Raw genomic sequence first — 57,671 nt, forward strand, 5'->3', positions numbered from 1 at the left:
CGCCGGCGGCGACCCGCCCGCGCGTGTCGGTCCGGGTCACGCGGCACCCGCCAGGGCGTCCGTGGCCACGACCGGTCGCCCGGCACCGTCCAGGACGATCCGCAGGCTCTCCGCCTGCCACCGGTCGTCGCGCTCCGGGAAGTCGGTCCGCACGTGAGAGCCGCGCGACTCGCGCCGCGTGCCCGCGGCCGCCAGCACGGCCTGCGCCAGCAGCGTCAGCGCCGCGTCCTCGACACCGGAGCGGTCGACCGGGGCGGCGAGCACGGTCGCCGCCTCGACGGCGTCCGAGGCGGCCGCGAGACCGGCGCCGTCGCGACCGATCGCGGCGCACGTGCTCATCGCCCGCTGCACCACCGCGCGGTCCGCGACCGGCACCGCGGGCGATGGCGGGACCAGGTCCGCGTCACGGACACCGTTCCGGTCGGCGACCACCGCCCGTACCACGCGCTCACCGACGACCAGGCCTTCGAGCAGGCTGTTCGACGCCAGCCGGTTCGCGCCGTGCAGACCGGTGCGGGCGACCTCGCCCGCCGCGTAGAGGCCGGGAACCCCGGTCCGGCCGTCGACGTCGGCGACCACCCCGCCACACGCGTAGTGCGCGGCGGGCGTGACCGGGATCGGGTCCCGCGCGGGGTCGATCCCGATCTCACGGCAGGATGCGGACACGGTCGGGAACCGGCCGGCGAACCCGTCGAGCCCGGTCGCGTCCAGGAAGACGCAGTCGGCACCGGTCTCGGCCATCCGCCGGGTGATCGCGGCGGCGACGACGTCGCGCGGAGCCAGGTCGGCCAGCGGGTGCACGTCCGCCATGAACGCCTGCCCGGCCCGGTCCCGCAGGATCGCGCCCTCGCCGCGTACGGCCTCGGTCACCAGCGGGCGCCGCCCGACGGCCGGACCGCTGAAGAGGACGGTCGGGTGGAACTGCACGAACTCCAGGTCCGCTGCGGCGGCACCGGCCCGCAGCGCGAGCGCGACGCCGTCGCCGGTCGCCGTCTCCGGGTTCGTCGTGCTCGCGTAGAGCTGTCCGTAGCCGCCGGTGGCCAGCAGCACGGCGGGGGCGCGCAGCACGCCGGGACGTCCGACCCCGTCGAGCACGGCGAGCCCGCCGGCGCGTCCTGTCCGGTCCCGCAGCACGTCGGTCGCCACGTGTCCGGTGAGGACGGTCAGCTCGCGCTTCCGCGCCGCGGCCACGAGCGCCCGTTCGATCTCCGCACCGGTGGCGTCGCCGCCGGCGTGCACGACCCGGAACGCCGAGTGCCCGCCCTCTCGGGTGCGGTCCAGGCGGGCCGGGCGGGTGGCATCGGGCACTGCGTCGAACAGGGCCCCGCGCTCGCGCAGCCTGCGCACCGCGCCGGGCCCGGCGCCGACGATGGCGGCGACGGCGGCCGCGTCGTTCAGGCCCCCGCCCGCGGCGAGCGTGTCCGCCACGTGCGCGTCCACCGAGTCGCCCGCCACGTCGCCGAGCACGACGGCCACGCCGCCCTGCGCCCAGCGCGTGCTGCCCGCGTCGACGTCGTCCTTGGTCACGACGACGACGCGCAGGCCGGCCGAGACGCCGTCGAGCGCGGCCGTCAGGCCCGCCACACCGGAGCCGACGACGACCAGGTCGGCCTCCGCCTGCCAGGTCATTCGCCGCTCCCCGGGTTGCCGATCTCGATCATCCGCTGCACCGCGGTGCGGCCGCGCTCGGCCAGCTCGCGGTCGACGTGCACCTCGTCGGTGCCCTCGCGGACCGACCGGAGCAGCGCCTCGGGGGTGATCATCTTCATGTAGCGGCAGGACGCCCGCTCGTTCACCGCCCGGAAGTCGATTTCCGGCGCCGCCCTGCGGAGCTGGTGCAGCATCCCGACCTCCGTCGCGACCAGCACCTCCTTCGCCCCGGTCGCGCGCGCCGCGTCGACCATCCCGCCGGTGGAGAGGATCTTGACCCGATCCTCGGGAACCGAGCCGGACGTCGCCAGGTAGAGCGCGGACGTCGCGCAGCCGCACTCGGGGTGCACGAACAGGTCGGCGTCCGGGTGGGCCTGCGCCTGCGCCGAGAGCTCGGCGCCGTTGATCCCGGCGTGCACGTGGCACTCCCCCGCCCACACGTGCATGTTCGTGCGGTCCAGGACCCGGCGGACGTGCGCGCCGAGGAACTGGTCGGGCAGGAACAGCACCTCACGCTCGACCGGGATCGAGGCCACGACGTCCACCGCGTTCGACGACGTGCAGCAGACGTCCGTCTCGGCCTTCACGGCGGCGGTGGTGTTCACGTACGAGACGACGACGGCGTCCGGGTGCTCGGAGCGCCACTCGCGCAGCTGGTCGGCCGTGATCGAGTCGGCGAGCGAGCAGCCCGCGCGGGCGTCCGGGATCAGCACGGTCTTGTCCGGGCTGAGGATCTTCGCGGTCTCGGCCATGAAGTGCACGCCGCAGAACACGATCGTCGACGCGTCGGACTCGGCCGCGATCCGGGACAGAGCCAGCGAGTCCCCCACGTGGTCGGCGACGTCCTGGATCGCCGGTAGCTGGTAGTTGTGCGCCAGCAGCACCGCGTCGCGACGTCGGGCCAGCTCACGGACCTCGGCGAACCACTCCGGCGACGGCTCGGCCGCCGCATCCGGGAGCAGCGTCTCCACGCTCATGGTCGTCCTCCTCGGACGCATCCGGTTTTCGCCTGTCCGGCGGAAACTGCCGAGATCGTAACACCGGGGCCGACCGGAGGGCACCGTCCGAGTGACCTGGACCTCACCTCCCGGCAACCTGCACGACACCCGCCGGCCTCCGGCCCCGACACCGCTCCTCGCGGAGATCCGGCGAACGCACCGGGATCCGGCGAACGCACGCGCCCGGACGAGCGCGTCCTCCGCCGCGGTGCGCGGAGAGCGGATCACGAGGCGGACGGGTCGGGACGCCGCTCTACGCTGCGGCCATGACGTCCCACCCGATCGGTCACGAGGTGCTCGCGGCCGTCCTGCAGATCCGCGGCGAGCGGCTGCGGGTCCTCGTCTGGGAGCGGGCGATGGAGCCGGACGCGGGTCGGTGGGCGCTGCCAGGGGGCCGGCTCGGGGACGACGAGGACGTCGAGACGTCGGTGCGCCGCCAGCTCGCGGAGAAGGTCGACGTCCGCGAGGTCACGCACGTCGAGCAGCTGTCGGTGTTCTCCGATCCGCGGCGGATGGGCGAGGGGCCGCGCCTGATCGCCACCGCGTTCCTCGGGCTCGTCCCGTCCGACGCCGACCCGGCGCTTCCGGACGACACCGCATGGCACGCCGTCGACGATCTCCCCGCGACCGCGTTCGACCACGACCTGATCATCGACGACGCGCGGGACCGGTTGCGCGCCAAGCTCTCCTACACGAACCTCGGGTTCGCGCTCGCGCCCGGCGAGTTCACCATCTCCGCGCTGCGCGAGCTCTACGTCGCCGCGCTAGGGCACCCCGTCTCGGCGACCAACCTGCAGCGCGTGCTGACCCGCCGCGACCTGCTGGAGCCCACCGGCGAGACGGTCCCTCCGGGCCGCGCGGGCGGGCGCCCGGCCGCGCTGTTCCGGTTCACCGACCGGAGCCTGCTCGTCACGGACGCGTTCGCCGTCCTGAGACCACCCGGCCGACCATCCGGCACGGGAGCCCGCCCCGTACTACCGTGACCCGGTGGCCGATCGGATCCCGCTGTTCCCGCTGGGAACGGTGCTGATGCCGGGCGCGGCCCTGCCCCTGCACATCTTCGAGCCGCGGTACCGGCAGCTCACCGTCGACCTGATCACCGGCGAGATCCCGGAGAAGGAGTTCGGCGTCGTCGCGGTCCGCGAGGGGCACTCCGCGGACACCGACGGGCTCGACGGGATGTACCCGATCGGCTGCACGGCCGCGCTGCTCGACGCGCGCCGGCTCCCGGACGGGCGCTACGACGTCGTCACCCGCGGCGCGCGGCGCTTCCGGCTGCTGGAGCTGGACGGTGCCGACTCGGAGAAGCCGTACCTCACCGGTTCGGTCGAGTTCGTGCCGGACGCCGCCGACGACGAGCCCGACGAGCGGCTGGTCAAGATGCTCGACGCGGCCGCGCGGGACGCGCACCGCCGCTACTGCAGCACGGCGTGGCGTTCCCGGGACTGGAGCGAGCCGGACGACGACGTCCCGTCCGACCAGCTGGCCCACCTGCTGGCGGCGGACTGCCTGCTGCCGCTCGGCGAGCGTCAGCAGCTGCTCGAGGAGACCAGCCCGCTGCACCGGCTGCGCGAGATCCGCGCGCTGATGGCCCGGGAGACCGGCCTGCTCTCGAAGCTGCACGCCGTGCCGGCCCCGCTGGGCGCGTTCTCCGGCGAGCACAGCCCGAACTGACGTCCCAGGCGCGCGACGCGCACGGCCTGCCCGACGCGCCGCCCGCCACGGCCAGCACGCTCGCCCCCGGAGGGCCCACAAACCCCGAAGAACGCGGAGATCGCGGATCCAACCAGGACGGGCCGCGCAAGCTCGTCGGACGTCACCGGCCGAGCACGGACCTGCTGCGTGCGCTCCTGCTCAGCTCCAGCCGTAAGCCTGCCGCAGCTCGGCGGCGACCCGGTCGAACCGGTCCCGGTCCAGGACGGCGCCCTCGCGGCGGATGCCGTGCTCCTCGACCTCGAGCACGCGGTCGAGCCGGATGAACGACCCCCGCCCCTCGCGGTCCCACTCGCCCGACCCGATCGAGATCCAGTTCGCGTCGTCGGCGCGGTGCTGCTGGCTGGAGAGCATCAGGCCCAGCATCTCGGACCCGGATCGGCCGACCACCAGCAGCGGCCGGTCCTTGCCCTGGGACGGGTCCTCCTCGAACGGCACCCAGGTCCAGACGATCTCCCCCGGGTCGGCGGCGCCGTCCGGCTCCGGCGCGTAGACGATCTGGCGCGCCCGCTCCCCCGCGGGAGCGGTCCGCACGCCGGTGTGCCCGGCCGGCGGCGGGGTCGCCTGCTTGTCGTCGGTCTCGGTCAGCATGCTCAGAACGACGTCCACGCCCTGGCGCAGGAACGAACCCCAGTCAGCCATGGATCACAGCATGGTGCATCGGCGCCGCGGGTATGCGGCCGGTATGCGAGCGACACTCATCCACGGCAAGCACGACGTCCGGGTCTCGGAGGTGCCCGACCCGACGATCCGGGACGACACCGACGCGATCGTGCGGGTCGTGCGGTCCTGCATCTGCGGCAGCGACCTGTGGCCGTACAACTCGGCCGAGCCGGACGAGGCCGGTGACCGGATCGGTCACGAGTTCCTCGGCGTCGTCGAGGAGGTCGGCTCCGGCGTCACGCGGACGAGGAAGGGCGAGCTCGTCGTCGCACCGTTCGTCTGGGCGGACAACACGTGCGACTTCTGCCGGGAGGGGCTGCAGACGTCCTGTCGCAACGGCGGCGGCTGGGGCGCCGACGGCACCGACGGCGGCCAGGGCGAGTACGTCCGGGTCCCGTTCGCCGACGGCGTGCTGGTCGGCCTCCCCGGTGAGCCGGACGACGCGCTGCTCGCGTCGATGCTCACGCTGTCCGACGTGTTCTCCACCGGCCACCACGCCGCGGTGAGCGCGGGAGTGCGCGAGGGCGACACCGTCGCCGTCGTCGGTGACGGGGCGGTGGGCCTGTCCGGCGTGCTGGCCGCGAACCGCCTCGGCGCCGAGCGGATCATCCTGCTCGGACGCCACGTCGACCGGACCGACTTGGGCCGCGAGTTCGGCGCCACCGACGTCGTGGCCGAGCGCGGCGACGAGGGCATCGAGCGTGTCAGGGAGCTGACCGGCGGCGACGGCGCGCACGCCGTCCTGGAGTGCGTCGGGTTCGGCGAGGCGCTGCGCACGGCCATCGAGATCACCCGCGACGGCGGGACGGTCGGGCGTGTCGGCGTCTCCCAGTACAGCGACGTGCCGCTCGGCGTCGGGTCGTTCATGCGCAACGTCGGGATCAACGGCGGCGTCGCGCCGGCGCGGGCCTACATCGAGGAGCTCCTGCCGGACGTGCTGGAGGGCCGGGTCCAGCCCGGCAAGGTGTTCGACCGGACCGTCGGTCTCGACGAGGTGCCGGACGGCTACCGCGCGATGAACGAGCGCGAGGCACTGAAGGTGTTGGTCGCGCCGTAACGGCCCCGGCCACACCTCCCGCCCTCCCGACGCGAACGAGGGGCACCGTCGAGCAATGGCATTGCTCGACGGTGCCCCTCGTTGCCGGTGGGGTGCCGCGTGGACGGTCAGGCGGTCGGCTCGGAGCCGCCCTCCTGCTGCTTCTCCTGCTCGGCGACGGCGGCACGGACCTCGTCCATGTCGACGCCCTTGACCTGGGTGATCAGGTCCTCGAGCGCCTCGGCAGGCAGGGCGCCGGGCTGGGAGTAGAGCACCACCCCGTCGCGCACGGCCATCACGGTCGGGATCGAGGAGATCCCGAACGCGCCGGCCAGCTCCTGCTGCGCCTCGGTGTCGACCTTGGCGAACGTGACGTCGGTGTGCTTGTCCGACGCCTCGTCGTACACCGGCGCGAACTGCTTGCACGGCCCGCACCAGGACGCCCAGAAGTCGACGAGGACCGTCGCGTCGGGCGCGCCCACGACGTCGTTGAAGTTCTCGGAGGTCAGTTCGACGGTGGCCATGCCCCCCAGAACAGCACGACCCCGCCGGGTTGTTCCCGGCGGGGTCGCACCCGTCATGTCCGGATCATCCGGGTACCCGGTCACCGGCGTGGCCGTGGCCTGCGGCGATCCGGGCCAGCATGCCCACGGTGTCCAGCCCCTCGGTGCGGGGTGCGACGAACCGCTGGGTGTCGCCGTCGAGCACCAGGACCCTCGCCGACGCGATGTCGTAGAACAGGCCCATCAGCTCGGCGCCGGTGTCCTTGGCGCGCAGCATCTCCAGCTGCATCGCCACGTTCACCATGGCCAGCTGGTCCACCTCGGAGAAGCCCCTCGCGGCGGCCACGTGGCCGACCGGGTGCCCGCGCTCCCATGCGCGCAGCACGGAACGGGCCTCCAGCAGCCAGGTGCCCAGCTCGCCGTCCTGACCCGCGGCGCCCGAGCGCAGCCCGGTCATCGCGCCGCAGCCGGAGTGCCCGCAGACCGCGATCAGCGGCACCTTGAGCACCGTGCTCGCGTACTCCACGGCCGCCGACGTGCCCTGGCAGCTCGCCAGGTTGCCCACGTTCTGCACGGTGAACACGTCACCCGGCCCGCTGTGCGTGATCATGTGCGGCATCACACGCGAGTCCGCACAGCTGATCATCATCGCGGACGGCGACTGGCCGGAGGCCAGCTCGGACATCGTCGGACGGATCTCCTCGGCCGTCCGCTCGTGGTACGCGGCGAGACCGGCGAGCAGCGGGCCCTCCGGGTGCCCGCCCAGCTCGTGGCCCGCCTGCCACTGCGACCACGTCGCGTACCGGACACCGCCGGCGCCCTCCGCGCGGGACGCGGCGTCGACCGGCTCGATCACCTCGACGGTCGCGCCGGTCGCCCGGTGCCGCGCCTGCCAGGCCTGCAGGTGGTCGTAGGCGGCGTGGTCGAGGTAGTCGGTGACCAGCCGGACCGTCACGTTCGTGCCGGCCGGGATCGCGTTCAGCTCACGAGAGAGCCGGGGCACGGCCAGGAACGACAGCGATCCCTCGACGACGAGCTCCTTCGGACCACCGTCCGGGCCCTCCAGCCGCGGGCGCGACCGCACGGCCCGCCAGACGAGCATCACCGCCGCCAGCGCGAGTCCGATCAGGACGCCCTCGAGCAGGTTCAGCGCGACGACACCGAGCAGCGTGGCCAGGTAGATCGGCAGCTCGCCGTGGGTGCGGGCGGTGCGGATGTCGGACGGCTTGACCAGCTGCGACCCGACGACGACCAGGAGCCCGGCCAGTCCGGCCATCGGCACCATCTCGATCACGCCGATCAGCACGATCGCGAACACGGCGATCCAGACGCCGTGCAGCACGGCCGAGGCGCGGGTCTGCGCGCCCGCCGTCACGTTGGCCGAGCTGCGGACGATCACACCGGTCACCGGCAGGCCGCCGACCAGCCCGGACACCGTGTTCGCGGCGCCCTGGCCGAGCAGCTCGCGGTCGGCGTCCGTGCGCGTGCCGGGCCGCATCCGCTCCACGGCGACGGCCGAGAGCAGGCTCTCCACGCTGGCGATAAGGGCGACGGTCAGCATGCCGCCGAGCACGCCCGCCCAGTCCGACTCCGGCAGCATCGGCAGTGCGACGGCGTCCAGCAGCGAGCCCCCCAGCTCGACGCGGGTGACGTCCGGGAACGCGAGCGCGACGACCGTCGCGACGACGACGGCGACCAGCGCGCCGGGGACGAGCGTGAGCTTCCCGGGCAGCCGCGGCCACGTCAGCATGATCGCGATGACGATCGCGCCGACGAGCAGCGTCGGCCAGGACACGTTCGCGATCGAGCCGGGCAGCGCGGCCAGGCTGTCCAGCGCGGCGGTCTGCGACCGGCCGCCGAACACGACGTTGAGCTGCGCCAGCGCGATCGTCACGCCGATGCCGGCGAGCATCCCGTGCACGACGGCGGGTGGGATCGCCTGAGCGAAGCGGGCCAGCCGCGTCATCCCGAACACGATCTGGAGCAGGCCGGCCCCGGCCGTGATCAGACAGGTGACCTCCCACCCGAACCGGGCGACGAGCTCCGCGACGATCACCGTCAGACCGGCGGCGGGCCCGCTGACCTGCAACGGCGAACCGCCGAGGAGGCCGGCGACGACCGCACCGACGACAGCCGCGATCAGCCCGGCCAGGATCGGCGCGCCGGAGGCGACGGCGATCCCGAGCGAGAGCGGGACGGCGACCAGGAACACGACGATCGAGGCCGAGAAGTCGGCTCGGGCGTGCGGGAACCACGCGCGCGGGCCGGTCGGCGACGCATCGGGCGGGGAGTGCTGCGAGGCGCGAGTCTGCACGACAGGTGTCTCTTTCCGTGACTGAGGGTCCGTGGGGGCGAACGCGACAGTGCATCCGTTGATCTTCACGGAACCGGATCAGGATGAGAGCACCTCTCATCTGCCGAACGGCGCAGCGCAAAGTTCCACGTCATGTCCGACCATGATCGGACAAACGTGACGATCCTCACCAGCTAGATCACTCCGAACGGTGGCGCGAACCACCCGGATCGGGGTCGCACGGCCTGTGCGGTCCTCAGCCGGCGAGTGCGGCGGCCCGCATCCCGGCCGTGATCGTCGCGACGTCGGCGCGCGTGCTGACGAACGGCGGGACCGTGTAGACGAGGTTGCGCATCGGCCGCAGCCACGCCCCGGCCAGCACCGCAGCGGACGTCGCGGCCGGCACGTCGACGTCGTGGTCGAGCTCGATCACGCCGATCGCGCCCAGGATCCGGACCTCGCGCACGCCCGGCAGCGACCGGGCGGGCGTCAGCCCGGCCCGCAGCCACGACGCGATCGCCTTCACCTCGCTGCGCCAGCCCCGCTCGAGCAGCAGCGAGACCGACGCGTGGGCGACGGCCGCCGCGAGCGGGTTGCCCATGAACGTCGCGTCGTGGCGCAGGGTCAGGCCGTGCGCGACCCGGCCCGAGCACAGCGTCGCCGCCATCGGGAGGTAGCCGCCGGTCAGCGCCCCGCCCAGGCACATGACGTCCGGCTGGATCGCCGCGTGGTCGGCGGCGAACAGCTCACCGGTCCGGCCGAAGCCGGTGTACACCTCGTCGAACACGAGCAGGACGTCGCAGGCGAGGCAGAGCTCGCGCAGCACGTGCAGATAGCGCGGGTCGTGGAAGCGCACGCCGCCGCGCCCCTGCACCACCGGTTCGACGACGATCGCGGCCAGCTCGTCGGCATGCGTCTCGACCAGCCGGACGAGCTGGGCGACGTAGTCGTGCTCGAACGTGTCCGGCGGCCGGTCGGCGAACAGCGGAGGAGGCAGCGGGCCGTGCCACGGCGGTCGCGGCCCGTCGCCCGGGTCGCCGAGGACCGCCGCGCCGAACGTGTCGCCGTGGTGGCCGCCGCGCCATGTCATGATCCGGCTCTTCGACGGCTTGCCGCGGTCGCGCCAGTACTGCTGGCACATCGTCACCGCGACCTCGACCGCCACCGGTCCGGACTCGCTCAGGAAGACGTGCTGCAGCTCCTCCGGCGTCACCTCGATCAGCAGCCGGCACAGGTCCACGGCCGGCCCGTGCGTGATCCCGCCGAACGTCACGTGGCTCATCCGGCCGAGCTGCTCGGTCACGGCGGCGTCCAGGACCGGGTGCCGGTAGCCGTGCACCGCCGACCAGGAGGCGGCCATCCCGTCGACGAGCTCGCGCCCGTCCGGTGTGCGCAGGCGCACCCCGGACGCGGACTCCACCATCAGGCTGCGCCCCGGCGCCGGGAGCGCGGCGTGCGGATGCCAGACGTGACGGCGGTCCATGGCGAGGAGGACGTCGTTCGCCACCCGCCCGGAGCAGTCGCGTGCCGTCACGGGCACCGACAGTAGCGCCCCCCGCCCACCGATGGACCTGTGCGCGGCACCGCGATTCCGGAGCCCGGACCATCTACGCTGGTCCGATCATGTCCGCCGCCCGTGAGCCCGTCCGCGACGCCGAGGCCCCGTCGCGCCGGCGGAGGGAGCTCGGCCAGACCAGCGCCCGCTCGCTGCTGCTGACCGTGCTCGGCGAGTTCGTGCTGCCCGGCGGGTACCCGGTCTGGACGCAGGTGCTCCTCGACGTGCTCGGCGAGCTGGGCGTGGAGCCGAAGTCGGCCCGCCAGGCGCTGGCCCGGACGGCGGCCGAGGGCCTGCTGGTGTCCGACCGCAGCGGGCGCCGGGTGCGCTGGGCGCTCACCGATCAGGGCCGGCGCCTGCTCTCCGACGGCGCGGCGCGGATCTACGGGTTCGGTGCCCCGTCGCGACCGTGGGACGGCCGGTGGCTGGTGCTGCTGGCCAGCGTGCCGGAGTCGCGTCGCCAGCTCCGGCACCGGCTGCGCACCCGTCTGGCCTGGGTCGGGCTCGGCTCGCCCGCCCCCGGGGTGTGGGTGTCGCCGGACCCCGGCAAGGAGGGCGAGGTCGCAGCCGTTCTCGACGAGCTCGGGCTGGCCGCGCAGGCCAGCTCGTTCGTCGGGGCGTTCGGCGCCGTCGGCAGGCCCGCCGACGTGGTCACCCAGGCATGGGACCTCGAGCGGGTCGAGCAGGCGTACGAGGAGTTCCTCGCCGAGTTCGCCCCGGACATCGCCAACAGCGGCCGGGCCGGGGTGCCGCCGAACGTGCTGGCCCGCCAGGTGCAGCTCGTGCACGCGTGGCGCCGCTTCCCGTTCCTGGACCCGGAGCTGCCCGCCGAGCTGCTGCCGGAGCGCTGGGCCGGAGCGCGCGCCGCAACGATGTTCGCGACGCTGCACACCCGCTGGGACGAGCCGGCCCGGCGCCGGTGGGACGGTCTGCTGACCGACGCCGCCTGACCCCCGGCGGATCAGCCGCCGACACCCGCGTCGCGGGCCACGGCGACGGCCTCGGCCCGCGTCCGCACCCGCAGCTTGGCCAGCACGTCGCTCACCCGGTTGCGGACGCTCTTCTCGCTCAGCACCAGCCTGCGCGCGATCGCGCCGTTGTCCAGACCCTGTGCCAGCAGCTCAAGCACCTCGTGCTCACGTGCCGTGAGCTGCGGGAACGCCGTCGGACGGCGGGCCGCGCCCGCGGCGAAGAACCCGAGCACTCGCGACGCGACGCCCGCTCCGAACACCGCCTCGCCGCGCGCGACGGCGAGCACCGCGCGCCGCACCTGTTCGGCGTCGTCCTCCTTGAGCAGGTACCCGCGGGCCCCGGCGCGCAGCGCCGCGAACACCGAGTCGTCGTCGGCGTCCATGGTCAGCACGACGACCGCGACGTCCGGATGCGCCGCCACGACCCGGGCGGTGGCCTCCAGGCCGCTCATCCCCGGCATCCGCAGATCCATCAGGACGACGTCCGGCCGCAGGTCCGCCACCCGCTCCAGCGCCTCCTCGCCGGAGGCGGCCCCGCCCGCCAGCCGCACGCCGGCCAGTTCGGACAGCGTGACGGCGAGGCCGTCGCGGAAGATCGGGTGGTCGTCGACGACCAGTACCCGCACCGGGCCGCTCACGGGCCACCGGCCGGCAGCTCGACGCGCACCACGGTGCCGCCCCCGGCGCGCGCGGCGACCTCCAGCCGCCCGCCGACCTCGGCGGCCCGCTCGGCCGTGCTGCGCAGCCCGAGCCCCTCCCGCGGGGACGCGGGGATCCCGCAGCCGTCGTCGTGGACCTCGAGCGCCAGCACGCCGTGCGCGATCCGCGCGTCCAGCTCCACCGTCGCCGCGCCGCTGTGCCGCACCGCGTTCGTCACCGCCTCGCCGGCGATCGCGTAGGCCGCGACCTCTACCGCGGCGGGCACGGCCCCGAGCTCGCCGACCGCCGACCGGCCCGCGGGGACGTCCAGGTCGTCCACCAGTGCGCGCAGGGCGGCCGCGAGCCCGACCTGGTCGAGCACCGGCGGACGCAGCCCGTGCACGACGTCGCGCAGCGACCGGACGCCGTCGCGCACCCGGTCGCGGACCGCCTGCGCGCGGTCCGCGAGCTCCGGCTCGCCCGCCGCGGCCACCCGGCGCGCCAGCGCGTCGAGCTGGTGGGCGATGCCCGCGAGCGCGGGGCCGAGACCGTCATGCAGGTCGGCGCGCAGCCGTCGCCGCTCCTCCTCGCGGGCCAGCACGATCGCCTCCCGGCTGCGGGCCACGTCCCCGACCAGCTCGGCGGCGTAGGCGAGCACGGCGGCACGGGCCGCGACCTCCTCGGCCACCGACCGCTCGGCCGCCTCCAGGCGCACGACCGGCTCGAGCACCAGCTCCCCGACCTCCTTCCCGAGCGTGCGGGCGGGCACCACGACCGGGGCGCCGCCCGCGGGCTCGCCGGAACGGACGGCGATGCGCCCGTCGGACGTGCGGAACGCGGCGGAGCGTAGCCGCAGCGAGTCCCGGATGCCGTCGGTGAGACGCTGCAGCCCGTCGACCGGCTCGGCCGCGGCGGCGATGCCCCGACCGACCCGGGCGACCACGGCGTACGGATCCCGCCGGTCGCCGTAGATCAGGCGTTCGACGCCGCGCTGCACCCGGTCCCGGGCCGCGGCCGCGACCAGCGCGACGACGGCGACGAGCACGATCCCGGCCGTCGACCCGGGCAGCACCAGCTGGGCCCCGGACAGGACGACCAGGTAGCTCCCGACGACGGCGCCGCTGATCACCGCGTAAGCGACGGTGCGCCCGAGCACCCGCTCAACGTCGAACAGGCCGTGGCGCAGCATCGCGACCGCGATGCCCAGCGGCGGCCCGGCGATGGCGAGCAGCAGCCCGATCTCCTCGCTGGGGACGTCGTCGCCGAGCGCCGCCGTGATCGCACCCGCTCCGATCGCGCCGAACAGCTGCACCACCGTGCCGAGCAGCAACCACTGCAGCACCGTGCGGTCCGTGCCGGACGCGCGCCGGAGTCGCAGCACCGTCGAGACCAGTCCGAGCGGGATGCCGACCAGGAACGCGATCAGCGCGCCGACCGGCACGACTGCCAGCACGATGGGCTCGACCGGGGCGGGCGCGGACAGGGCGTACGGGTTGGGTACGAACGGCGCCTGGTCCACCGACGGGGCGCTGCAGGCGGCGACGAGCGCGGTGGCCGCGGCGTTGCCCGCCAGCAGCCACACCGGCCACCGCCACCGCGGTGAGAGCGGCCGCCCGTCCGGGAACAGCAGCGGCACCAGCGGCATGACCAGGAAGAAGACGGTGAATCCCCAGCTGCCCAGCCAGGCCGCGACGCCTGCGCCCGGCCACGGCCCGCCGGGATCGCGGTGCGAGGCGACCGCCACGTGCCCGGCGAGCAGGTACGGCCCGATCAGCCCCGCAGCAAGCAGCAGCCGCCCGACCGGGTTGCCCGGCCGGTGGCGCAGCACGAGCGCGCCTGCGACCGGCCAGACGGTCCCGAGGGCCAGATCGGCGGGGCTGAGCGGGTAGGGCTCCGGACCGGTGTCGAGGGACGGGTGCCAGAGCACAGCCGCGGCACAGCACAGCACGGAGACCGTCGCGGTGACGGCGGCCGGAAGGCCCGCCGGGCGGGTCCGCGTCCGGTCGGCGGCGCTCCCGGCGGCCGACGGCGCTGGGACCTGCCGCGGAGCGCCGCCCGCCGCCGAACCACCCGCCACCGTGTCGCCGACCACACCATCCACAACCGGCGATCATGCCGTGCCCGGCATGCCCGGCGCGCCCGCCGGACCGCCGAATCACCGGGAATCCCGGAGATCCGGGGCCGGTGTCCCTGGGGGCCGGGCGCCCGCCGGACCAGCGTGCTCGGTGTCCACGACACCGGCCGCCCGGCGGTCCAGGCACTCGCGAGGAGTCACCATGTCCGACGCCACCGTCCCGCACCGCACCGCGGAGCCCGTCCCGGATCCCGGCGGCGGCCGGGACCGCCGATCGCGCTGGCCGCTGCTCGGCGCCGCCGTCGGCATCGGCGGGATGGTCGCGACCGTGGTCTTCGACGTCCGCCCGCAGCCGCCGGACTCGGTCGTGATGACCACGCCCGGGCTGCTGGAGTCGGTGGACCGGGTCGCGGCACACGCCGGGTTCGTGACCGGCTTCCTCACCGTCGCAGGCCTGCTCGTGCTGGCCGCGGCGTGGCGCCGCCGGGTCGAGCCGCGGGCGCCGTCCTCGACGGCTGCGCGGGTGGTGAGTGCCGGACTCACGGCCAGCGCCGCCGCGCTGACCCTCGGGTACGGCTGGAAGGGGGCGCTGGGCGCCTACCTTCCGGGAGGGCTGGAGTCGACGGCGTTCGACCTGCCCGGCATGTACGTGTACCTGATGTTGAACGACTTCGGCGGCTACATCGGCTGGCTCGGGGTGGTCGTGGCCGCGGGCGGTGTCGCCTGGATGGGCCTGCGGGAGCGCCTGGTGTCCCGCTGGATCGGCGCGGTGTCGCTGGTGCCGGTCCTGGTCACCACCGCGATGGCGGTCGGGATGAGCCTCGCGGGCTCACCGGCGATCGCCGGGCCAATCTGGATGGTGGTCGCATTCGCCGGTCTGGCGTTCGGGCGCAGCACGATCGCCCGCTGATCGCCCGCTGACCGCGTCCGGTGCCGCGTGGCCCGCCAGGCGGGCCACGCGGTCCCGGTCAGCCCAGGCAGCCCGGTCCGAGGAGTGCCTTCAGGTCGCCCATCAGCGCCGACGTGCTGGTGACCTTCAGGTTGTCGGCCAGCTTCAGCGCCGTCGTCTTCGTGCCGTAGACGAGCGACAGGTGCACCTCGGACGTGCCGGGGTGGTGGGTCAGGACCTCCTTGAGCTTCGCGACCCGCTCCGGCGTGCACTGGTCGGTCCGCAGGCTGACCCGGAACGGGACGCCCGCCTCCCCCGCCGCGAGCTCCGGCACCGCGAGGTCGTTCGCGATCAGGGACACCCGGTCGTCTCGCTTGTTCACCCGCGCCTTGACCAGCACGATCGCGTCCTCGGCCACGTCCACGCCGACGACCTGGTAGGCGCGCGGGAAGAACAGCACCTCGATGCCACCGGCGAGGTCCTCGATCTGCGCCGACGCCCACGGCTCGCCGTTCTTGTTCACCCGGCGGTTCACGTTGGCGAGGATTCCGCCGACCGTGACCTGGGCACCCTCGGCGATGCTGCCCTCGACGATGTCCGCGATCGAGGTGTCGGCCTTGGCCGCGAGCGCCTGCTCGACGCCGCGCAGCGGGTGCCCGGACACGTAGAGCCCGAGCATCTCCCGCTCCACGGCGAGCTGGTGCTTGGAGTCCCACTCCTCGGTCGGGACCTTCACGTCGAAGATGCCGCCCAGCGCGTCGTCGCCCCCGGAGTCCGCCGACCCGTCCATCGAGCCGAACAGGTCGAACTGGCCCATCGACGCGGCCTTCTTCGTGCTCATCACGGCGTCGATCGCCGCGTCGTGCACGAGCAGCAGGCCCTTGCGGGAGTGGCCGAGCGAGTCGAACGCCCCCGACTTGATCAGCGATTCGATGACCTTCTTGTTGCAGACCACCGCGTCGACCTTGCGCAGGAAGTCCGAGAAGTCGACGAAGTTGCCCTTCTCCCGCCGGGCCTCGACGATCGCGTCGACGACGTTGTTGCCGACGTTGCGGATGCCGCCCATGCCGAACCGGATGTCGTCGCCGACCGGCGCGAAGTTGCGGACCGAGTCGTTGACGTCCGGCGGCAGCACGGTGATGCCCATCCGGCGGCACTCGGCGAGGTAGACGGCGGCCTTGTCCTTGTCGTCCCGGACGGACGTGAGCACGGCGGCCATGTACTCGGCCGGGTAGTTCGCCTTGAGGTAGGCCGTCCAGTACGAGACGACGCCGTAGGCCGCGGAGTGCGCGCGGTTGAACGCGTAGTCGGAGAACGGCAGCAGGATGTCCCACAGCGTCTTGACCGCGTCCGCGGAGTAGCCGTTGTCCTTCATCCCCTGGGCGAAGGTGACGTACTCCTTGTCCAGGATCTCCTTCTTCTTCTTGCCCATCGCGCGGCGGAGCAGGTCCGCCTGGCCGAGCGTGTAGCCCGCCAGCACCTGCGCGATCGACATGACCTGTTCCTGGTAGACGATCAGGCCGAACGTCTCGCCGAGCACCTCCTTGAGCGGCTCCGCGAGCTCCGGGTGGATCGGCGTGACCTCCTGGCGGGCGTTCTTGCGGTCCGCGTAGTCGTTGTGCGCGTTGGCGCCCATCGGGCCGGGGCGGTACAGCGCGCCGACCGCGGAGATGTGCTCGAACTCGCTGGGCGCCATGCGCCGCAGCAGGTCCCGCATCGGGCCGCCGTCCAGCTGGAACACGCCGAGCGTGTCGCCGCGGGACAGCAGCTCGTAGGTCGGCTTGTCGTCCAGCTCGAGGTGGTCGAGGTCGACGGCGGGCTTGCCGTTGAGCTCGATGTTCTCCAGCGCGTCGTCGAGGATCGTGAGGTTGCGCAGCCCCAGGAAGTCCATCTTGAGCAGCCCGATGGTCTCGCAGGCGCCCATGTCGAACTGCGTGATGATCGCGCCGTCGGCCTCGCGGCGCTGGATCGGGATGACGTCGAGCAGCGGCGTGCTCGACATGATCACGCCGGCGGCGTGCACGCCCCACTGGCGCTTCAGGCCCTCCAGGCCCAGCGCCGTGTCCATGATCTCCTTGACCTGCGGGTCGGTCTCGTAGAGCGAGCGGACCTCGGTCGCCTCGGAGTGCCGCTTGTGCGACGGGTCGAACACCCCGGACAGCGGGATGTCCTTGCCCATCACGGCGGGCGGCATCGCCTTGGTGATCCGGTCGGCCACCGAGTAGCCGGGCTGGCCGTAGAGCACCCGCGCCGAGTCCTTGATCGCGGCCTTCGCCTTGATCGTGGAGTAGGTGATGATCTGGGCGATCCGGTCCTCGCCGTACTTCTCCGTGGTGTACCGGATCATCTCGCCGCGACGACGCTCGTCGAAGTCCATGTCGATGTCGGGCATGGAGATGCGGTCCGGGTTGAGGAACCGCTCGAAGATCAGCTTGTGCCGGATCGGGTCCAGGTCCGTGATGCCCAGGACGTACGCGACGAGCGAGCCTGCGGCCGATCCGCGGCCGGGCCCGCACCGGATGCCCACGGACTTCGCGTGCTGGATGAGGTCCGCGGTGACCAGGAAGTACCCCGGGTATCCCATCTTGATGATGACGCCGACCTCGTAGTCGGCCTGGCGCCGGTACTGCTCGGTGATGCCGTTCGGGAAACGCATGTGCATCCCCCGCTCGACCTCCTTGATCAGCCAGGACTCCTCGGTCTCGCCCTCGGGCACCGGGGCCTTCGGCTGGAGGTCCTGGCCGGTCTTGAAGTCGATGTTCACGCGCTCGGCGATGGCCAGCGTGTTGTCACACGCCTCCGGGTGCAGCGGGTCCCAGAGCTCGCGCATCTCCTTGGCGGACTTGAGGTAGAAGTCCTGCGCGTCGAACTTGAAGCGGTTCGGGTCCGACATGGTCTTCCCGGTCTGCACGCACAGGAGCACCTCGTGCGCCTTCGTGTCGTCCGGGTAGGTGTAGTGCAGGTCGTTCGTGGCCAGGCCGGGGAGATCGAGCTTCTTCTTCAGCGCGAACAGGTCCTCCTGGACCCGCTTCTCGATGTCGATCCCGTGGTCCATCAGCTCGCAGAAGAAGTTGTCGCGCCCGAAGATGTCCCGGTAGTCCGACGCGGCCTGGCAGGCGCCGTCGAAGTCGTTCTGTTGGAGCAGGCGGGCGACCTCACCGGACGGGCAGCCGGTGGTCGCGATGATCCCCTTGCCGTACTGCTCGAGCAGCTCACGGTCCATACGCGGCTTGTAGTAGTACCCCTCGAGGCTGGCCAGCGAGGAGAGCCGGAAGAGGTTGTGCATCCCCGCCGTGTTCTCCGCGAGCAGCGTCATGTGGGTGTACATGAGGTCCGGGTTGTCCGACCCGGCGCCGACGGAGGCGCGCTTGCGCTCGTGGCGCGACCCCGGCGCGAGGTAACCCTCCATGCCGATGATCGGCTTGATCCCGGCCGCGGTCGCCTTCCGGTGGAACTCGTAGGCCCCGTAGACGTTCCCGTGGTCGGTCATCGCGATCGCGCTCTGGCCGTTCTTCTGCGCCTCGGAGAACAGGTCGTCCAGACGCGCCGCGCCGTCGAGCATGGAGAACTCGGTGTGCGTGTGCAGGTGGACGAACGAGTCGGTACCGACGCCTGCTCCGTTGCTGCCAGCGGCCATGTGTGCGCAGGCCTCCTTCCCCGCGCCCTGGGACGGCGCGTCATGCGGTACGCCGAGGACGTGCCCGGCCCTGCGGACGGTCGTGGCGTGTCGCGTGCGCGGCCCTCACGGACCGGCCGCCACGGTGGGGTTCCCTCCGGAAGGGTCGGGCGATGTCGGCGTGGGCCCAGACTAGTCGCGGGCACCGACAGTTCCGACGAGGCGGCGGGCCGATCGGCGAACCCGCAGCTCAGCCACGAGAACGGTGTGTCGGGTAACGCGGCGGCCCCGGACCGCGAGAGCTGATCACATTCTCGGCCCGTCACTGCGGGCCTCGACCCGGGGACGGACAGTGGGCAGACGCCGCGGCACCAGCACGATCGACAGCAGCGGGAACGCGGTGGAGTTCACCAGCCCGATCCCGGTGCAGCGCCCGGGCGGCGGGGCGCGGCCGGAGAAGCCGAAGAAGTCCCGCAGCGCCGCAGTGATCGCCGTGTTGTCGCTGCTCACGGCCTTGCTCACGCTCGCGACCGGCTACCTCGGCTACCAGACCGCGACGATCACCCGGGACAAGGAGGCCGCGGCCGCCCAGAGCAGCGGGCAGGTCGGGAGCCTCCAGCAGCAGATCACGGCGTTGAAGCAGGAGAACGACGGCCTGCGCTCGCAGCTGGGCATGCCGCCGACCTCGGCCACGAGCGGTGGCGCGGCCGTCGCCGGGACCGAACGGCACACCGGGCAGGTCACGTTCGTCCTCGGGCCGGGCATCGACGCCGACGCGCCGGCGTCCGACCCGAAGTGGGGCATCGACAGCGGCGGCTCGGGGGCCGACCTGTTCCTGAGCTCGAGCGGGTCGATCGACGTCAGCTCCGGCTCCGAGTCGGTCTACCTGGCCCAGCAACGTCCCGACTACGCGACGTGCAGCCAGAACACGACGTACCGCTCGAAGGACATCGACCGTGGGCTCGCGCTGCCCGGCGCGTCGTTCTGCCTGAGGACCGGCGAGGACCGCTACGCGGGCGTGACGATCCTGGCGAACGGCAACGAGCAGGCCACCCTGCAGATCACCACCTGGGAGAAGGACCCCACGAACTGACTCAGGCCGCGATCGGCTCGGTGCGCTCCGCCGGGGTCCAGGTGACCCGGGTACCGGCGCGTCGCACGCCCGCGTACACGTCCTCGAACGCGTCCAGCGTCCCGTCCAGGGCGTGCCGCGCGACCATCTCCCGGCTGGCCGCACCCATCCGCGCACGGGCCGAGGGGTCGTCGAGCAGCCGGTTGAGCGCCCCGGCGAGCCCGGAGACGTCACCGGGCCGGTACAGCAGGCCGTTGTGCCAGGGGCGGACGAGATGCGGCAGCGCGACGGCGTCCGCCGCCACCACCGGCCGTCCCGCCGCCATCGCCTCGAGCGTGACCAGGCTCTGCAGCTCCGCGACGCCCGGCATGCAGAACACGGACGACCGGCGATAGGCCTCGACGAGCTCGTCGTCGTCCACCGTGCCGCGGAACCGGACCCGGGAGGCCTGCCCGAGGTCGCGGGCCAGGTCGGTCCAGCCCTGACGGCGCGTGCCGTCCCCGACGATCTCCAGCCGGGCCCGGCCGGGCACCAGGGCGAACGCGCGGATCAGCTCGTCGACGCGCTTCTCCCGCTCGAGACGGCCGACGAACAGCACGGTCGGCTCCGGGTCGGGCTCGCCCGCTCCCCCGAACCGCCCGAGATCGATGCCGCAGGACACCGCGCTCGCGGACAGGCCGGTGCGGGAGACCAGCAGGTCGACGGCCCGCGGCGTCGGCGCCGTGACGGCGTCCGCGGCGCGGTAGACACGACCCAGGTCCCGCCACGCCCACCCGGTCACCCGTTCGGCGAGCGCGTCCGGCACTCGGGCGTGCTCGAGCAGGTTCTCCGGCATGAAGTGGTTCGTCGCGACCGTCGGGTACCCGGCGCCGGACGCGGCTGCGAGCAGGCCGCGACCGACCGGGAAGTGCGACTGCACGTGCACGACGTCCGGGCGCACGTCGCGCAGCACGCGCTCGGTCCCGGCGGCGGCGATGCCCGGCATGGTGAACCGGAACCGGTCCTGGCCCGGCACCCGGTACGACGGCAGCCGGTGCACCGACGGACGCCCGTCGACGGGGACCGGCGCCGATGCCGGGCCGGTGGACGACGGCGCGACCACGTGCACGTCGTGCCCCCGCCCGGCGAGCCCGGACGCGAACCGTTCGGTGAAGCGGGCGGCGCCGTTCACGTCCGGCGGATAGGTGTCGGCGGCGATCAGGATGCGCAGCGGACGGCTCACGGTCGTCTCCAAGGGAACGGGCGCCGGGGTCGGCGCGGATCGGTGTGCGGGGTCGTGTGGGGCGGGATCGGGTCGGTCGGTGCGGCGGTGTGCGGGAGCGGACGGCCCGCCGTGTCCCTGGCGACGACGTCCGGGTGGTGGCGGGCGAGCAGCAGCACACCGGCCACGGCGAGCAGACCTCCGGCGACGGCGACGACCACGTCGGCCGGTCCGGTCGCGATCCGCTCGTCGAGGGCCAGCGCGCCGACGCCCACGGCGGCGATCGGGTCCACGACCGTCAGGCACGCCACGACCAGTGACGGCGGGCCGCTGCGGAACGCGGCCTGGACTCCGACGCCGCCCGCGGCCAGCGCGAGCAGACCGACCAGCACGAGCCAGACCAGCGACGCGTCCGCACCCCGGGCGACGATCTCGACGCCGGCCCGCAGGACGGCCGAGACCAGCCCGAACGCGATGGCGGCCGGGACCGCTCTGGCCAGACAGCGGGCGGTCCCGGACGTGCGCAGCCGGGCGGGCACGACGTGGTCGGGCAGCACGGACAGGGCGGCGAGCGCGAGGGCGGGCAGCGCGACGAGCAGGACCACCGTCAGCACCCGGGACGGATCGGCGGGCGGCCGCGGCAGGCCGGCGGCGGCCGTCGTCGCGAGCGTGAACAGCCCGACGCCGCCGACCACCCCCGCCACGGCGCACGCGATCGCGGTGACGTTCCCGGATCGGCCACCGACCCGTCGCTCGAACAGGACACCGAGCGGGACGGCCAGCACTCCGAGCGGCTGGACGACGGCCAACGGCGCGAGGGCGAGTGCCGTCGCGTGCCCGGTGGCACCGGCTCCCGCGGCGATCCCGCCGGTCCACCACCGCCTGGTCCGGAACGCACGGGCCGTGCCGTGGCGCCGGACCGCGTCGTGCTGCAGGACCGCGGCCGCCGCGAAGCATCCGGACGCCGTGACCGCGAGGACGACGGCGACCGCCACGAGGCCGTTCACGCCGTGCGCCCGGTAGCTGGACCGACCGGCGATGCCGGGGTGGCCAGGAGAGGCGGCGGGGCGGCGGGTGCCGGAGCTGCGAACACGATCAGCAGGGCGAGCAGCGCGACGTACGCGACGCGCTCGACGAGCCCGAGCCACGGGAAGACGTCGGCTCCCGCGAGCACGTGCGGGGCGTGCGCCAGCAGGAACGCCCCCGCGGCGACCGCGGCGGCGACCGAGGCGGCCAGCAGCGGAACTCTGCGGGAACCCGCGGACCGCGCGCCGACCACGCCGGCGAGCGGCGGCAGCGCGAACACCAGTGCCCCGGCCCAGCGGTGCACGAGAGCGGACACGTCCGCGGGCTGGCCGGGCAGGTTCGTCGGGAACACGGCGACCAGCAGCACGGCGGCGGCCCACAGGAGCAGCAGCCGACGGGCCGTCGCGCTCAGGGACACCGCGCCCGCGAGCCCGGCCGCGATCAGTCCGGCCGCGGCCAGACCGAGCAGCGCGGCGCCGTCCTGCAGGACGACGTAGTCGCTGATCGTCTGCGTGACCGGGTCCACCGTCCCGGTGCCCACGACGTGCAGCACCACGACCGCCACGGCCACGACCGCGACCCCCACCCAGGCGACTCCCCGTCCGACCATGGTCAGAGCCTCGCGGCGGAGGCTGTCCGGTTCGTCCGGGAGCAACCCCCTACCGACCCCGGGATCGTCCCCCGGTGATCTCGGGGTGCCCCTGCGCGCGGCTACGGTGGTGATCGATGTCCTCCCCCACCGCAACGACCGTCGTGTTCGATCTCGGCGAGGTGCTCGTCCCGTCCGAGGGCCTGACCCGGATGTTGGCCACCGAGCTCGGGGTGTCCGAGGCGGACGCCGGGCGCGCCTACTGGGCGCACCGCGTCCCGCACGACCGCGGGGAACCACCGATGAGGTACTGGACGGCCGTGTTCGGCGACCTCGGGCTGCCGGCGGACCCCGGACTGATGGAGCGGGTCGAGGCGCTCGACTCGGCGCGGTGGGCGACGCTGCCGAGCGCGTCCACGATGCTGATCGCGGAGCTGGCGCGGGCGAAGGTGCGGATGGCGCTGCTGTCCAACGCACCGCGAGGGCTCGCCGCGGCCGTGCGCGCGTCGGCGTGGAGCAGCCCGTTCGACCGTCTGCTGTTCTCCGCCGACGTCGGGGTGTCCAAGCCGTCGCCGGACATCTACCGCCGCGCCGACCTGGAGTTCCGGACCCGGCCCGAGGACGTCGTGTTCTTCGACGACCGGGCGGACAACGTCCGTGCCGCCCGCGCCCACGGGTGGGACGCCCACATCTGGCGCGGCATCCCGTCGGCGATGGAGACGCTGCGCGCCCGCGGCCTGTCCCTCGCCGCCCGCGGTATCCCGCCCGCCACCGAGCCGGGCTGAGTTCCGCTCCGGGGCGTCGGCCCGCCGGGCGGCCGGTCCCGTGGCGTCCGCAGGGTCGGCGGCCGGGGCGGGCGGCCGTGAGGGTCAGGGGCCCGGAGCCGGTGGGACGGGGCCGTCGTCGGGGAGCGGGTCGGCGGCGGTGCGCTGCTCGGGCAGGAGGGGCGCCAGGGCCAGGTCCCGGGTGCGCGTGCCGGCGGGCGCGGCCTGGACGGCGCGGACCGACGGGTCGGCGGACAGGGCGTCCAGGCGGGCGCGGTCGGCGCGGACGACGAGGGCGAGCACGTAGCGGCAGGACGGGTCGTCGTAGGCACGGCGCTCGGCGGCGGCGACGTCATGCCGGCGTCCGGTGAGGCGGGTCGCGTCCGCGGACGCGGCGAACGCGGCCCGGTCGCGGGCCACCCGGAGCGCGCCGGGCAGGGGGCCGGTGACCGGCTCGAAGCGCAGGGCCGTCTGCACCCGCGGGATCGGGATGCGGAAGACCGCCGTCTCCACGGGCGTCGGACCGGCCAGTGCCGTGGCGGCGTCGAGGTCGAGCTGCGCGGTGGGCTGCACGAGCGCGAGGACGGTCTGACCGGGCGGCGGGAGCTGCCGCGCCAGATCGGCGCGGTACTCCCGGACGGACTGGCCGGGGTCGGGTCCGAGCCGGACCGAGCCGCCCGCGTCCTGCGCCGACGGGTCTCCGCCCTCGCGGCCCGCCACCCACGCGACCACCACCACGACGACGGCGATCCCGGCCAGCACCAGCCACCGGGCCCGGCTCGTCACCGTGGCGCTCCCTCCGGGCCGGACATCCGCGCGGAGCCGCCCGCTCCGGCGCCGCTGCGCTGCCGCGGGCGCCGACCCGTCCCGACGACGGCGTCCCGTCCGGACGGCGGCGCGCCGCCGGGCCGCTCCGCCAGCGCGATCCCGCCTGCCGCTGGCACGACCCCGTCAGTCACGCAGGATGTCCAGCGCCGCGGCGAGGTCGTCCGGGTGCGGGCTGACGAACTCCACGTACCGGCCGTCCGCCGGGTGCTCGAAACCGAGACGGTGTGCGTGCAGCCACTGCCTGCTCAGTCCGACGCGCGCGGCGAGCGTCGGGTCCGCTCCGTACGTCAGGTCCCCGACGCACGGGTGGCGCATCGCCGAGAAGTGCACGCGGATCTGGTGCGTACGGCCGGTCTCCAGGTGCACGTCGAGGAGGCTGGCCGCGCGGAACGCCTCCATCGTGTCGTAGTGCGTGACGCTCGGGCGCCCGCCCTGGACGACGGCGAAGCGGTAGTCGTGGCGCGGGTGCCGGTCGATCGGGGCGTCGATCGTCCCGGACGACGGGTCCGGATGCCCCTGCACGACGGCGTGGTAGCGCTTGTCCACGGTCCGGTCCCGGAACGCCTGCTTGAGCACGGTGTAGGCGCGCTCGGACTTGGCCACGACCATCACGCCGGTCGTCCCGGCGTCGAGGCGGTGCACGATCCCCTGTCGCTCGGCCGCACCGGACGTCGACAGCCGCTCCCCGAGCGCGGCCAGACCGCCGGTGACGGTCGGCCCCTCCCAGCCGGGGCTCGGGTGCGCGGCCACGCCGACCGGCTTGTCCACGACGACGATGTCCTCGTCGGAGTGCAGGATCCCGAGCCCGGCCACGACCTCGACCGGCCCGTCGATCCCGGTGCCCTTTGCACCCGCCCCGGCCGCGTCCGGCAGCTCGATCTCCAGCCACGCGCCGCCGGGGAGCCGGTCGGACTTCCCGGCCGGGCGCCCGTCGAGCGCGACCCGGCCGTCCTCCGCCAGGCCCGCGACGACCGTGCGGGACAGCCCGAGCAGACGGGACAGACCGGCGTCGATGCGCATCCCGTCCAGCCCGTCCGGGACCGGCATCTGCCGTACCTCACCCACCGGCCGGCTCCTCCGACGACCCCGACGACTTCGCCGAGCGGGACGAGCGCGTCCGGGTGCCGTCGATCTCCACGCCGCGCAGCGTCATCACCACGAGCAGGATCCCGCCGCAGACGATCCCGGAGTCGGCCGCGTTGAAGACCGGCCAGACGCTCCCGTCCGTCGCGAACAGCGACACCATGTCCACCACGTGCCCCTGTAGCGGCCCTGGAGCGCGGAACACCCGGTCGGTGAGGTTGCCCAGCGCGCCGCCGAGCACCAGCCCGAGCCCGATCGCCCATCCCGGCGAGGCGAGCCGTCGCGCGATCCGCACGATCACCCCGACGACGACGAGTGCGACGAGCGTCAGCACCCACGTGTAGCCGGTGGCCATGGAGAACGCGGCACCCGGGTTGCGCAGCAGGACGAGGTTGACCGCGCCGCCGAGCAGCGCGACCGGCGGGCGGTCCTCCAGCGTCGCCACGGCCAGCGTCTTGGTCAGCACGTCCAGGAGGTACACCCCGGCCGCGATCCCGGCGAGCAGGACGATGCGTCGCCGCGCGGGCGGGTCGGGTGCGTCGCTCACCCCCCGATTATGCGCGGTGACGACAGTGCCGTTGCTTCGGCCGTCGGCCGCCCGGCCTCAGTGCCGTTGCTTCGGCCGTCGGCCGCCCGGCCTCAGTGCCGTTGCTTCGGCCGTCGGCCGCCCGGCCTCAGTCCTCCTTGTCGCCGCCCTCGCGCCAGCGCACGAGCGCACCGCCGCGGTCGACGGCCCGGATCCGCCGTTCGGCCTGTTCGCGCACACCCCGCGTGGTGACGACGAGGAACTGGTCGCCGTGGCGCAGCCGGGTCTCGCCGTCGGGGGTGAACGCCCGCTCCTCGCGCACGACGAGGCTGACCGTCGCGCCGGTCGGCAGCCGGAGCTGGCGCAGGTAGATGCCGTGCAGCTTGGAGCCGTCCGGCACCTTGATCTGCAGCAGCTCGGCGTGCACCTCCTCGAGCGGGGCGGCGTCCACCTCGACCTCGCGGGTCTCCGTGGGCGACGCGACCTTCAGCACCTTCGCGACCCACGGCAACGTCGTGCCCTGCAGCAACGTCAGCACGACGACCAGCACGAACACGACGTCGACGAGCGGCTGGTACTCCGGGCCGCCCTCCACGAGCGCGATCAGCGCCAGCACGATGGGCACGGCTCCGCGCAGCCCCGCCCAGGACAGGAACGCCTGTTCCCGCCACGGCCATCGGAACGGGGTCGCGGCCGCGATCACCGACAGCGGGCGCGCGGCCAGCAGCAGCACGGCCGCCGACACCAGGGCGGGCACGACGGCGTCGAGCAGCCGTGGCGGGCTCACGTACAGCCCGAGCAGCACGAACAACCCGATCTGGGCGAGCCACCCGGTGCCCTCGGCGAACGACAGCACACCGCCGCGGTGCGGCAGGTCGGAGTTGCCCAGCATGAGCGCGCACACGTACGTCGCGAGCAGCCCGGACGCGTGCGCGAGCTGCCCGCCGGCGTAGGCGAGCACGCAGACCGCGATCGTCGCCAACGGGTACAGGCCGGTGGACGGCAGCGCCGACCGTCGCAACGCCCATGCGCCGCCGAACCCGAGCGCGGCACCGATCACCGCGCCCGCGACGAGCTCGTACCCGACGAGCGCGGGGGTGGTCCAGGTCAGGGGGTCCGGTGACGCGAGGACGACGACGGCGAGCACGACCGGGGCGTCGTTCATCCCGGACTCCAGCTCCAGCGTCCCGGCCAGCCGTTTCGGCACCGCGACGCCGCGCAGCACGCTGAACACCGCGGCCGCGTCCGTCGACGACAGCACGGCGCCCCACAGGAACGCCTCCCGCCACTGGAGATCCAGCAGGAAGTGCAGCGCCGAGCCGGCGACCCCGATGCTGACCAGCACCGAGACCGTCGACAACAGGACGCCGACGCCGAGCGCCGGGCGCACCGCCGACCACCGGGTGGTCAGACCGCCCTCGATCAGGATCAGGACGAGCGCGGCGAGCCCGAGCGTCTCGGTGAGCCGCGCGTCGGAGAAGTGCACGCCGGCAACGGACTCGCCGAGCAGCACGCCGATGCCGAGGTACAGCACGAGCGAGGGCAGCCCGACGCGGACCGACACCCGGACCGCCAGCACACCCAGCAGTACGACGGCGGCGACGATGCCGAGGATCAACTCCAGGCTCATCGCTCTCACCACCCCCACGCAGGGGGTGAGCCTATCGGCGGGCCACGGGCCGGCCTGCGGCCCTACGTCCTGGCGAGCTTCGCGAGCCGCTCGGGCGTCGGCCGGCGCACGTCGGTGGCCCAGCCGAGCCGCTCGAACGCAGCGATCACCCAGGCCGAGATGTCGATCTGCCCGCGGCCGATGCCGTGGCGCGCGGACGTCGGGTCGGCGTGGTGCAGGTTGTGCCAGGACTCGCCCATGCTCGGGATCGCGAGCAGCCACACGTTCGTCGATCGGTCCCGCGCCCGCCACGGCCGCTCGCCGACCATGTGGCAGATCGAGTTCGTGGACCAGGCGACGTGGTGGGTCACCGCGACCCGCACCAGGCCCGCCCAGAAGAACGCCGTGCACGCGCCCCACCAGCTCATGGTGACCAGCCCGCCGATCACGGCGGGACCGAACAGGCTCGCGATCGTGAGCACGGTGAACGCGCGGTGCACCCGGCCGACATCCGGGTCGGCCAGCAGGTCGGGGACGAAGCGGCGCTGGTTGGTCATCTCGCGCTCGAAGATCCAGCCCATGTGCGCGTGCCAGAACCCGCGCACCAGCGCCGCCGGCGTCGTACCGAACAGCCACGGCGAGTGCGGGTCGCCCTCGGCGTCGGCGTGCGCGTGGTGGCGGCGGTGGTCGGCCACCCAGTGCCGGATCGGGCCCTGGACGGCGAGGCTGCCCGCGATCGCGAGCGCGATCCGCAGACCGCGACGGGCACGGAACGCGCCGTGCGTGAAGTACCGGTGGAACCCGACCGTGACGCCGAGCATCGAGATGACGTACATCACGACGGCGAGACCGACGTCGAGCCAGCTCAGGCCCCAGCCCCAGGCGAGCGGGACGGCCGCGACGAGTGCCAGCGCGGGCACCGTCGCGAACACGTAGACCATGACGTGCGGGACGATGTGTCGCTGGTGGTCGGACAGACTGCGCGCCGCGACGGCGCCGTCCGGGTGGCCGGTGGACACGGGCGGGGATCCCCCTCGTGGGTGATGGTGGGGCCGTCGTCCAGGCCCCGTCGGAGCCCGAATCATCCCGTTCAGTATCGCGACCCGAGATGGCGGCCCCGTTACCGGGCGTCGACGGCGGCCGGTCCGGTGCCTACACGGTCCAGGTCAACGTGACGGCGTCCGGGTCGCGCAAGGGGACTCCGGCCATCGCCGCCTCGACCTCGGGGGTCCGCTCGTCCGGCAGGCACAGCCGCCGGGTCACCCACGCCGGGTCGTGCGGGTGGCGCCGCTCGCGGACGAAGCGCCGAACCTCCGGCGTGATCCCCAGCTCGGCCAGCACGGCGACGGCGTCGGCGTCGGTCGCCGACGGCGGCCGGTGCAGGTCGTGGAAGCGCTCCCACAGCGGGTCCAGCCAGGCCATCGGGTGCTGCGGCAGCATCTCGACGACGACGCCGCGGGCCGCCCCGGCGGTGAGCGCGTCCAGGAACGGCGGCAGGTCGACGACGTTGTGCAGCACGTGGTGGCTGACCACGACGTCATGGAGTCCGTCCACACCGGACGCCACGTCCGGCCACTTCCCCTGCACCGTCCCGGCCGCGATCCCGCGTGCCGCGGCACCGGTCGTGAACAGGTCCAGCATGTCCTGCTGCTGGTCCACACCGGTCGCCGCCCGCAGCGGTCCGACCAGCGCGAACGTCGCGTCGCCGCCCCCGCACCCGACGTCGAGCACGGTGCCGCCGTCGCCGAGCAGCGCCAGCGCGGCGTCCCGCGACGGCGTGTCCGCGGGCGTCTCCGGCGCCGTGAAGTCGACCGGGTTGTGCGTCCACGGGCTCGCCGGGGCGGCGGCCAGGATCTCCGGCGGGATGCCTCGGCCGGACTGCAGTTCCGCCCACCGCCGCGCCGCGTCGCCCATGCGGCCAGCCTAGTGCCGCTGCCAGTAGCGCTTGCCCTCGCCGCGGACGATCCGGCCGAACGCCGCCTCCGCGAAGTGGCAGGCGCCGACCGGGGTGTCGGCGCCCTCCAGCTCGTCGAACAGCCGCTCGCGGGTGGCGCGGGCGGTGTCGGCGTCCACGTCGAACAGGACGCTCCACTCCTGCTCCTCGAGCTGCGCCGGGCAGTGCGCGACGTCGCCGAGCAGCACGGCCCGCTCCGAGCCGGAGGACACGACGACGCTCTGGTGCCCCGGTGTGTGGCCGGGCGTCGCCCGCACGGTGACGCCGGGCGCGACGGTCTGGCCGTCCGAGCAGAACGTGACCCGGTCGGACAGCGGGTCGAGCACGGTGTCGGCGGGCGGCGCGAACGGCGCGTCCGGGTTCGCCCGCCAGTGCTCGATCTCGGTCTGGTCGCCGACCAGGTGCTCGGCGTTCTCGAACGTCAGCCCGGCCTCGCCGGCCGTCCACCCGCTGTGGTCGTGGTGGAGGTGGGTGAACACCACGGTGTCGATGTCCTCCGGCTTCAACCCGGCACCGGCCAGGCTGGACAGCAGCAGCCCGGACCTCGCGCGGACGAAGTCCGGGACGTCCACGTCGGCGACGCCGAAGCCGAGGTCGACGAGCACGTTCCGGTTGCCCGTGCGGATCAGGAACCCGCCGATCGTGGCGACGACGCGGCCGTCCTCGTCGAGCCAGCGGGCGTGGTCCTCCCACGCCCGGAGCGACCCGGACGCGGGGAACATCTGGTTCGGGACGAAGCGTGCCTCGCCGTCCGGCAGGTAGGTGATCCTGATGTCGCCGACGGTGATCGACTCGGACGGGGCGGGTCCGGCGGCCACGGAGCCTCCTCGCGGTCGGGTGCGCGCGCCGACGACGGCGCGCTCATGGCGACGCGAGCATAGGGGTGACCGCGGCGTCCGGATCACCCGGACGCCGCAGCCCGCTGCTACGCGCGGGTGACCGTGGCGGACACCGTCACGGTCGCGCCGTCCGGTGCGACGACCTGGCCGCCGCGCGCACCGTCGCCGTTCGCGTAGGACACCGACGAGGCCAGCACCTCGCCGGCCACGAACGACTCGTGCGCACGCACGGCGTCCAGCACGCCGTCCGGGCCGGTCAGCCCGAGCGCGACCCGGTCGGACACCTCGAGCCCGGCCTCGCGACGGGCCTGCTGCACGACACGCACGACGTCGCGCGCCGTGCCCTCGGCGGCCAGCTCCGGTGTGACGGCCGTGTCCAGCACGACGAGCCCGGCGCCCTCGGGCAGCGCCGCCGTGTGCTCCGGGTCGGCCGCGACGAGCTTCTCGGTGAACTCGCCGTCGACGAGGTCGATGCCGCCCGCCGTGACGGTGCCGTCCGGGTTCTGGCTCCACTCCCCCGCCTTCACCGCCTTGATCACCTTCTGCACGTCGCCGCCCAGCCGGGGCCCGGCCGCACGGGCGTTCACGGCCAGCTCGAACCGCCCGTGCGTGGCGACGTCGGCGGTGAGCACGACGTCGCGGACGTTCACCTCGTCGCGCAGCAGGTCCGTGAAGCCCTCCAGCGTCGACGCGTCCGCCGACGCGACGGTCAGCGACGGCAGCGGCTGGCGCACACGCACCTTCGCCGACTTGCGCAGCGACAGCGCCGCCGAGGCGACCTGGCGGACGCGGTCCATGGCGGTCACCAGGTCCGCGTCGTGCGGCAGCCCGGCCGCGGCCACGTCGACCCCGACCGACGCCGGGTCGGCCCCGCCCGGCCAGTCCGCCAGGTGCACCGAACGCCCGCCGGTCAGCCCCTGCCAGATCGCCTCCGCCGTCATCGGCAGCAGCGGCGCGGCGACCCGGCAGGTCACCTCCAGCACGGTGTGCAGCGTGTCGATGGCGTCCCGGTCGCCCGCCCAGAACCGGTCCCGGCTCCGGCGCACGTACCAGTTCGTCAGCACCTCGGCGTGGTCACGGACCCGCTCGCAGGCCCCGGCGATGTCGTAGACGTCCATGGCGGCCGTGACGCCGTCGACGAGATCCGCCGTCTTGGCCAGCACGTAGCGGTCCAGGACATGGGACGAGTCGGTGCGGTAGGTCCCCGCCGCACCGGCCGCGTTCGCGTACAGCGACAGGAAGTACCAGGTGTTCCACAGCGGCAGGATCGCCTGGCGCACGCCTTCCCGGATGCCCTGCTCGGTGACGACCAGGTTCCCGCCGCGCAGGATCGGGCTGGCCATCAGGAACCAGCGCATGGCGTCGGAGCCGTCCCGGTCGAACACCTCGTTGACGTCCGGGTAGTTCTTGCGGGACTTGGACATCTTCGCGCCGTCGTCGCCGAGCACGATGCCGTGCGCGACGCAGTTGCGGAACGACGGCCGGTCGAACAGCGCCGTCGCCAGCACGTGCAGCGTGTAGAACCAGCCGCGGGTCTGCCCGTTGTACTCGACGATGAAGTCGCCCGGGTAGTGCCACTCGAACCAGTCCGCGTTCTCGAACGGGTAGTGGACCTGGGCGAACGGCATCGAGCCGGACTCGAACCAGCAGTCCAGCACCTCCGGCACCCGGCGCATGGTCGACCGCCCGGTCGGGTCGTCCGGGTTCGGCCGGGTGAGCTCGTCGACGTACGGGCGGTGCAGGTCGGTCGGGCGCACGCCGAAGTCGCGCTCGAGCTCGTCCAGCGACCCGTACACGTCGGTGCGCGGGTAGCGGGGGTCGTCGGAGACCCACACCGGGATCGGGCTGCCCCAGTAACGGTTGCGGGAGATCGCCCAGTCCCTGGCTCCCTCCAGCCACTTGCCGAACTGCCCGTCGCGTACGTGGGCGGGCGTCCAGCTGATCTGCCGGTTGAGCTCGACCATCCGGTCCCGGAACGCCGTGACCTGCACGAACCAGGAGTCGACGGCGCGCTGGATCAGCGGGTTCCCGCAGCGCCAGCAGTGCGGGTACGGGTGGTCGTACGTCTCGTGGCGCAGCAGCGTCCCGAGCACGTGGGAGTTCGTCCGTTCCTTCAGATCCCGGATGATCTGCGGGTTCGCGTCGAACACCAGCATCCCGGTGTAGGGCGGCACCTCGACGGTGAACTCGCCGCGCGTGTCGACCGGTACGACGGCCTCGATCCCGGCCGCGTCGGTGACCTCCTTGTCCTCCTCACCGAACGCCGGCGCGATGTGCACCAGGCCGGTGCCGTCCTCGGTGGTGACGTAGTCCGCGGAGAGCACGCGGTGCGCGTTCTCCCGGCCGAGGAAGAAGTCGAACGGCGGGGTGTAGGACAGGCCCAGCAGGTCGCGACCGGTGTAGCGACCGAGCACCTCCGGGTCCTCGCCGAGCTCGCGGGCGTACGCCCCCACCCGGGCCGCCGCCAGCAGGTACCGCTCCCCCGTCTCCGAACGAACGGCACCTTCGGGCAGTGTGGTTGCCCCAAGGGCCCCTTCGTTCGGGGTGGACGGGGCGACCACGACGTAGTCGACGTCCGGGTGCACGGCCACCGCGAGGTTCGACGGCAGCGTCCACGGCGTCGTCGTCCACACGCACGCGAGCGCGCCGTCCAGCACGGGGTCGTCCGGGGCGGCGAGCCGCAGACCGACCGTGACGGCCGGGTCCTGGCGGTCCAGGTAGACGTCGTCCATCTTGGTCTCGGTGGCGCTCAGCGGCGTCTCGCAGCGCCAGCAGTACCAGAGGACACGGAAGCCGGAGTAGACCCAGCCCTTGTCCCACAACGTCTTGAACGCCCACATCACGGACTCCATGTAGTCCAGATCGAGCGTCTTGTAGTCGTTGTCGAAGTCGACCCAGCGGGCCTGGCGGGTGACGTAGTCGCGCCACTCGCCGGTGTAGCGCAGCACCGACGTGCGGCAGGCCTCGTTGAACGCGGCCACGCCCATCTCGTCGATCTCGGACTTGTGCTTGATGCCGAGCTGCGTCTCGGTCTCCACCTCGGCGGGCAGGCCGTGGGTGTCCCAGCCGAACCGGCGCTCGACCCGGTGCCCGCGCATCGTGCGGTAGCGCGGGACGACGTCCTTGACGTAGCCGGTGAGCAGGTGGCCGTAGTGCGGGAGGCCGTTGGCGAACGGCGGGCCGTCGTAAAAGACGTACTCGTTCGCGCCGTTCTCCCCGGCCGGGCGCTGCTCGACGGACGTACGGAACGTGTCGTCGGCCGCCCAGAAGTCCAGGATCCGCTTCTCGGCGACGGGGAAGGACGGGTGCGCGTCGACGGCGGGGTAACCGGGGTTCTCGGTCACGGCGGTGGTGCTCCTCGTGCTGGTGCTCGCGCTCCGGCACGGGGACGACGCTGCCGCTCCGGCGACGCCGCGGTACCACCCCGCTTGCAACCCGTCCGCGGACGGCCTGCCTCTCGTTCGACGGCGATGACGGGCCGCACCCGTCCGGTTCTACTCCCGGTGGTTCCGGTTTCTTCCGGAGGCTCCCCGGTGATGGCCGGATCGACGCCGTGTCACACCAGGATAGCGCGGTGCGCCACCCCGATCACCGGCCCCCGCTCAGCGGGCCTCCGCCGGGTGCCGCTCGCTCAGCACGCGGTTCGGGGTGCACCAGCCGCACGGCGTGAACCCGAGTTCGACGGCCTCGCTGACCGGCAGCGGGATGATCGCCTGTCCGGGCAGCGACGGGCAGCCCTGCACGTGGTAGCGCGGGTGCTCGTCGATCACGACGACCTCGTCGGGAAGGCGTGCCACGAGCGAGGCGTGCGCCGGGTCGCGCGGTTCCTCCGGTGCCTCGCCGGAGACGTCGATCGCGGCCGCACGCGTGCGGTCGTCCGCCGGTGGCGTTCCGGGTGCTCCCGGGGCCCCGCCCGATGCCGCCGCGACGGACGTCGGGTCGTCGGCTCCCGCACCGCCCGCCGGTGCCTGCTCGGCCCGTGTCGGGGCGTCGGCCGGTCGCCCGTCCGGCTGCCCGGATGCCGAACCGCCTGCGGCACCCATGCCGCCGGCCATGGCCGCTGCGCCTCCGGCGGCGACCCCGCCCGCGGCGGCCGCTCCGCCGACGGCCGCGGCACCGGGGGCACCGGGGGCACCGCTCGCTCCGTCCGGTCCACCGGCACCGTCGGAGGTCGGAACCGCCCGGGAGCCACCGGCAGGTGACTCTCCGCCCGCCTGCGCCGCCGTGGTGGCCGGCTCCGCGTCGGGGGTCCGCGCAGCCCCAGCGCCACCGGACCCCGCCGCACGGGCCCGGTCGGACCGGGACTCGCCGGACGCCGCCGCACCGGCCGCCGGGTCGCCGCCGCCACCCGGTTCCGATGCTCCCGTGGGGTCGACAGCCGTCGGCGCGCCGTCCGCCGACCGTGGAGCCGACGGCTCGTGCGCCGCGGCATTGGTCACACTCTGTGACGAAACTCCACTCGATCGGGAAGCGCCGGAAGGTGCGTCCGTCGAGCCGGACGGCGCGACGACCGGCATCACGACGGTCTCCTCGGCCGCGTTCGAGGGCGGCGGGACGACCGGCAGCACCTGCGTCGCGGGCTCCATGTCGGCCCCGCCGAACCCGTCCGGACCCGCGCCGGCCCGGACCACGCTCGTCTGCTGTCCGGCGCCAGGGGGCGCCGGACGGTCGCCGTCCCCGTCACGCTGACCGCTCCCCTGGCGACCGGCCCGCACCGCGGACCGTGTCTGCCACCAGTCGTAGAGCAGCACGAGACCGGCCAGGACGCTGATTCCCACCGACGTCCAGGCCAGCACCACCAGGTGCAGGAACCAGCCGGCGAGAAGCAGGACCAGCGCGATCACGACGAGGATCAGGACCAGCACGAGCATCGGTCAACTCCGTGGGTCGGCACTGCGCCGGGCGTCGCCGCCCGGCCGGTCAGCTCCCGGTGTCCGCCCTCTGGCCGTACCCGCTGGCGGCGTAGCCACCGTTCGAGTTCGGCTGGGCCGTGTCCGAGGGCGCGGCCGACCCGCGACCGGCGAGGTCGCGGAGCTGGGACTCCAGGTAGGTCTTGAGCCGCGTGCGGTACTCACGCTCGAACGTCCGCAGCTCGTCGATCTTCTTCTCCAGCACGGACTTGTCGCGCTGGATCTGACCGATGATCTCGTTCTGCTTGCGTTCGGCGTCGCTGACCAGGCCCGCGGCCTTGTCCCGCGACTGGCGCTCGAGCGTCTCGGCCCGGGTGCGCGCGTCGTTGAGCATGGTCTCGGCGCGTGCGCGCGCGTCGTTGACCAGGCCGTCGGACTTCGTCCGCGCGTCGGAGAGGAGCTGCTCGGACTTGGTCCGGGCGTCCGACAGCATCGTGTCGGCCTCGTTCTTGGCCTCGGCGGTCAGCCGGTCGGCCATCTCCTGCGCGAGGCCGAGCACCTTCGCCGCCTGCACGTGGTGGTCGCCACCGTCGCCCGCGTCGGCGCCCATGGCACCGGCCAGCTGTGGCGCAGGGGCACCGGACGACGGCATGCGCTGCGCCGGGGGCTCCTGGCGCTGCATGGCCTGCGTCTGGCTCGGCGGCGCGGGCTGCGAGCGGGCCTCGTCGAGGTCCGCCTCCGCGTCCCCGAGTCTCTGCTCGAGCTGCGCGACCTGGTCACGGAGGTCGTCGTTCTCCCCGATCAGGCGGGCCAGTTCGGCCTCCACCAGGTCGAGGAAGGCGTCGACCTCGTCCTCGTTGTATCCCCGCTTACCGATCGGGGGTTTGCTGAACGCGACGTTGTGCACGTCGGCGGGCGTCAGCGGCATCGATCACTCACCTCATGCGGTCCTCGGCGGCAAACCGGGTGACTGGGGCTCACACCGGTCTGGCGATGCTCATCAGTATGAACACCACCAGCAACAGAACCATAATCGACAGGTCCAGCCCTACGCCTCCGATGCGCACGACCGGGATCACTCTCCGCAGCAGCTTCACCGGAGGGTCGGTCACCGTGAAGATGACCTCCAGCGCGACGGCGCTCCCGCCGGCGGGCACCCACTGGCGCGCGAACGTCCGGACCATCTCCACGACGATCCGGGCCGCGAGCAGCAGCCAGAAGAAGAACAGGACGTAGTAGATCAGGAACCGGATCAGGTCGGGCACGACTCAATCCTGCCGGAAGCCGCCGCGCTCGGCGATCCTCCGTGCGTCGTCCGCCGACACCTCGACGTCCGCGGGAGTGAGGAGGAACACCCGGTTCGTGACCTTGTCGAACCCGCCGTGGAGCGCGAACACGAGCCCGGCGGCGAAGTCCACCAGGCGTTTTGCCGCCGCGTCGTCCAGTTCGGTCAGGTTCATGATGACCGGCACACCCTCGCGGTAGCGCTCCCCGATGGTGCGCGCCTCGTTGTAGCTGCGGGGGTGCAGAGTCGTGATCGTCGACAGCCCCGCGGCCGCCCGGTCGCGCTGTTCGGGCACCGCGGTGGGTGCGGTCGGAGGGGTCGCCGGGACCGCCGCCGGGGGGCTCACGGTGATCGGTCGTTCGGCCCGCACCGGATCACGCAGCGCCCCCGGAGAGGACTCCGGATCCATCGCCAGCGCACCCCGCACGGGGGGCATCGAGCCCCCCGCGAACCCACCGGAACCGGACCCGGAGAGGCTCACGGAGTCCCGCTCGGAGCGCATCGGGTCCCGCCCACCGCGCGCCGGACGGACGGACTCCCGCGACGGACGGCCCGCCCAGCCCTCGTCGAACGCCGCTCCGGACTCGTTCGTGTACTCGCCGTAGTCGTCGCCGTCGCCGAATCGACCCCCGCCGGATGCCCAGCGGTCGCCCCGCCGACCGTCGTAGCCGGCCCGCGAGCCGGCGTAGGAGTCGCGGTCGTCCACGAAGTCCATCTCGTCGGCCGGGACCATGCCGAAGTAGGCCTTGAGCCGGTACATCGCGCTCATCCGCTTCCCCTCGTCCTGCAGTGGCCGATGACCACTCCGCGCCGCCGTTCCCGCCGGGCGCATGCCCGCCACCTGGGATTACTCGGAGGCTAACGGCCGGTCCCCCACCAGAGCCGTTCCGACACGCACCACGGTCGATCCGTGACCGACGGCGGTCTCGAGATCACCGCTCATGCCCGCGGAGAGTTCGACGGCGTCGGGGTGCCGTTCGCGCAGCCGTTCGGCCGCCCCGGCGATGGCCGCGAACGCACGCTCCGTGTCCGTACCGAGCGGCGCGACGGCCATCAGACCGGCCAGCTCCAGCCCGGGGAGCTCCGCGACCAGGTCGGCGAGCTCGAGCAGCCCGCCGTCCGGGACGCCGCCGCGTTCCGGGTCACCGTCCACGCTGTACTGCAGCAGGACCGGCAGCGGGGCGTCCCTCGTCCCCTCCTCGCGGGCACGCCCGACGGCCGTGTCCAGCGCACGGGCCAGGCGCGGCGAGTCGACCGACTCGACCCGGTACACCCACGGCACCACCTGCTTGACCTTGTTGCGCTGCAGGCCTCCGACGAAGTGCCACCGCGGACCGGCGTCCGGGCGCAGTGCCGCGACGTCGTCCACCTTGGCCGCCGCCTCCTGCGCCCGGTTCTCGCCGAACGCGTGGAGACCGAGGTCGAGCAGCGTCGCGACGTCGGCGGCGGGCACGGTCTTGGTCACGGCGAGCAACGACACCGACGACGGCTCCCGCCCGGCCGCGGCGCACGCCTTGCCGATCCGCTCCCGCAGCGCGGCGAGGTTCCGGCCCAGTTCGTCGGCGCGTTCCGAGGGATCACTCACGCGCACATCGTCTCCCGCCGCGACCTCACCTGCCCAGCCCCAGCCACCGCTGCCCGGTCCCGTCCCGCGTCAGCGCCATCCATGATCAGCGCAAATGGTCGAGGCATGCCACCAGTGGCGCGCCCGAGCCAGTTCCGCTGATCATGGTCGCCGGCCCGCCGGCGAACCCACCCATGATCAGCGCAAGTGGTCGAGGGGTGCCACCAGTGGCGCAGAGATGCCGATTCCGCCGATCACGGCTGCGAGCCGGCCGCCGAACCGCGTCACCGCCACCCGTGATCGGCGCGAATGGTCGAGACGCGCCACCAGTGGCGCGTCCTGGCCAGTTCCGCCGATCATGGCCCCGAGCCCGTCGACGATCCCATCCATGATCAGCGCAAGTGGTCGAGACGCGCCACCAGTGGCGCGCACCCGCCGGTTCCGCCGATCACGGCGGGGAGTCGACGCGTAGCCCGGTGATCACCTGCGGCGGTCGGCCACAGGGTCAGGCGGGGCGGGGGTCCAGCCAGGTCACGGCCGCCTGGCGGCCGGTGCGGCCCTCCCGGCGGTGGCTGAACAGGTCGGGGTCCTCGAGCGTGCAGCGCGGGTCGGTGCCCACCTTCCGGACACCGAGCGCGGCCAGCTGCGCGGTCAGTCCGGCGCGGAGGTCCAGCGCGGGCGTCCGGGAGCGGGTCGTCGACGCGCTGCCCGGGAGGGCGGCCTCGACCTCGTCGCGCATGGCGGCCGGCACCTCGTAGCAGCGGCCGCAGACGGCCGGGCCGAGGAGCACCTCGAGCCGGTCGACGCCGGCGCCGAGCCCGGTCATCGCCTCGACGGTGGCGGTCAGCACACCGGCCGCTGCACCGACCCGCCCGGCGTGCGCGGCCCCGACGACGCCGGCCTGCGGGTCCCCGAGCAGCACCGGGACGCAGTCCGCGGCGAGCACGGCGACCCCCAGCAGCGGCGTGGTGGTGACGACGGCGTCGCGGTCCGGTACGTCCGGCGCGTCCGACGACCGCGGGGCCGAGGAGACGACCTCGACGCCGGTCCCGTGCACCTGTCGCAGGAACACGACGCCGTCGAGCCCGAGCTCGCGCGTGAGCCGGAACCGGTTGGCGGCCACCGCCGCCGGGTCGTCGCCGACCCCGCGGGACAGGTTGAAACGGGCGAACGGGCCGGTGGACCGGCCTCCCGCCCGGGTGGTCGTCACCCGTCGTACACGCACGGTGTCAGCCTCGCACGGGCCCGGCGCCGGGTCCGCGCCGGCTCAGCGGCGCATGAACGGGGGGACGTCCACGTCGTCGTCGAGCGGGCTGTCCGAGGTCGTACCGCCGGGCAGGGTCGCCGCGGTCTCCGACGGCGCCGGGTCGGCCTGGCGCGGTGCGGGCGGGGCGTACGGCGCCGCGGGCGGCAGGACACCGGTCTGGTTCGGCCCGGACGGCGTCACCGTCGTCGGCAGCTCGGGCCGAGCGGCCGGGGTGGTCGACGCGGGCGTCGCCGCCGGGGCCGACGGCGCGGTCGACGCGACCGGGGTGAACGACGAGGTGGCCGCCGGAGCTGTCCCGACGCTGTTCGTCGCGCTCCCGTTCGACGCCTGCCCGTTCCCGTTCGTGGCGGACTGGGCCGGCGCGGCCGCGGGCTGGCCGGCCGCGGCCGGAGCGCTCTGCGCGGGCGGGGCGGACGGCTCGGCCTCCGTGGCCGGCTGCTCCCCGGCGCGCTGGGATCCGGAGCGGAACGCCGCCGGGTCCAGCTTCTTGTGCGCGGGCGTGCCGCCCTCGAACCCGGCCGCGATCACGGTGATCCGGACCTCGTCGCCGAGCGAGTCGTCGATCACGGTCCCGAAGATGATGTTGGCCTCGGGGTGGGCAGCCTCCTGCACCAGCGAGGCCGACTCGTGGATCTCGAACAGCCCGAGGTCGGACCCGCCCGCGATGGACAGCAGCACGCCCTGCGCGCCGTCCATGGAGGCCTCCAGCAGCGGCGAGTTGATCGCCTTCTCGGCGGCCTGGACGGCGCGTCCCTCCCCACGTGCGGACCCGATGCCCATCAGCGCGGACCCGGCACCCGACATGACGGACTTGACGTCCGCGAAGTCCAGGTTGATCAGGCCCGGCGTGGTGATCAGGTTCGTGATGCCCTGCACACCGGAGAGCAGCACCTCGTCCGCCGACCGGAACGCGTCCATCAGCGAGACCCCGACGTCGCCGAGCTGGAGCAGGCGGTCGTTCGGGATGACGATCAGCGTGTCGCACTCGTTGCGGAGCTGCTGGATGCCCTCTTCGGCCTGCCCGGCACGACGGCGGCCCTCGAACGTGAACGGCCGGGTGACGACACCTATGGTCAGCGCCCCCAGCTTGCGGGCGATCTGTGCGACGACGGGTGCGCCGCCGGTGCCGGTGCCGCCACCCTCGCCCGCGGTGACGAAGACCATGTCGGCCCCCTTGAGGACCTCCTCGATCTCCTCCGCGTGGTCCTCGGCGGCCTTGCCCCCGACGTCCGGGTTCGCGCCGGCACCGAGGCCACGGGTCAGCTCCCGCCCGATGTCGAGCTTCACGTCAGCGTCGGACATCAGGAGGGCCTGCGCGTCGGTGTTCACCGCGATGAACTCGACGCCCTTGAGCCCGACTTCGATCATGCGGTTGACGGCGTTGACGCCGCCGCCACCGATGCCGACGACCTTGATCACGGCCAGGTAGTTGTGCGGGGGCGTCATGCGCGGCACCTTCCAGTAGCTCGGGGTCCGGTCCAGCTCCGGTAACTCCGGGCCTCGGGATCGCACGCTAAGACGGCCACGCACCCCGGTCCAGCAGGCGCGCCGCGTGTCGACAAGTACCCGTCCGGGGGTGGTCTACTTCCGGACGGTCGGGAGGTCGGCGCTGGAGACGTCGTAGACCGTGCCCTCGCGGGTCAGCAGCGGGCCCAGGATCGCCGCCCGGCGGGCCGTCGTCGTCGGGTCGGAGTCGGCCCAGCGGCCCCACAGCACGCGGCGGTTCTCGGTGAGCACCAGCTCGAGCGTGGTGCCGGTCGGGCCGAGCACGACGGAGTCGACCTGGTCGCGGACCGGCTGCGGCAGCGCCTCGACCACGGCCAGCGCGGCGGCCGTCGACGGGTCACCGGGCAGCACCCGGGGCAGGGCCAGCTTCGGCAGGCGCGGGGCGGGATCGGGGAGGGGGCGGTAGGCCAGCCCGGTGGCGTCCACCAGCTGCGGCCCGTCCGGGGAGTCGGCGATCGCGACCGGCATCCGCTCCAGGACGACGATGCTCAGCGTGTGCGGCCACCTCCGGCTCACGTCGGCCTGGGCGACACCGGGGATGCCGGAGACGCGGGAGGAGACCGCCCCCGTGTCCACCGCGGCCAGCGGCGTCCCGGTGGGCACGCCGGCGGCGGCGCGGACGTCGTTCTGGGCGATCACGCGCGTGCCCGAGACGCTGACCTCCTCGACGCCGGGGCCGAACCGGGCCAACGCCCACCACGCGGCCCAGGCCAGCGCGGCCAGCACGAGCACGGCCACGACGACACCCGCCGCGATCCGCCTGCGCCGGAACGGGGTGCGGGGCGCGCGGTCGGACCAGGACTCGGGGGCCCGGCGGTCACCGGCGTGCCCCGTGTCCCCCACCCGGCCGCGCGCCGGACTCACCGCCCGCCCGCGTCGAGCTCGATCAGGATCTCCGGGCCGAGGACGGTCACGTCCCCGGCCCCCATCGTGATCACCATGTCGCCGTCGGAGGCCAGCGCCGCCATCGCGGCGGGCACCTTCTCCCAGGACGGCGCCCGGTGCACCCGCTCGGCGGGCAGTCGCACGGCGTCGGTGATCAGGCCGGCGTCGACGCCCGGTTCCGGGTCCTCGCGGGCCCCGTAGACGTCGAGCACCATCACCTCGTCGGCGAGCGAGAGCGCCTCGCCGAACTCGGCGGCGAACAGCCGGGTCCGCGAGTACAGGTGCGGCTGGAACGCGACCAGCACCCGTCCGCGGCGTCCGTGCCCGCTGCCGGCCGTCTCCCGCGCGGCGCGCAGCGTGGCCGCGACCTCCGTCGGGTGGTGCGCGTAGTCGTCGTAGACGGCGACCCCGCGGGCCGAGCCCTTGAACTCGAACCGGCGCTGCACGCCGTCGAAGCCGCCGAGGCCCTCGACCAGGCACTCCGGCGAGATCCCGAGCTCGACGCCCGCGAGATAGGCCCCGAGCGCGTTCAGCGCCATGTGCTGACCGGGCACGCCGAGCCGCAGCTCCCGCTCCTCGCCGAGGTGCCGGAACCGCACGCGGGAGCCGAGACCGTCGGGCACGAAGTCGAGCAGGCGGGCGTCGCCACCCCCGACGGCGCTCCAGCCGTAGCGGCGGACGGTCACCGACGCCGTGGCCGCGAGTGCCTCCGCCCCGGCGTCGTCGGCGCAGGTCACGAGCACCCCGCCGGGCTGGATCCGCTCCCGGAAGCTCTCGAACACGGCGCGGTAGGCGCGCTCGTCGCCGTGGTGGTCGAGGTGGTCGGGCTCCACATTGGTCACGACGGCGACGGACGGCGAGAACGCGGTGAACGACCCGTCGCTCTCGTCCGCCTCGACGACGAACACGTCGCCGTCGCCGTGGTGCGCCCCGGCGCCGGAGGCCGACAGGTCACCGCCGATCGCGAACGACGGGTCGGCCCCGCAGTGCTGCAGCGCGACCGTGACCATCGACGTGGTCGACGTCTTGCCGTGCGTCCCGGCCACCGCGACGACCCGCCGCCCGGTGGTCAGCGCGGCCAGCGCCGTCGCCCGGTGCACGACGGGCAGTCCCCGCTCGCGGGCGGCGGCCAGCTCCGGGTTGGTCTCCCGGATGGCCGTGGAGACGACGACGGTCGGGGCGGGCCCGGCGAGCTCCAGGTGCGACGCGTCGTGGCCGACGGCGACGTGCGCGCCCAGCACCCGCAGCGCGGCGACGGCGCGGGACTCGCGGGCGTCCGAACCGGAGACGGCGACGCCGCGGGCCAGCAGGATCCGCGCGATGCCGCTCATCCCGGCGCCGCCGATGCCGATCAGGTGGACGATGTCGCCGAGCTCGGTGGCGCCGGCGCTCCCGGTGAGGGCGCTCATCCGATCACGTCCAGCACGATCCGGGCCATCCGCTCGTCCGCGTCCCCGTGCCCGGCGGCGCGGGCGCGGCGGCCCATCTTCAGCGCGCGCCCCGGGTCGGTGAGCAGCGGCATCAGCTCGGACAGCGCGCGGTCGCCGGTCAGCTCCTCGTCCGGGACGAGGACACCACCCCCGTTGTCGACGATCGGGCGCGCGTTCAGCGCCTGCTCGCCGTTGCCGTGCGGCAGCGGCACGTACACCGCGGGCAGTCCGACGGCGGTCAGCTCGGCCACCGTCGTCATGCCGCAGCGCCCGAGCACGACGTCCGCCGCGGCGTACGCGAGATCCATCCGCTCGATGTAGGGCAGCGGGCGGTAGCCGGGCATCGGCGGAGCGGGCTCCCCGGTGCGGCCGTGCGCGTGCAGGACGGCGACCCCGGCGTCGACGAGCCCCGGAAGCGCCGCCGCGACGGCCTGGTTCAGCGTGCGGGCGCCCTGCGAGCCGCCGAACACGAGCAGCACCGGTCCGCCGGGCGGCAGGCCGAAGTGCTGGCGGGCCTGACCGCGCAGCGCGGCACGGTCCAGCCCGGTGATCGACCGGCGCAGCGGCATGCCGACGACCTGCTCGTGGGCCAGTCCGGTGCCGGGCACGGCGACGGCCACGGCCTTCGCGAACCGCGCACCGACCTTGTTCGCCAGACCGGCGCGGGCGTTCGCCTCGTGCACGACGATGGGTGTCCGGCCCCGCGCGCCCAGGTACGCGGGCAGCGACACGAACCCGCCGAAGCCGACGACGACGTCCGCGTTCACGCTCATCAGCACCTCGCGGACGCGTTTCACGGCGCCGCGGACGTTGCCCGGCAGCTTCAGCAGGTCCGCGGTCGGCTTGCGCGGCAACGGGACCGGCGGGATCAGCTCGAGCGGGTAGCCGCGGGCCGGGATGAGCTGGGTGTCCAGCCCCTTCTCGGTGCCGAGCGCGGTGACGGTCGCCCCCGGAGCGAGGCGACGGATGGCGTCGGCGACGGCGAGGGCCGGTTCGATGTGCCCGGCGGAACCGCCGCCGGCGACGACGATCGAGGGCGTTCCGCGGTAGGTCGGCGCAGGGCCGGGGCCGGGGGTGCCGCGGGGCACGGCCGTGGCCGGGCTCCCGGGAGGGGGCGGCACACCGGGTCCGGGAGGCGGCCCCCCGGGACCCGGGGGCGGGCCGCCACCGGGCCGACCGGGGCCGGGCGGGACCGGACCGGGCGGGCCGGGAGGCGACGGGGGCACGGCGCCCGGGTGGCCCGGGCCGGGCTGCGGCGGACCGGGATGTCCCGGACCGGCGGGGCCTGGCCGACCGGCATCGGGCCGGCCGGGGCCGGGCCGGCCGGGGTCGGGGCCGGGGTGGCCCTGCTCCGGCCGGGGTGAACCGGCCGGGCCCGCGCCGGGCTGCGCCGCAGCCGGGTGAGGCGCACCGGGCTGGAGGGCACCGTCGCGGCCCGCGACACGCCGGGCTGCACCGGGCCGGTCGGCGTCACCCGGCCGGGCCGCGCCTGCGGGGCCGGAGCCGGGCTGATCCGCTGCCGGTCCGCCGTCACCGGACGGCGCCCACCCCGGACCGGCGGGGCGACCGGAACGAGGCGCCATCGCGTTCGGCGGCACCGGGCCGCGGCCACCGGTGCCGGGCTGTGCCGGGCGCGGCGGGTCGACCGGGCGCGGGAGCTGCCGCGTCTGCCGGTCGGACTGCGGCGACTCCGGGTGCGGGAGCGAGCGCGTCGGCCCCTCGGAGCCCGCGGCCTCCGTCGTCCCGGTCGCTCCGGTGTCGCTCATCTCCGAACCGCTCACCTCCGAACCGCTCACCGGGCCACCGTTCCGGCGCGGGCCGGCACGGCCGGAGCCCGGTACGGCTGCGGCATCGGCAGGCCGAGCATCCGGGCGACGCGGCCCTGCCCGTGCTTGCGCAGGGCGGCCACCGCCTCCGGCTCGTGTCGCGCGGCGTTGGTCATCAGACCGAACACGAACATGGTCACCACCAGCGAGGTGCCTCCGGACGAGATCAGGGGCAGCTGCAGACCGGTCACCGGCAGCAGGCCCACCACGTACCCGATGTTGATCGACGCCTGGACGACCAGCCAGGTCGTCGACGTCGCCACCACGATCCGCAGCCACGGGTCGGCGCTGCGGGAGGCGATCCGCATCCCGGTGTAGGCGAGCGTCGCGAACAGCGCGAGCACCGCGAACGCACCGAGCATGCCGAGCTCCTCGCCGATGATGGCGAAGATGAAGTCGTTGTGCGCGTTCGGCAGGTAGTCCCACTTCGCGCGGCCCTGGCCGAGCCCGACGCCGAACAGTCCGCCGTCGGCGAGCGAGTACAGCGCCTGGGTGGCCTGGTAGGCGGGCCCGAGCGGGTCGGCAGCGGACGGCGACAGGAACGCCGCGATCCGGCTGGCCCGGTATCCGGCCGTGAGCCCGAGGATCACGGCCCCGATCAGACCGCCACCGGCCAGCGACGCCAGCAGCGTCAGCGGGGCGCCGCCGAAGTACAGCAGCGCCAGCAGCACGATCCCGACCGAGATCGTCATACCCAGGTCGGGCTGCAGCACGAGCAGCGTGAAGATCAGCAGCGTGACCGGGACGACCGGGTTGATCGCGTGCTTCCACCGGTGCATCACGGCCCGTCGTGCGACGAGCACGTGCGCGCCCCACAGCGTGAGCGCGACCTTGACCGCCTCGGACGGCTGCAGCGACACCGGCCCGAACGCGAACCACGACCGCGAGCCGCCACGCACCGACCCGATGCCCGGGATCAGCACGGCGACCAGCGCGACGACGCCGACCAGCAGCAGGAACGGCGCCATCGCCCGCAGCACCCGCGGTGGGATCCGCAGCCCGGCGTAGAACAGCACGAGCCCCACGGCGCAGAACATGAGCTGCTTGGTGAACACGGAGTACGACGACCCGCCGTTGGCGAGCGCCTCGACCGAGGACGCGGACAGCACCATCACGAGCCCGAACAGCGTGAGCAGCCCGAACACGCCGAGGATCAGGTGCAGCGACGTCAGCGGCCGCCGCAGCCAGCGCTGCAGCCGGCGGACGGCGGCCCGCGCTCCCGTCCCCGCGGTGACGGCCAGCCCGCGGGCACCGTCGGCCGGGCGGGTCACCGCGCGCCCCCCGCCGTGACCGCCAGACGCGCGACGGCGTCGGCGAACGCCGTGCCGCGGTGGGCGTAGTCGCGGAACTGGTCCATCGACGCGGCGGCCGGGGCCAGCAGCACCACGTCCCCCGGAGCGGCCAGCCCGGCGGCCAGGCGGACGGCGTCGGGCATCGGGTCGGACTGCATTCGGTCATCGTCGCCCGTCACGACCTCACGGACGGGGACCTCCGGGGTGTGTCGCGCGAGGGCGTCGAGGATCGGTGCGCGATCGGTACCGATCACCACCACCCCGGCGAGTCGATCGACGTGCGTCGCGGCGAGCGCCCCGATCGCGTCCGCGGACACGCCCTTGAGCAGCCCGCCGACGACCCACACGGCCCGCGCACCCGGCGTGCGCGCCCCGATCGCGTCGAGAGCCGCGTCCGCCGCGTGCGGGTTGGTGGCCTTCGAGTCGTCCACGAAGCGGACGCCACCGACGTCGCCGACCGGGACGCTGCGGTGCGGCCCCGGCGCGAACGCGGTCAGCGCGGCACCGATCACGTCCGGCGCCACCCCGTACGCGCGGGCCAGCGCGGCCGCGGCGAGCGCGTCGGTCACGCCGGGCGGCCCGGGCGGCACGACGGCCGCGTAGGGCAGCAGCACCCCGCCGCCGAACGCGCGATCGACGAGGTCGCCGCCGGACACGCCGAGCTGGTCCGGGCCGGGCCGGGCGAGCGTGACGCCCACCCGGCGCGCGGCGGGCGCGGCGTCCAGCAGACGGGCGGCGACCGGGTCGTCGACGCCCGCGACGGCCACGTCCCCGACGAGCGCGGCGGCCTTCGCGGCCGCGTAGCCGTCCATGCCGCCGTGCCAGTCCAGGTGATCCTCGGCGACGTTCAGCACGACGCCAGCGGCCGGGCGCACCGACGGCGACCAGTGCAGCTGGAAGCTGGACAGCTCCACGGCCAGCACGCGGTGCCCGTCGGCGACGGCGGACACGACCGGGAAGCCGATGTTCCCGCAGGCCACCGAGTCGAGACCGGCCTCGCGCAGGATCGCGGCCAGCATCTCGGTGGTCGTCGTCTTTCCGTTCGTGCCGGTCACGACGAGCCAGGCGGGCGGATCGCCGCGCATCTCACCCAGCCGCCAGGCCAGCTCCGGCTCGCCGATCACCTCGACACCGCGCGCCGCGGCGTCGGCCACCAGCCGGTGGTCCGGACGCCGCCCCGGAGAGGTCACGACGAGGTCGGTCCCGTCCGGGACGGCGTCGGCCGCACCCGCCTCAGCGGTCGCCCCGTGGGGCAGGTCCGCGAGGCGGGCCGGGTCGTCGTCGGACACCGACACCGCAGCGCCCTCCGCCACCAGCACCCGCGCGGCGGCGAGCCCGGACACCCCGGCCCCGGCGACGAGCACGCTCCACCCGGCGAACCCACCCCCCGAACGAACGGCACCGTCGTGCAATGGCAGTGCTCGAACGTGCCGTTCGTTCGCGGTTCGGGGGTGGTCGGGCCCGGGCGACACGGCTACGTCCCCGCCGCGGCGCCGAGCCACTCGCTGTAGAAGATGCCCAGCCCCATCGCCGCGCACATGGCGGCGAGCAGCCAGAACCGGATGATCACCGTGGTCTCGGCCCATCCGGCCAGCTCGAAATGGTGATGGAACGGCGCCATCCGGAACAGCCGTCGTCGAGCCGTGCGGAACACGACGATCTGCAGCGACACCGACAGCGCCTCGACCACGAACACGCCGCCGATCACGACGAGCAGCAGCTCGGTGTGCGTGACCATGGACAGCCCGGCGAGCAGGCCGCCGAGCGCGAGCGATCCGGTGTCCCCCATGAAGATGCGGGCGGGCGACGCGTTCCACCACAGGAACCCGATGCAGCCGCCCATCGCGGCGGCCGCGACGAGCCCGACGTCGAGCGGGTCGCGCACCTCGTAGCAGCCCGCGCTGGCCAGCACGGCGCAGCTGTTGCGGAACTGCCAGAAGCAGATGATCACGTAGGTGCCGAGCACCATCGCCGACGTGCCGGCCGCGAGCCCGTCGAGACCGTCGGTGAGGTTCACCGCGTTCGACCAGGCCGCGACGATCAGGTTGCAGAGGATCACGAACCCGATCAGCCCGAACGACAGCACCGTGATGTCCCGGACGAACGAGAGGCTGTCCGAGGCGGGCGTCAGGTTGCGGCTGTTCGCGAACCGCAGCGCCAGCACACCGAAGATCGTCGCGGTGAGCACCTGACCCACGATCTTCGACGTCTTGTTGAGACCCAGGTTGCGCTGGCGGCGGATCTTGAGGAAGTCGTCGACGAACCCGACGACCCCGAGCGCGGTCGTCAGGAACAGCACGAGCAGTGCGGACGCCGTGATCGGCTCGCCGGTGAACGCGTGCGAGCCGAGGTAGCCGACCCAGATCGCGAGCAGGATCGCGACGCCGCCCATCGTCGGCGTGCCCCGCTTGGACTGGTGGCTCTGCGGCCCGTCCGCGCGGATCTCCTGCCCGAAACCCTGCCGCGCGAAGAACCGGATCAGGTACGGCGTGAGCAGGATGGACAGCGCGAGCGCGATGCCGGCGGCCAGGAAGACGCCCCTCACCTGTTCTCCTCCAACAGACCCGCGGCGACCCGTTCCAGTCCGGCGCTGCGCGAGGCCTTGACCAGCACGACGTCGCCCGGCCTCAGCTCGGCGCCCAGCAGCTCCAGCGCGGCGGGCACGTCCGCGACGTGCTCGGCGCGCCCGCCGTAGTCCGGGCTCCCGACCGCGACCAGCCGGGCTCCGTTGTCCTGCGCCAGCGCGGCGATCTCCGCGTGCGCGTCCGCGCCGCCGTCGCCGATCTCGGCCATCGGCCCGAGCACGGCCCACGCGCGACGGTCCGAGGACGCGATCGAGTCGAGCGCACCGAGCGCGGCCCGCATCGCCTCCGGGTTGGCGTTGTAGGCGTCGTTGACGACGGTCACGCCGTCGGCCCGGTCGGTGACCTCCATCCGCCAGCGCGACGCGGGCGTGGCCGCCGACAGCGTCTCGGCCACTCCCCCGACCGTCGCCCCGAGCTCGAGCGCGACCGCGGCCGCGGCCAGCGCGTTCGAGACCTGGTGGGCGCCGACGAGCCGGAGCGCCACGGGTGCGTCGCCCTGCGCGGTCACCAGCGTGAACCGTGCCCGCCCGGACTCGACGACGAGGTCGGACGCGCACACGTCGGCATCCTCGGAGTACCCGTAGGTCACGACCCGGGCGGCCGTCCGGGACGCCATCGCGGCCACGAGGGGGTCGTCCGCGTTGAGCACGGCGATCCCGTCCGGCGGCAGCGCCTCGACGAGCTCGCCCTTCGCCTTCGCGATGCCCTCCCGGGAGCCGAACTCGCCGAGGTGCGCGCTGCCGACGTTGAGCACGACCCCGATCCGCGGCGGCGCGACGGCGCACAGCGCGGCGATGTGGCCTGGCCCGCGGGCGGAGAACTCGAGCACGAGCTGGCGGGTGGTCGCGTCCGCGCGCAGGGCCGTCCACGGCGTGCCGAGCTCGTTGTTGAACGACTCCGGCGGCGCGACGGTCGGGCCCAGCGGCGCCAGGACGGCGGCCAGCAGGTCCTTCGTGGACGTCTTGCCCGCGCTGCCGGTCACGCCGACGACGGTCAGCCCGGGGAGCGAGTCGAGCGAGTGCCGTGACAGCGTGCCGAGCGCGGTCAGCACGGCGGCGCCGTGGCCGTCCGGGTCGGCGTCGGCGAGATAGGTGCCCTCGGCGCGGGCGGCGGGCGGCACGACGACGCACGGCCCGTCCACCCGGCGCGCGGCCAGCGTCGCCACCGCCCCCTGCGCGACGGCGGCGCCCGCGAAGTCGTGCCCGTCGGCGCGCTCACCGGGCAGCGCCAGGAACAACGCACCCGGCCCTGCCTTGCGCGAGTCGAACTCCACGGAGGTGACCCGCTGGTCACCGGACGTCCCGTGCAGCTCGCCGCCGGTGACGGCCGCCACCTCGGACAGTGTCATGCCGATCATCGGTCGGTCTCCACGATTGCCGCGACCACCTCGTCCACGTCGTCGAACGGGTACTTGACGCTCCCCCGCTCCTGACCGGTCTCGTGCCCCTTGCCGGCCACGACCACCACGTCACCGGGCCGGGCGGCACGCACGGCGTGCACGATCGCGGCCCGCCGGTCCCCGATCTCGACGAGCTCGCCGCGGGCGGGTTCGGCCATCGCGCCGGCCAGCATCTCGGCGCGGATCTCGGCCGGGTCCTCGGTGCGCGGGTTGTCGTCGGTGACCACCAGCAGGTCGGACCGCAGCGTCGCGGCCGCACCCATCATCGGACGCTTCGCGCGGTCCCGGTCCCCTCCGCAGCCGAGCACGGTGATCACCCGTGCGGACGAGGGCACCTGGGCGCGCAGCGCGTCCAGCAGCGCCGCGACGGCGGCCGGCTTGTGCGCGTAGTCGACGACGGCGAGGAAGTCCTGCCCCGCGTCCACCCGCTGCATCCGCCCCGGGACGGCGAGCGTCGCGAACCCCTCGGCGGCGACCGCGGGCGGGATCCCGTCCGCGTCCAGCACGGCGAGCGCGACCAGCGCGTTCGCGACGTTGTAGGCGCCGGGCAGCGCGAGCGTGACGTCCTGGGCGAGACCGTCGGGACCCTGCGCGACGAACGTCTGTGTGCCGTCCGGATGGCTCTGCACGTCGCGGGCGGTCCAGGTGGCGTGCACCGAGGGGTCGGTGCTGACCGTGACCGCGTCGGTGCGCCGGTCGGCGAGCTGGCGGCCCCACCCGTCGTCGACGCAGACGACGGCGCGGTCGGCCGGATCGGTACCGACGCTGCCGCCGAACAGCGTCGCCTTCGCCTCGAAGTAGTCGCTCATCGTCGGGTGGAAGTCCAGGTGGTCCTGGGACAGGTTGGTGAACCCGCCGACGGCGAAGCGCGTGCCGCCGACCCGGCCGAGCGCGAGCGCGTGGCTGGAGACCTCCATCGCCACGTCGGTCACGCCGGCCTCGAGCATGACGGCGAACATCGCCTGCAGGTCCGGCGCCTCCGGCGTGGTGAACGCGCTGGGCAGCGCGCGCGGCTCGGCGCCGGGCACGGTGACCCGGGTGCGCACCGTGCCGAGCAGCCCGCTGGAGCGCCCGGCCGCGACGAGCCCGGCCTCGAGCAGGTGCCCGACCGTCGTCTTCCCGCTCGTGCCGGTGATCCCGAGGACCCGCATCCGGGCCGTCGGCTCGCCGTAGACCGCGGCCGACACCGGACCGACGACCTCCCTCGGCGCGGAGCGCACGAGCACCGGGACGCCGGACGAGCGGACGTCCGGGCGGGCCAGGCCGTCGGGGTCGGTGAGGATCGCCACCGCTCCGGCGGACAGAGCATGGCCGGCGAAGTCGGCGCCGTGCGCGCGGGCCCCCGGCAGGGCGGCGAACAGATCACCGGGGCGCACCTCGGCGGCGCGCAGGGTGACGCCGGTGACCGGGCGGACGGCCGCGTCGAGCACCGGGCCCGCGCCGGAGCCGGGGTTCAGGTCGGCACCCGCGATCCGCGCCAGCACCGCGACGTCGACCGGACGCACGTCGGACGGGCGGTCCGGAAGGGTCACCATCGGCGTCTCCCGCGGGACCGCACCCTCCTGGTGGGTCGGAACTCGGGCCGTGGACACGCGGCGGAGATTACCGGCGGGTTCGGACGGCCCCGGCGGCAGCACCGGCGCTCCCGGACCGTTCGCAGCCCCGTTCGGCGCCGCTCGGTGCCCCGACGCGCGCCCGGCCGGTGGGATACGCCCATCCGGCGCAGAGGGCAGCCCGGTGGCCGGTCGCCGCACCGTTCGCTCGGCCGGGTGACCGTCTCGCGGTCCCGCCGCGTCGCCCACCGACCGACCGACGCGCCGGGCGGTCCGGCTCGGGGTCCACCCGTCGTCGCGTCTCCGCCGCGGCCCACCCCGGGACCCGAGCGCCGTGAGGTGCGTCCCGCGCTGCTCACGGCACCCGGGTGTCATCCCGCCGGGGAGGCCGGCGCGGGGCACGACCGCGGGCGGCTCACGGCATCTGGAGCGTCTGGATGGCCTGCGGGTCGACCTGGACCGGGATGCCGTCGCGCTGGGCGAGGTAGGTGGCGACCTGGTGGAACAGGCCGGCCGCGCTCGTCCCGCCGCGCGGGGCGTCGAGCATGATCCCCACCACGAACCGCGGGTCCTCGGCCGGGAGCATGCCGGCGAACGTGATCCAGTACTTGGAGTTCGAGTAGCAGCCGCACGCCGGGTCGACCTGCTGCGCGGTACCGGTCTTGCCGGCCACCTCGTAGCCGGGCACGGCCGCCGCAGGGCCGGTCCCGGACTGCTTCGGCGCCTTCTGGGTGACCGCGGTGAGCATGGTGCGCAGCGTCGCCGCGTTCTCCGGCGACATCACGGTGACCGGCGCCGGCGCCGGTGTCGGGACGCGGACACCGTCCGGGCCGGTGGTGGAGGCGACGATCCGCGGCGGGATCCGCACGCCGCCGTTGGCCACGGCCTGGTACATCCCGGCCATCTGCAGCACGGTCATCGACAGGCCCTGCCCGATCGGCAGGTTGCCGAACGTGGAGCCGGACCACGTCGCGCGCGGCGGGATGCTGCCCGCGCTCTCGCCGGGCAGCCCGACGTCGGTGCGCTGGCCGATGCCGAGCTTCGCGGCCATGTCCGACCACGCGTCCGGGCCGACCTTCTGCGCCGTCATCAGCGTGCCGACGTTCGACGACTTCGCCAGCACACCGGTCAGCGTGTAGTGGTCCAGACCGTGCGACCAGGCGTCCTTCACCGTCCGGTCGGCGATCTTGATGCTGCCCGGGACGTCGAGCACGTCGTCCGGCTTCGCGACGCCGTTCTGCAGGGCCGCGGCCATCGTGACGACCTTGTTCACCGAGCCGGGCTCGAACGGCGTCGTGACGGCCGCGTTCCCGAGCGTCGCCGGGTCGGCGGACAGCAGGTTCGCCGGGTCGAACGACGTGTTGTCGGCCAGCGCCCGCACCTGCCCGGTCTTCGAGTCCAGGACGACGGCGGACCCGGACTTCGCGCCGGAACGGGCCGTGTAGTCGGCCAGCATCTTCTGCAGCTGGTACTGCAGGTCGGAGTCGATCGTGAGCTGCACGTCGGACCCCGGCACGGCGGGCTGCTCGGAGCGGGTGCTGCCCGGGATCACCGTGTTGCTGCCCTCGGCCGTGTCCGCGATCTGGACGCCGTCCTTGCCGGCCAGCAGCTGGTCGTCGGCGCTCTCCAGGCCGATCCGGCCGAGCAGCTTCTGCGCGTCGGCGCTCCACGTCGCCGCACCGATGATGGTCGACGCCAGGTCGCCGGACGGGTACTGCCGCGCCTCGCGGTCCTCCTCGGCAATCTCCGGGAAACGCTGGCGCAGGTCGCGGGCCGGCCCCGGGTCGACCTTCGTGGACAGTACGACGTAGCCGCGGTCCTGCGCCAGCGCGGCGCGCAGCTCGTCGGCCTTCGCGGCGTCGCCGCCGGTGGCCTGGGTGACCGCGTCCGCGATCTGCGACTTGTAGGCCTCCGCGCCGGCACCCTTGACCTGGTTGATCAGGCGCGGGTTCGTGACGAGCGCCTTCGACTCGGTGGAGAACGCGAGCAGGTTGCCGTCGGAGTCCGAGATCGACCCCCGCTCGGCAGGGATCACGATCCGGCTGGCCCGCTGGTTCTCCGAGTTCGCGGTGAGCTGGCCGGACTGCACGGTCTGGATCATCACCAGCTTCGTGCCGGAGACGACGAGCAACGCCACGAGCAGCACCCAGCCCAGGCGCAGCCGGAACCGCGGGTCGTCGGCCGGTGACCGACGACCGCGACGCCGCGGGGGTCCGGGCGGACCGGGCGCCCGAGGCCGGGGCGGTGCCGCCGTCGGCATCAGCCCTGACCGCCCGCCGTGGTCGCTCCGGCGGCGGCCGCGGGGTCGGCCGTGTCGGCCTGGGCCGGGGCGGCGGCCGGAGCGGGCGCGGCCGGAGCGGGCTGACCCGCCGGCGCGGGCTGACCCGCCGGGGCGGGCGCGGCCGGGACGGACGGGGGTGTCGGACCGCCCGGCTGCGCCGCCGTCGGCTCGCCGACGACGTCCACCCGGCCGTCCGGTGCGACGACGAGCCGGGCCGGGTCCTGCACCGGGACCAGCCCCTGCGCCGTGGCCCGCTGGGCCAGCGCCGACGGGCTGTTCATGGCCGTGACCTGCTTGCGCAGCTGCTCGCTCTGCTCGGTGAGCGAGCCGGCGCGGGCCCGCGCGTCCTGCAGCCGGTAGGAGTCGGCCGCCGCGGCCGTGGACAGCCACAGCGTCGCCACCAGCCCGATCACCAGCAGCGTCATCACCACGAGCACGAACTTCGCGCGGCCCGCGTGCACCCGGTCGCGCTGGCGGCTGACCGCACGGGCCCTGTCGCGGGTGCTGATCCGCTCGGAGATCCGCTCGGCCGTCTTCGGCGAGGTCCGCTGGGACGGGATGCGCGGCGGGACGAGCGAACGGCGCGGAGCGCCCTCGCGAGCCGGAGCCGGTGACCGGTTGATGGTCGGAGCGCTCATGGCTGGGTCCTTCCGTCCGTGCGGATGGTGCTCGTGCGTGCCGTGCTCATGCGTGCCGTGCTCATGCGGCCACCCGCTCGGCGGCGCGCAACCGGACCGACGCGGCCCGGGGGTTCTCGGCGGTCTCGGTCTCCCCCGCCTGCTCGGAACCGCGGGTCAGCAGGCGCAGCCGCGGCCCGTGTCCCGGCAGCTCGACCGGCAGGTCGACCGGGGTCGTCGAGCGGGCCCGCTCGGCCAGCTCCCGCTTGACCAGGCGGTCCTCCAGCGAGTGGTAGGCGAGCACGACGATCCGCCCGCCCGGCAGCAGCGCCTCGTCCAGCGCGGCGGGGATCGCCCTGGCGAGCACGTCGAGCTCGCCGTTCACCTCGATCCGCAACGCCTGGAACGTCCGCTTGGCCGGGTGTCCTCCGGTGCGGCGCGAGGCCGCCGGCACGGACGCGTAGAGCAGCTCGACCAGCTCCGCGCTGCGGGTGAACGGCTGCTTGTCCCTGGCGCGCACGATCGCGTTGGCGATCGGGCCGGCGAACCGCTCCTCGCCGTACTCGCGCAGGATCCGGCGCAGGTCGGCCACCGGGTAGGAGTTCAGGACGTCGGCCGCGGTCGGGCCGGTCGTCGGGTCCATCCGCATGTCGAGGTCCGCGTCGCGGGAGTAGGAGAAGCCCCGCTCGTCGGCGTCCAGCTGCAGCGAGGAGACACCGAGGTCGAACAGGACGCCGTCGCACCCGTCGAACCCGAGGTCGTCGAGCACCTCCGGGAGGCGGTCGTAGACGGCGTGCACCGCACGCAGGCGGTCGGCGTGGGCCGCGAGGCGGCGGCCGGCGATCTCGAGTGCCTGCGGATCACGGTCGAGCCCGACGACGGTGAGCTCGGGATGCTCGGCCAGCAGGGCCGCCGAGTGGCCGCCGAGGCCGAGCGTCGCGTCGACGAACACGGCCGGACGCCCGCGCAGGGCCGGGTCGAGAAGCTCGGACACACGGTCGGACAGGACCGGGACGTGCTCCACCGCTCACCCCCTCCGCCGCCTGCTCGGGTGTCGCCGGGCCCGGCTCCGGCCCGCTCGCGCAGCAGGCCGGAGCCGGTGTGACCGCTACCGCGGATCCGCACCGCCGGACCGGCCCCCACAGCCGTCCCGGCGCCGCGCTCCGCGACCCGCCTCCCACCCGAACTCCCCAGTCGGGGTGGTCGTTCTCGCCTCCACCCGCGGGACCTGACACCGGGGAAGGTGCGTCAGGGCCCGCGGGTGGGGGCGAGAACGGTGAGGCGGCTAGAACAATCCCGGCAGAACCTCTTCCTGGGCCTTGGCGAACTCGTCCTCGTGCTGGTCCTGGTATGCCTGCCAGGACTGCGCGTCCCAGATCTCGACGCGTGTGAACGCGCCGATCACCACGCAGTCCTTGGACAGACCGGCGTACCGGCGCAGCTCGGACGTGATCGCGATCCGGCCCTGACCGTCGGGGTTCTGCTCGTCGGTGCCCGAGAAGAGATTGCGCTGGAAGACCCGGGCGGACTCGTTCGTCAGCGGCGCCGCGGCGACCTTGCTCGCCATGTCGGTGAACGCGTCACGGGTGAACACGTAGAGGCAGTGGTCCTGCCCTTTCGTGATCATGCAACCGCCTCGCAGTTCGTCGCGGAATTTCGCCGGCAGCGTGAGCCGCCCCTTGTCGTCCAGCTTCGGGGTGTAGGTGCCGAGGAACACCTGACCCCACCTCCACCCGGAGCGCCGTTTCGCCCCAGCGATCTCCACAGTACCCCACAACACCCCACCGTCAACCCGAAACGAACGGCGTTGACCTCCTCGTTCAACGGTTCTGGCTGGTCAGAGCAGGTGGAGGATTGTGGGGTGACGGCACGGAGGCCACCCGGTCGCGCGACGCCGGACGGGCGTGTCCTCCAGCGTTTTCCCAGGTCGCGCATCACGCGGAGCCGCCGCCGGTCGGAAGTGGGGCTCGGTGGGTGGCGGGTGTGGGGAGGTGTGGGGAACCGGGGTGGGGAGGTGTGGGAGACCGGTCCCGCCACCGGCGTCGGGCGACGTTTGACAGACTGGAGGCGCCACGACCGTCCCCGAGGAGGCCCGTTGTCGTCGTCCGCGCTCTCCGCAGGCACCACCGGCCATGCGGGATCCGGGGTGACCGCGTCCGGCGCGAGCCGTTCCGTCGCGGCCGATCACGAGCAGATGAGCGCGGCGGGCGTCGCCGATCTCGCCGGCCGGATCGCCTCCGCCGTGCAGCGGGTGATCGTGGGCAAGCCCGAGGCCGTCCGGCTCGCGCTCGTCGCGCTGCTGTCCGAGGGACACCTCCTGGTCGAGGACGTCCCCGGCGTCGGCAAGACCTCGCTCGCCAAGGCGCTGGCCCGCGCGATCGACTGCTCGGTCAGCCGCGTGCAGTTCACACCGGACCTGCTGCCCGGCGACATCACCGGCTCGTCGGTCTACAACCGGCAGACCGCGGACTTCGAGTTCCGGCCCGGTCCGGTGTTCGCGAACGTCGTGATCGCCGACGAGATCAACCGCGCGTCGCCGAAGACGCAGTCCGCGCTGCTCGAGTGCATGGCCGAGCACCAGGTGACCGTCGACGGCGGCACCTACCAGCTCGGTGACCCGTTCCTCGTCGTCGCCACGCAGAACCCGATCGAGATGGACGGGACGTACCCCCTGCCCGAGGCGCAGCGGGACCGCTTCACGATCCGGATCAGCGTCGGCTACCCGGACCCGGCGGCCGAGCTGGCGATGCTCGACGAGCACGGCGCCAGCGAGCCGCTCGACCGGCTCCGCCCGGTCACCGACGTCCGCACGCTGCGGGCGATGATCGGATGCGTGCGCGGGCTGCACGTGGCGACCGAGGTCCGCCGGTACTGCGTCGAGCTCGTGGGGGCGACCCGCTCGCTGTCCGAGGTCCGCCTCGGCGCCTCGCCGCGGGCCACGCTGCATCTGGTCCGCGCGGCCAGGGCGCACGCGGCGACCGCGGGCCGCGGCTACGTCGTGCCGGACGACGTGCAGGCCGTCGCCGTGCCGGTGCTCGCCCACCGGCTGCTGCTCGGACCGGAGGCCGTCGCGTCGCGACGGTCCGCCACCGACCTCGTCCGCTCCGTGCTCGGCCGGGTCGCCGTGCCCTCCCCGCCGCGGGGCTGACGACAGGTGTCGCTGGAGCAGCCGGCCCTGGGCGGGGCGAGGCCGAGTGCACGGCGTCGCACCACGCTGACCATGCGCGGGCGGTGCCTGCT

The 57,671-nt window shown here is 74.1% G+C and carries 49 protein-coding genes (1 of these 49 running past the window's edge); 9 read left to right on the top strand and 40 right to left on the bottom strand.

Annotated features, from left to right (window positions below; genetic code table 11):
* Positions 1 to 36 precede the first annotated feature (36 nt).
* Both EV378_RS03930 and nadA read right to left on the bottom strand, forming a co-directional pair.
* Complete coding sequence (locus EV378_RS03930) at positions 37 to 1,629, bottom strand: L-aspartate oxidase (RefSeq protein WP_132421366.1); 1,593 nt, start codon at positions 1,627 to 1,629, stop codon at positions 37 to 39.
* Positions 1,626 to 2,627 carry a quinolinate synthase NadA gene (nadA, locus tag EV378_RS03935; protein ID WP_132421367.1) on the bottom strand — a complete coding sequence of 334 codons (1,002 nt, stop codon included), beginning with the start codon at positions 2,625 to 2,627 and terminating at the stop codon, positions 1,626 to 1,628. Before nadA ends, EV378_RS03930 begins: the two co-directional genes overlap by 4 nt.
* Before the next feature lie 287 nt (positions 2,628 to 2,914).
* On the opposite strand from nadA, the gene EV378_RS03940 reads away from it, so the two are divergent.
* Both EV378_RS03940 and EV378_RS03945 read left to right on the top strand, forming a co-directional pair.
* Entirely contained in the window at positions 2,915 to 3,631 is a 717-nt protein-coding gene (locus EV378_RS03940; RefSeq protein ID WP_132421368.1) for an NUDIX hydrolase, read from the top strand.
* A gap of 4 nt (positions 3,632 to 3,635) precedes the next feature.
* On the top strand, positions 3,636 to 4,322 hold the full coding sequence (locus EV378_RS03945; RefSeq protein ID WP_132421369.1) for an LON peptidase substrate-binding domain-containing protein: 687 nt from the start codon (positions 3,636 to 3,638) through the stop codon (positions 4,320 to 4,322).
* A gap of 180 nt (positions 4,323 to 4,502) precedes the next feature.
* Here EV378_RS03945 and EV378_RS03950 read toward each other — a convergent pair whose 3' ends face one another.
* Entirely contained in the window at positions 4,503 to 5,003 is a 501-nt protein-coding gene (locus EV378_RS03950) for a type II toxin-antitoxin system PemK/MazF family toxin (RefSeq protein WP_132421370.1), read from the bottom strand.
* Between the two features lie 43 nt (positions 5,004 to 5,046).
* Between EV378_RS03950 and EV378_RS03955 the strand changes: the two genes are divergently transcribed.
* Positions 5,047 to 6,081 carry a zinc-dependent alcohol dehydrogenase family protein gene (locus EV378_RS03955; protein ID WP_132421371.1) on the top strand — a complete coding sequence of 345 codons (1,035 nt, stop codon included), beginning with the start codon at positions 5,047 to 5,049 and terminating at the stop codon, positions 6,079 to 6,081.
* 107 nt (positions 6,082 to 6,188) lie between these two features.
* Here EV378_RS03955 and trxA read toward each other — a convergent pair whose 3' ends face one another.
* The 3 genes from trxA to bioA all read right to left on the bottom strand — a co-directional run bounded on the left by trxA (position 6,189) and on the right by bioA (position 10,339).
* Positions 6,189 to 6,584, bottom strand: coding sequence for a thioredoxin (gene trxA / locus EV378_RS03960; RefSeq protein WP_132421372.1), 396 nt, complete (start codon positions 6,582 to 6,584; stop codon positions 6,189 to 6,191).
* A 64-nt stretch (positions 6,585 to 6,648) separates the two neighbouring features.
* A complete protein-coding gene (locus tag EV378_RS03965; RefSeq protein ID WP_132421373.1) occupies positions 6,649 to 8,877 on the bottom strand; it encodes a SulP family inorganic anion transporter in 2,229 nt (742 codons plus the stop codon).
* Between the two features lie 235 nt (positions 8,878 to 9,112).
* Complete coding sequence (gene bioA / locus EV378_RS03970) at positions 9,113 to 10,339, bottom strand: adenosylmethionine--8-amino-7-oxononanoate transaminase (protein WP_132427364.1); 1,227 nt, start codon at positions 10,337 to 10,339, stop codon at positions 9,113 to 9,115.
* 140 nt (positions 10,340 to 10,479) lie between these two features.
* Here bioA and EV378_RS03975 point away from each other — a divergent pair, with 140 nt between their 5' ends.
* On the top strand, positions 10,480 to 11,361 hold the full coding sequence (locus tag EV378_RS03975; RefSeq protein ID WP_132421374.1) for a PaaX family transcriptional regulator: 882 nt from the start codon (positions 10,480 to 10,482) through the stop codon (positions 11,359 to 11,361).
* Positions 11,362 to 11,372: 11 nt separating this feature from the next.
* Here the strand turns inward: EV378_RS03975 and EV378_RS03980 are convergent, their stop codons facing one another.
* On the bottom strand, positions 11,373 to 12,020 hold the full coding sequence (locus tag EV378_RS03980; RefSeq protein ID WP_207908569.1) for a response regulator: 648 nt from the start codon (positions 12,018 to 12,020) through the stop codon (positions 11,373 to 11,375).
* Positions 12,017 to 14,122 (bottom strand): sensor histidine kinase, encoded by a 2,106-nt coding sequence (locus EV378_RS36680; protein WP_207908570.1) that lies wholly within the window; start codon positions 14,120 to 14,122, stop codon positions 12,017 to 12,019. The genes EV378_RS03980 and EV378_RS36680 overlap by 4 nt, the downstream gene beginning before the upstream one ends.
* Before the next feature lie 175 nt (positions 14,123 to 14,297).
* Between EV378_RS36680 and EV378_RS03990 the strand changes: the two genes are divergently transcribed.
* Positions 14,298 to 15,005 (top strand): hypothetical protein, encoded by a 708-nt coding sequence (locus EV378_RS03990; protein ID WP_207908571.1) that lies wholly within the window; start codon positions 14,298 to 14,300, stop codon positions 15,003 to 15,005.
* Positions 15,006 to 15,063: 58 nt separating this feature from the next.
* Here EV378_RS03990 and dnaE read toward each other — a convergent pair whose 3' ends face one another.
* Complete coding sequence (gene dnaE / locus EV378_RS03995) at positions 15,064 to 18,621, bottom strand: DNA polymerase III subunit alpha (RefSeq protein ID WP_132421375.1); 3,558 nt, start codon at positions 18,619 to 18,621, stop codon at positions 15,064 to 15,066.
* Positions 18,622 to 18,952: 331 nt separating this feature from the next.
* Between dnaE and EV378_RS04000 the strand changes: the two genes are divergently transcribed.
* Positions 18,953 to 19,693, top strand: a complete 741-nt coding sequence (locus EV378_RS04000) for a hypothetical protein (RefSeq protein ID WP_132421376.1) — start codon at positions 18,953 to 18,955, stop codon at positions 19,691 to 19,693.
* 1 nt (position 19,694) lies between these two features.
* On the opposite strand, the gene EV378_RS36155 is transcribed toward EV378_RS04000, so the two are convergent.
* Genes EV378_RS36155 through EV378_RS04010 form a run of 3 tightly spaced genes read right to left on the bottom strand, consistent with a single transcriptional unit; the run spans position 19,695 to position 22,509 of the window.
* Entirely contained in the window at positions 19,695 to 20,894 is a 1,200-nt protein-coding gene (locus EV378_RS36155; RefSeq protein WP_243653260.1) for a glycosyltransferase, read from the bottom strand.
* Complete coding sequence (locus EV378_RS36160) at positions 20,891 to 21,880, bottom strand: hypothetical protein (protein ID WP_243653261.1); 990 nt, start codon at positions 21,878 to 21,880, stop codon at positions 20,891 to 20,893. The genes EV378_RS36155 and EV378_RS36160 overlap by 4 nt, the downstream gene beginning before the upstream one ends.
* Positions 21,877 to 22,509, bottom strand: a complete 633-nt coding sequence (locus tag EV378_RS04010; protein WP_132421377.1) for a DUF998 domain-containing protein — start codon at positions 22,507 to 22,509, stop codon at positions 21,877 to 21,879. The genes EV378_RS36160 and EV378_RS04010 overlap by 4 nt, the downstream gene beginning before the upstream one ends.
* A 116-nt stretch (positions 22,510 to 22,625) precedes the next feature.
* On the opposite strand from EV378_RS04010, the gene EV378_RS04015 reads away from it, so the two are divergent.
* On the top strand, positions 22,626 to 23,273 hold the full coding sequence (locus EV378_RS04015) for an HAD family hydrolase (RefSeq protein ID WP_132421378.1): 648 nt from the start codon (positions 22,626 to 22,628) through the stop codon (positions 23,271 to 23,273).
* 84 nt (positions 23,274 to 23,357) lie between these two features.
* Here EV378_RS04015 and EV378_RS04020 read toward each other — a convergent pair whose 3' ends face one another.
* The 28 genes from EV378_RS04020 to mraZ form a co-directional block, all read right to left on the bottom strand.
* Positions 23,358 to 24,038: a hypothetical protein gene (locus tag EV378_RS04020; RefSeq protein ID WP_132421379.1), complete on the bottom strand. Its 681-nt coding sequence runs from the start codon at positions 24,036 to 24,038 to the stop codon at positions 23,358 to 23,360.
* Positions 24,035 to 24,211 carry a hypothetical protein gene (locus EV378_RS35200; protein WP_165922133.1) on the bottom strand — a complete coding sequence of 59 codons (177 nt, stop codon included), beginning with the start codon at positions 24,209 to 24,211 and terminating at the stop codon, positions 24,035 to 24,037. Before EV378_RS35200 ends, EV378_RS04020 begins: the two co-directional genes overlap by 4 nt.
* Positions 24,204 to 25,127, bottom strand: coding sequence for an RluA family pseudouridine synthase (locus EV378_RS04025; RefSeq protein WP_132427374.1), 924 nt, complete (start codon positions 25,125 to 25,127; stop codon positions 24,204 to 24,206). The genes EV378_RS35200 and EV378_RS04025 overlap by 8 nt, the downstream gene beginning before the upstream one ends.
* A gap of 10 nt (positions 25,128 to 25,137) precedes the next feature.
* Entirely contained in the window at positions 25,138 to 25,710 is a 573-nt protein-coding gene (lspA, locus tag EV378_RS04030; protein WP_132421380.1) for a signal peptidase II, read from the bottom strand.
* A gap of 127 nt (positions 25,711 to 25,837) precedes the next feature.
* Positions 25,838 to 27,319 (bottom strand): potassium/proton antiporter, encoded by a 1,482-nt coding sequence (locus EV378_RS04035; protein WP_132421381.1) that lies wholly within the window; start codon positions 27,317 to 27,319, stop codon positions 25,838 to 25,840.
* Positions 27,320 to 27,381: 62 nt separating this feature from the next.
* Positions 27,382 to 28,239, bottom strand: coding sequence for an acyl-CoA desaturase (locus EV378_RS04040; protein ID WP_132427376.1), 858 nt, complete (start codon positions 28,237 to 28,239; stop codon positions 27,382 to 27,384).
* A gap of 211 nt (positions 28,240 to 28,450) precedes the next feature.
* Complete coding sequence (locus EV378_RS04045; RefSeq protein WP_132421382.1) at positions 28,451 to 29,212, bottom strand: class I SAM-dependent methyltransferase; 762 nt, start codon at positions 29,210 to 29,212, stop codon at positions 28,451 to 28,453.
* A gap of 9 nt (positions 29,213 to 29,221) precedes the next feature.
* On the bottom strand, positions 29,222 to 30,070 hold the full coding sequence (locus tag EV378_RS04050; protein WP_132421383.1) for an MBL fold metallo-hydrolase: 849 nt from the start codon (positions 30,068 to 30,070) through the stop codon (positions 29,222 to 29,224).
* Between the two features lie 107 nt (positions 30,071 to 30,177).
* Positions 30,178 to 33,435: an isoleucine--tRNA ligase gene (ileS, locus tag EV378_RS04055; RefSeq protein ID WP_132421384.1), complete on the bottom strand. Its 3,258-nt coding sequence runs from the start codon at positions 33,433 to 33,435 to the stop codon at positions 30,178 to 30,180.
* Between the two features lie 258 nt (positions 33,436 to 33,693).
* On the bottom strand, positions 33,694 to 34,962 hold the full coding sequence (locus tag EV378_RS04060; RefSeq protein WP_132421385.1) for a hypothetical protein: 1,269 nt from the start codon (positions 34,960 to 34,962) through the stop codon (positions 33,694 to 33,696).
* A gap of 49 nt (positions 34,963 to 35,011) precedes the next feature.
* On the bottom strand, positions 35,012 to 35,869 hold the full coding sequence (gene wag31 / locus EV378_RS04065) for a DivIVA-like cell division protein Wag31 (RefSeq protein ID WP_132421386.1): 858 nt from the start codon (positions 35,867 to 35,869) through the stop codon (positions 35,012 to 35,014).
* 49 nt (positions 35,870 to 35,918) lie between these two features.
* Positions 35,919 to 36,206 (bottom strand): YggT family protein, encoded by a 288-nt coding sequence (locus tag EV378_RS04070; protein WP_132421387.1) that lies wholly within the window; start codon positions 36,204 to 36,206, stop codon positions 35,919 to 35,921.
* A 3-nt stretch (positions 36,207 to 36,209) separates the two neighbouring features.
* Entirely contained in the window at positions 36,210 to 36,995 is a 786-nt protein-coding gene (locus tag EV378_RS04075) for a cell division protein SepF (RefSeq protein WP_132421388.1), read from the bottom strand.
* 78 nt (positions 36,996 to 37,073) lie between these two features.
* On the bottom strand, positions 37,074 to 37,811 hold the full coding sequence (locus EV378_RS04080) for a YggS family pyridoxal phosphate-dependent enzyme (RefSeq protein ID WP_132421389.1): 738 nt from the start codon (positions 37,809 to 37,811) through the stop codon (positions 37,074 to 37,076).
* A 484-nt stretch (positions 37,812 to 38,295) separates the two neighbouring features.
* Positions 38,296 to 39,015: a peptidoglycan editing factor PgeF gene (pgeF, locus tag EV378_RS04090; protein WP_132421391.1), complete on the bottom strand. Its 720-nt coding sequence runs from the start codon at positions 39,013 to 39,015 to the stop codon at positions 38,296 to 38,298.
* Between the two features lie 42 nt (positions 39,016 to 39,057).
* Positions 39,058 to 40,503: a cell division protein FtsZ gene (gene ftsZ / locus EV378_RS04095; RefSeq protein ID WP_132421392.1), complete on the bottom strand. Its 1,446-nt coding sequence runs from the start codon at positions 40,501 to 40,503 to the stop codon at positions 39,058 to 39,060.
* Between the two features lie 135 nt (positions 40,504 to 40,638).
* Positions 40,639 to 41,427, bottom strand: a complete 789-nt coding sequence (locus tag EV378_RS04100; RefSeq protein ID WP_132421393.1) for a cell division protein FtsQ/DivIB — start codon at positions 41,425 to 41,427, stop codon at positions 40,639 to 40,641.
* Positions 41,424 to 42,857, bottom strand: a complete 1,434-nt coding sequence (gene murC / locus EV378_RS04105; protein ID WP_132421394.1) for a UDP-N-acetylmuramate--L-alanine ligase — start codon at positions 42,855 to 42,857, stop codon at positions 41,424 to 41,426. The genes EV378_RS04100 and murC overlap by 4 nt, the downstream gene beginning before the upstream one ends.
* Positions 42,854 to 43,966, bottom strand: a complete 1,113-nt coding sequence (gene murG, locus EV378_RS04110) for an undecaprenyldiphospho-muramoylpentapeptide beta-N-acetylglucosaminyltransferase (protein ID WP_243653567.1) — start codon at positions 43,964 to 43,966, stop codon at positions 42,854 to 42,856. Before murG ends, murC begins: the two co-directional genes overlap by 4 nt.
* A gap of 704 nt (positions 43,967 to 44,670) precedes the next feature.
* Positions 44,671 to 45,975 (bottom strand): putative lipid II flippase FtsW, encoded by a 1,305-nt coding sequence (ftsW, locus tag EV378_RS04115; RefSeq protein ID WP_132421395.1) that lies wholly within the window; start codon positions 45,973 to 45,975, stop codon positions 44,671 to 44,673.
* On the bottom strand, positions 45,972 to 47,360 hold the full coding sequence (gene murD / locus EV378_RS04120) for a UDP-N-acetylmuramoyl-L-alanine--D-glutamate ligase (RefSeq protein WP_243653262.1): 1,389 nt from the start codon (positions 47,358 to 47,360) through the stop codon (positions 45,972 to 45,974). Before murD ends, ftsW begins: the two co-directional genes overlap by 4 nt.
* Before the next feature lie 110 nt (positions 47,361 to 47,470).
* Positions 47,471 to 48,541 (bottom strand): phospho-N-acetylmuramoyl-pentapeptide-transferase, encoded by a 1,071-nt coding sequence (gene mraY / locus EV378_RS04125; protein WP_132421397.1) that lies wholly within the window; start codon positions 48,539 to 48,541, stop codon positions 47,471 to 47,473.
* The gene (locus tag EV378_RS04130) at positions 48,538 to 49,938 is read right to left on the bottom strand and encodes a UDP-N-acetylmuramoyl-tripeptide--D-alanyl-D-alanine ligase (RefSeq protein ID WP_132421398.1); all 1,401 of its coding nucleotides are present in this window, start codon (positions 49,936 to 49,938) and stop codon (positions 48,538 to 48,540) included. Before EV378_RS04130 ends, mraY begins: the two co-directional genes overlap by 4 nt.
* Positions 49,935 to 51,515 carry a UDP-N-acetylmuramoyl-L-alanyl-D-glutamate--2,6-diaminopimelate ligase gene (locus EV378_RS04135; protein ID WP_132427380.1) on the bottom strand — a complete coding sequence of 527 codons (1,581 nt, stop codon included), beginning with the start codon at positions 51,513 to 51,515 and terminating at the stop codon, positions 49,935 to 49,937. Before EV378_RS04135 ends, EV378_RS04130 begins: the two co-directional genes overlap by 4 nt.
* Positions 51,516 to 51,948: 433 nt before the next feature.
* On the bottom strand, positions 51,949 to 53,793 hold the full coding sequence (locus EV378_RS04140) for a peptidoglycan D,D-transpeptidase FtsI family protein (protein WP_132421399.1): 1,845 nt from the start codon (positions 53,791 to 53,793) through the stop codon (positions 51,949 to 51,951).
* Positions 53,793 to 54,452: a cell division protein FtsL gene (gene ftsL / locus EV378_RS04145; RefSeq protein WP_132421400.1), complete on the bottom strand. Its 660-nt coding sequence runs from the start codon at positions 54,450 to 54,452 to the stop codon at positions 53,793 to 53,795. The genes EV378_RS04140 and ftsL overlap by 1 nt, the downstream gene beginning before the upstream one ends.
* A 61-nt stretch (positions 54,453 to 54,513) precedes the next feature.
* Positions 54,514 to 55,455 (bottom strand): 16S rRNA (cytosine(1402)-N(4))-methyltransferase RsmH, encoded by a 942-nt coding sequence (rsmH, locus tag EV378_RS04150; protein ID WP_132421401.1) that lies wholly within the window; start codon positions 55,453 to 55,455, stop codon positions 54,514 to 54,516.
* A gap of 261 nt (positions 55,456 to 55,716) precedes the next feature.
* The gene (gene mraZ / locus EV378_RS04155) at positions 55,717 to 56,148 is read right to left on the bottom strand and encodes a division/cell wall cluster transcriptional repressor MraZ (RefSeq protein ID WP_132421402.1); all 432 of its coding nucleotides are present in this window, start codon (positions 56,146 to 56,148) and stop codon (positions 55,717 to 55,719) included.
* Between the two features lie 477 nt (positions 56,149 to 56,625).
* On the opposite strand from mraZ, the gene EV378_RS04160 reads away from it, so the two are divergent.
* Both EV378_RS04160 and EV378_RS04165 read left to right on the top strand, forming a co-directional pair.
* Positions 56,626 to 57,579, top strand: coding sequence for an AAA family ATPase (locus EV378_RS04160; RefSeq protein WP_132427382.1), 954 nt, complete (start codon positions 56,626 to 56,628; stop codon positions 57,577 to 57,579).
* A gap of 72 nt (positions 57,580 to 57,651) precedes the next feature.
* Positions 57,652 to 57,671, top strand: the start of a protein-coding gene (locus EV378_RS04165; protein WP_132421403.1) for a DUF58 domain-containing protein. 1,252 nt of this gene lie beyond the right edge of the window; 20 of the gene's 1,272 nt are visible here — the first part of the coding sequence; it begins with the start codon at positions 57,652 to 57,654; its stop codon lies off the right edge, out of view.

Origin of the sequence: Pseudonocardia endophytica, assembly GCF_004339565.1 — a bacterium.
In the GTDB taxonomy this organism is placed as follows: Bacteria; Actinomycetota; Actinomycetes; order Mycobacteriales; family Pseudonocardiaceae; genus Pseudonocardia; species Pseudonocardia endophytica.

Coding starts and splice junctions, on each gene's coding strand:
- EV378_RS03955 (WP_132421371.1), top strand. CDS start 5,047: ATGCGAGCGACACTCATCCACGGCAAGCACGACGTCCGGGTCTCGGAG.
- murC (WP_132421394.1), bottom strand. CDS start 42,857: ATGAGCGCCCTCACCGGGAGCGCCGGCGCCACCGAGCTCGGCGACATC.
- EV378_RS03930 (WP_132421366.1), bottom strand. CDS start 1,629: ATGACCTGGCAGGCGGAGGCCGACCTGGTCGTCGTCGGCTCCGGTGTG.
- EV378_RS04035 (WP_132421381.1), bottom strand. CDS start 27,319: ATGAGCCTGGAGTTGATCCTCGGCATCGTCGCCGCCGTCGTACTGCTG.
- ftsZ (WP_132421392.1), bottom strand. CDS start 40,503: ATGACGCCCCCGCACAACTACCTGGCCGTGATCAAGGTCGTCGGCATC.
- EV378_RS04015 (WP_132421378.1), top strand. CDS start 22,626: ATGTCCTCCCCCACCGCAACGACCGTCGTGTTCGATCTCGGCGAGGTG.
- EV378_RS04025 (WP_132427374.1), bottom strand. CDS start 25,127: ATGCCGGTCCCGGACGGGCTGGACGGGATGCGCATCGACGCCGGTCTG.
- bioA (WP_132427364.1), bottom strand. CDS start 10,339: ATGGACCGCCGTCACGTCTGGCATCCGCACGCCGCGCTCCCGGCGCCG.
- EV378_RS04135 (WP_132427380.1), bottom strand. CDS start 51,515: ATGGTGACCCTTCCGGACCGCCCGTCCGACGTGCGTCCGGTCGACGTC.
- EV378_RS03975 (WP_132421374.1), top strand. CDS start 10,480: ATGTCCGCCGCCCGTGAGCCCGTCCGCGACGCCGAGGCCCCGTCGCGC.
- EV378_RS04130 (WP_132421398.1), bottom strand. CDS start 49,938: ATGATCGGCATGACACTGTCCGAGGTGGCGGCCGTCACCGGCGGCGAG.
- EV378_RS04160 (WP_132427382.1), top strand. CDS start 56,626: ATGAGCGCGGCGGGCGTCGCCGATCTCGCCGGCCGGATCGCCTCCGCC.
- trxA (WP_132421372.1), bottom strand. CDS start 6,584: ATGGCCACCGTCGAACTGACCTCCGAGAACTTCAACGACGTCGTGGGC.
- EV378_RS04140 (WP_132421399.1), bottom strand. CDS start 53,793: ATGCCGACGGCGGCACCGCCCCGGCCTCGGGCGCCCGGTCCGCCCGGA.
- EV378_RS04075 (WP_132421388.1), bottom strand. CDS start 36,995: ATGAGCGCGATGTACCGGCTCAAGGCCTACTTCGGCATGGTCCCGGCC.
- nadA (WP_132421367.1), bottom strand. CDS start 2,627: ATGAGCGTGGAGACGCTGCTCCCGGATGCGGCGGCCGAGCCGTCGCCG.
- EV378_RS03940 (WP_132421368.1), top strand. CDS start 2,915: ATGACGTCCCACCCGATCGGTCACGAGGTGCTCGCGGCCGTCCTGCAG.
- EV378_RS04040 (WP_132427376.1), bottom strand. CDS start 28,239: ATGGTCTACGTGTTCGCGACGGTGCCCGCGCTGGCACTCGTCGCGGCC.
- EV378_RS04010 (WP_132421377.1), bottom strand. CDS start 22,509: ATGGTCGGACGGGGAGTCGCCTGGGTGGGGGTCGCGGTCGTGGCCGTG.
- ftsL (WP_132421400.1), bottom strand. CDS start 54,452: ATGAGCGCTCCGACCATCAACCGGTCACCGGCTCCGGCTCGCGAGGGC.
- wag31 (WP_132421386.1), bottom strand. CDS start 35,869: ATGCCGCTGACGCCCGCCGACGTGCACAACGTCGCGTTCAGCAAACCC.
- EV378_RS03950 (WP_132421370.1), bottom strand. CDS start 5,003: ATGGCTGACTGGGGTTCGTTCCTGCGCCAGGGCGTGGACGTCGTTCTG.
- EV378_RS04045 (WP_132421382.1), bottom strand. CDS start 29,212: ATGGGCGACGCGGCGCGGCGGTGGGCGGAACTGCAGTCCGGCCGAGGC.
- EV378_RS03990 (WP_207908571.1), top strand. CDS start 14,298: ATGTCCGACGCCACCGTCCCGCACCGCACCGCGGAGCCCGTCCCGGAT.
- EV378_RS04060 (WP_132421385.1), bottom strand. CDS start 34,962: ATGCTCGTGCTGGTCCTGATCCTCGTCGTGATCGCGCTGGTCCTGCTT.
- dnaE (WP_132421375.1), bottom strand. CDS start 18,621: ATGGCCGCTGGCAGCAACGGAGCAGGCGTCGGTACCGACTCGTTCGTC.